The organism is Pseudomonas bohemica, from assembly GCF_002934685.1.
Taxonomy (GTDB): domain Bacteria; phylum Pseudomonadota; class Gammaproteobacteria; order Pseudomonadales; family Pseudomonadaceae; genus Aquipseudomonas; species Aquipseudomonas bohemica.
This window is the reverse complement of sequence record NZ_NKHL01000085.1, coordinates 1-49,977: the sequence shown is the minus strand read 5'-3', so window position 1 is coordinate 49,977 and position 49,977 is coordinate 1. Positions and strand designations below refer to the sequence as shown.

Below are 49,977 nucleotides of genomic sequence, written 5' to 3'. Positions count from 1 at the left end.
TTGCTTCATCATCGAAAAGCTCGGCGATTGGTGTCCGGGGATTCTGCCAAATCAGGAAGTCTTTTTCAGATTTTCCCTAGGCAAACATTGGGTACCCTTACGCCCAGCGAGCCCCTGAAAAAACTTCAGGGCTTTTAAAACGTCTGCATTATCTCCAAATAACATTACGGTGCTGGCAAGCATTTCTCCAATAAAGTCCTTAACGTCATCGTCACTCTCATCCTTTGAGTCATGCAAGCGCCATAAGAGAGAGAAATATGCTTCGGCAGCATTAATGTCTTTGAATTCTTCATAGGAAAATTTTAGGTCCTCATGCTGCACACTTTCAGCGGATAGACTAGATTCAGACGGCCCAGAGTCATTACCCAGCTCACTCACCCAAGGCTGACGCCCCTGCTGCGGCTGCGCCTGAGCCCTTTCGACAACGGCCTGACCACCCGGCAAATAATCCCACTCGCAACTGCCCATCACTTGCGACTCATCCAGCCCTTGCAGAGCACATTCATACAGCGGCAGATAACCCTGAGAGCCGGCCCTTCGCCACTCGCTGCGCCATGTCCGCTGCAAGCCGTCCAGGTATGCACGGCTTTCGTCGCCGTTGCCATGGATTTGGGTCGCTACCTTGCCATCCGCGGAATATTGTGTCTCGGTGCGTGCATCCGCTTTCTGGTCATCGGCCCTGCCTTTTTTGCCTGGCTTGAGTCGATACTGCGCTTCATCGACCACACGCCCGGCGGCGTCGTACGCCCACGTCGTCTCGATACCTTGCTCGACTCGCTCCAGGCAACGCTGGCTGTAACGTGAACACCGCTCGGTACTGACCGCCTGGCTGCCAGCCTGTGTTTTTGAAATCGTGCGCACCACAATAAACGCGTTGTTAGGGTTGTCTTCGCAGATGCGCGTGGTTTCCAGCGAAAAGCTAGCAGTGCCCAGATGAGTCAGTTGTTTATCGGTGAGGGTCCACTCCCTGACTTTGCTCTCACCGCCGGGCGTCGTCTTGGCGGTCACTGGCGAGACGGTATTGATGCGCTGGCGCCATAGCACCTCATCGGCGGTCTTGACCCACGCGATGGTACTGAGAAACTGCCCGTCGAATGTGCCATTCACGCCTATCCCTTCAATGACTACCTGTTCCTCAAGCTCGAGGAATGTCCTGCCGTCACGCTGCACCGAGCGATAGCCAAAGAGCTTCAAACCAAGGGAGTTGCCGAAGTCGTCACATTGATACTCGGCCATCAGCGGGCGCAGGGCATAATCAGGTAGCTTGGGGCAGCTCAATTGCGGCACATCCGATACGCCGCTCAGGCCGTTCAGCGTAGCAGCACTGACGATGTTCTCCCCGCCACCGGCCGGGTAGTAGGCGCTGTGAAGGGTGTGATGACCCTGCGTAACCAGTTTTATCGGCAGGCCATCGTCGCTCTGCTCGGTGATCAACATATCGATCGCCTTGCCCAGTGCCGGACGCTGCGACGCCGGACAGACCCGTAGCAATGACTCGATGGAACTGATCAAACGCCTGCGGCTTCGCCGACCGTAGCTCCAGACGAGCTCGACGATAGCCTGTTGATACTTGACCCGCTGCTGGCCCAGGAGCAGCACTGCTTTGTCGTCCCTAATGCCCAGCTTGATCTGTTCAATTGCCTTGACCAGATCATCCCCGTACCCCGTGTAACGAATAACCTGAGCCTTGGCCGATTGCCGTGCCTTGAACTCCAGCCATTGGCTGTCGGCCGACGCCGAGCCTACCAGCAGCTCCTGACGCTGCGTCTGATCGTCCAGGCCGAACACCTGCAAATGGTGCTCGCGCGCCCCATGCGCCCCGCGCTCGCCCTCAACGATGTACAGCTGATCGGAGGTGTCCAGCAGACGACCGGTATAGCGGTAGGTATTCACCTGATTTTCTTGCCCATCACCGGGGATCAATGCATGCAGCATGGCCTGCGGCCAAAGGGGTCTACCTCTTCCCCGAATGCCTGGGTTGTACTGCACGCATTCGACCGATCCATCGAGTTCCGTCAACCGACACAGCACCCGATCCAGGGTTGGATCGTCGGCATAGTCACAATCGACCTGCTGAATGATCGTCTTGGTTTGTTCCTCTGTTTTTTCCTGCGTGCGCGTCAGTGTGCGCAATAAATAGCTCTGCAATCGCAGTTTGACCTCGAAGCGTTCATCGCTCGTCGGCCAGACCTGCATGTTCACCTGTGCATTGGTTTCGTCCGGGGTAAGGTATTCGGCAGTGAAGAGCGCTTCTTCCCCGCTCTGGATGGCCATGAGCAGAAATTGCCCTTTCTGGCGCTTCCACTCCAGGTCCAACCCTTCGCCATACAGCGAGACGATGCGTGAGGGCAGCAGTTGCACGAAGGGCCGTTCGTAATAGGCAATACGCTCGTCCAGTTCCTTGACGCTGCCATGTTTTTCCCAGGCGCTGAGGACTTCGTCGTAATCGAGCTTGGCGCCGATGTAATAGGCGGCCGGTGAAAGAACGAGAAGCACCCACTGAGTCCAGTGCGCGGGAACCGCAGGGAACTTCGGTTTACTTTTCCCCTTGATAGCCTTGAGCATCTTGATGATGCGCTCGACAAATGCGGCGTTTGGTTCCTCCTCGTCGCTGCCCTCTGCGCCCGGTTTGCTCAGGACCTCCCGGCGACCACTGGGCAGGTCGAGCGTGACCTGGCTGTAATCCTTATTGGATTGCACCAGGCAGTGTTTTTTCTTCAGCGGTTTTTCTTCACCAAGCCCCTGCCACTCCTCGCTGGTAAACGTGATCCGCATGCCGTTGGCCAACGTCAGGCAACGGTCACGCACATTCAGGCTGGAAAAGCGCCAGGCCCAGCCATCGCCAAGCCCCGCCTCGTTGCCGCGCAAGGCCGAGTAATGCAAGGTCAGATCGCAGATCGGGCCGAGCCCGCTCAGGCCTTGCAACGTGGCGATCGGGTAATGAGCGTGGAACAGCCCGGTGCGTGGGTCCACGCCACTTTCACCCTGACCAAGCGTGTCGAAGATTTCGGAGCGCTCGGTATTACCGTAGTCCTCGCACAGTAGACTGGTCGGCGAGTAAGGAGTCAACGCGCTGGATGGGGTGTACGAGACCGGCTGGGGTGCCTGCCAGAATTGCGTTTCGCTAAAAGCACCGATATGGCCGATGGTTCGTTCTACCCCGCCGTAGAGGCTCACGGGATAGTCCAGGGTGACCTCATAGGTGCATCGCCTGGCCAGTGCGCCCCAAGTGATTCTGTGGGCCGTCACTGAAATCGGCCAGGGCCCATCCTAAGCAGCCACCCCCTCACTCGATACCACCGGCACACAGGTGGCTATACGTATGCCGTCGTTCACGGCAGCGCGGTTCAGACGAAACTCAAGCTCACCGGCATGAATATCGGCGGTTATCCGCAATGAGCCGGTGGTTGAGACGAACGTCACCGTGGGCAAAGCGGATGCAGTCGTCGCTGCAGATTCAACGTCGGCAGCGACGGGATCGAGATCGACCTGCAGTTCGCAAAAGCGCGGCATCCAGATATCGGCGTCACCCTGGGCCTGGCTTGCCGGTTGCACGTGCAGCTCCGGCCAAGCCTGATCTTTGAGGAAATTGATTAGCGCGTCGCGCCAGGCGTGTTGATCGAACTCACTTTCATCTTCTGGCGCAGGGGTGAATACCGCGGCATGCAGCACCTGCCCGCTGAAAGGATGGCGCACCGTCACCTGAAGATCGTCAGTCGTTTGCGATCCTTCCGGTAGTTCAAGTGCAAGCCCCGCAGACCGATTGCCCGCATCTGGCAGGGAAGTGAAAATGCGCAGCGCGTCACCCCGTTGCCAGAGCCCAAGGCCGTCGGTAGCCGTGACCTTGAGGTTATCGTCAGTTGGGCTGGAAATACCGGCTCGCAGGTAAGACGACACCTCTGAAGTGTTCAATGCGCTAGCCCACGCTGTCAGCCATTTTCCACTGCCCCGTTGGGCGGTACTCGGGGTCCATTCATGCTGAGCCAGCAAGCGGTGGGAAAACGCATCGTAGACCCAGGCGTGTAGCGTGGTTCCTGCTTCCAGTGCCCGCGCGCTCTCCAGTTTGCGGCTTTCCCACCAGTTCGCCAGCGTCAGCGTGACGCTCAGCTCGGCGCATTGCGGCCCCCAGAAAGCGTTGCCATGGTCGGCGGGCGTTACCTCGCAATCTCCGCTCAGAACTCCCGCACGCAGCAGATGACTGTCACGATTGATTTGCTCGCACAGAAGCCTGGACCAACCTGCCCCGGCCTGCTCCCCGGCAGCCTGGAAGAAATGCTGCTCGAAGAGCGCCTGGGTCTTCAGGTCGCGCACCTGCAGGCAAAGGGTCTGTCCAACGGTCAACTGGAAGCGGTCATTACAGGCCAGCACCTGGACCAGGTTGGCGGTGAACGGCGCGTTAGTGAATGCGCGGTACTTCGCATGGCACCAAAGGCGCAACGACGCCGTTGCGGTCGAGAAGGTATTGTCCTCACGCCACGCCCCGGCAGTCATTGCCGCGCCCTGGCTGGCAATGGATTGGGCAAATGCCTCAGGCCATTGGTCGTCCTGGAGCATGCTCGCCTGCGCAACGCAGTCGAACCGGCTGATCTGGCCATCGCGACGATTGACCAGAAACGCACTCAGTGTCTCACCGTCAGCCAGCGCTCGGTCGCCCTTGATCGGCACCGTGCTATACCAGCCGTCGTCGACGCTGCCTGCACGCTCCAGCGTGAAGTCGTTCATGTCAGGCAAGTAGCCGTCGGGCTGGGTGGTAATCAGGTAAGGAACGGCAAACGGTTCGACCGTCTGTCGTCTGACTTCAGCTGTAGGTTCACCGTTATCTTGTGCGGAGGGAGGTTGTGCGAGCTCAGCGGCTGGTGGACTCTTATCCCTTGCGGGTGGAACTGGCTCGACCTCAACTGCAGGCTCAGGGTCAGCTGGCGCGGATGGAAGTTTGGCAGGGTCGACGCCCCGCAAGGCGTACATATTTTCGATATAAGAAACCAGAACATTATCGACGTCTTCATTCACGCCACGTGCGGCGCTCAGCAGTGGCAGCGCGATCGAAAGGGAAGCATAAGTCGCGCGACTCTCTTTATTGGCGTAAAGATCCAGATAAAAATTCAATTGGTGAAACGTTTTAGACTCCACACTTCGAACCTGTTTCACACAGCCGAAAAGATAGTCTCCGTCGAACATCTCGATCAACAACGGTCCACTGTCAGGTGATAATTCGAGTCGATCCGGTTCCGCAATAGCAACCGCTCCCGCGTTGATGAGCAAACTTAGCTGCCTGGCTTCTTCACTTTTCCTGAGATCAACTTGCGGGATCCTTTTAATATCCTCATACGCCACGCGCTTTTGTTCTTCCGCTCCGGGTAAATAAAGCACGATGTCCGGGCCATCAGCCCGGGCATAAGTGTATTGCTTACCGTTTAATTCAATGAGTTCGTCGGCTTTTAAAAATTTTTTAATTTCACGTCGTGTGTAGGCCATCCTGGCAGTCCTCTGAAACGTTGTGGCTATCCAATAGTTGCGCACGCAGATGCAGCCAAGTCGCAGTCAGGATCACTGAGTTGCGCTCTCAAGCAGGTCGAACGATATTCAGAACACATTGCACGCGTTACCTTGACGCAACGGGCAAAACTGATGGGTGCACGGGCCCGATATAAGGCCCCGTCAGAAAAGTGTAGTCATGGAATCGCACGCTCAAGCCAGAAACATCGCTACGGTGACGAACGGCCTGTCTCCACTGCATCAGCAACCGACTCACCGCCGCCTAACTTCCCGGGCTTGGCTTGTTCAACAGCGGCGCATTGAACGTCTGCCGAGAGCGACGACGCAGGTAGGTACGGTCCGCTGGAGTCATCACGCAAGGCACGAAGGTGTCTGGAGGATGCCTACGGCGTCCGCGCCGTTACAGAGACTCCAAAGTTCTCAACCTTGATAAACCCACAGAATCGGGTTGATTTCAGCCTGGTCCAGGATGTGCGCTTGCCTTGCAGATAGGTGCTTCATACCGTGAGCATCTCGCTATGATGCCCAGGCGCAGCCCATGGAAGCGTGTCACCAGGTCCATTGCAGCTCAAACCGTCATCCCGTCCCGCGCCACTACTGCATGGCCCGGTAACTCCGCGCCATGTTCGATCAACCACGCATCCAGCGTATGCCCCACGTGCGTAAGCACGCCCTGCCCCGGTTGCAACTGCTCAATGATCTGCAACGCCAGGTTCAGGTCATTGTGATTGCGCGGCGTCTGCGGTTGCGGGGGCATGGAACAGTCGAGGATCAGCACGTCCAGCGACTGCTGCTGCAGAAATGTCGTCGTGTCCGCGGGCAAACCCACAGTGTCGGTGAGGTAGGCGATGCGCCGCCCGCCGCCTTCCAACAGATAGCCCAAGGTCGGTTTGGAGTGCAGCAACGGCAGCGCGGTGACCTGCAACTCGCCGAACACGCGGGATTCAAAGGGCGAAAACGGCTGGCTGAAATCCAGAATCCCCGGGTGCTTGTACAGATCCGACAGCCCTTGCGGGTCCGCCGGGCCATGCACCGGAATCACCAGCCCGTGTCCCCAGCGCAAGTGCAACAAGCCCTGGGCGTGGTCGGCATGGTAGTGGGTCTGGAGAATGCCGTTGAAGCTGCGCGGAGGAAAACGTTCCGCGAGGTCAGGCAGGCCGCTGTCGATCAACCAGCGCTGATCGCCCACTTCCACCAGCGCCGAACACGGGCGTCGGCGCAGGCACGGATCAACGTGGGCGGCCTGACACGCCTGACACTGACAACCGTAGACCGGCACCTGCCGCGCATCGCCGGTCCCCAACAAGGTCAGGCGCATGCGTGCTCTCGGTCGATTCGCTGCAACAGCCGAGCGACGGTCTGCTCCAGGGCGCCTGAATTGTCCAGCAGGATGATCGATGGGTTGTCGACCAACAGATCATCGGCGAACTGCGCATTGCGCGACAGCCGCGCCTCGATCTCCTGGGGCGACTCCCGGCCACGCGCCAGCAGACGCTGGCGCAGGACCCCCTGATCGACACTCAATAGCACCACCAGCAGATCGGGATAACGCGCCCGTGCCTGTGGCAGATGCCCGCGCGAGCCATTGATCAGCACGTCATGCCCCGCGGCCAGCCACTGATCGATCTCTTGCCCAATGCCGTAATGCAGACCATTGGCGAACCAGCTCAGGGCAAACGCGCCCTGAGCCTGCATCTCGGCGAATTGCTCGACGCTGACGGCCTGCGCCGCTTCGCCCCTGGCCTCGGCCGAACGAGTGATGACCCGGCGCACGATCCGGCAGCCGCGTGTGGCCATCGGTTCGCGCGCGGCATCCAGCAGGCTGTCCTTGCCCGAACCGGACGGTCCGATGAGATAGATCAACCTGCCTGCCATCAGAAAACCCTCTTCGCTTGTCGCCAGACCTGTTGGATCACCGGCAATGTGCCGATGGCCCGGGCGCGGATCAGGTCGGCACGCAGGCCGACACGGATTTCGCCGCGATCATGCAGCCCGGCCGACCGTGCCGGTGCCAGGCTCACCGTGGTGACAGCCTTGGCCAGCCCTGCCCCCGCCGACGTCGTTTGCTCGTCAAGCTGAGCGCCGAGCGTGAACGCCGCCTGCAGCAGACTGGCCGGATAATAATCGCTGGAGAGAATATCCAGTAGCCCTTCTTTGGCAAGGGCCGCCGCCGCGATGTTGCCCGAGTGAGAACCGCCACGAACGATATTCGGCGCGCCCATCAGCACGCTCATGTCGAACCGCCGGCAAGCCCGTGCCGCTTCCAGGGTGGTGGGAAACTCAGCGATGGTCATGCCGTAGCCCGCCGATTCCTCGACGTGTTCGACCGTGGCGTCGTCGTGACTGGCCACCGACAACCCTCGCGCCAGACAAATGTCGACGATGGCCTTGCGGTAGCGGTCACTGTAGATCTTCGAGTTGGCGACCTGCTCGACGATGAATTCGTCCATCTGTGCGCTGCTCAGGTGATATTTACCCATGTAGTACTCACGGTACTTGGATTCAAGGGCAAACTGGCGCTGACCCGGCGAATGGTCCATGGTCGAGACCAGTTGCACCAGCGGCTGCTCCACCAGATCGCGAAACACGCTCAGGGTGTCCGGGTGACAAACTTCGCAGCGCAGGTGCAGACGGTGTTCGGCGCGAGTCATGTCGGCGGCGTTGGCTTTCGCGATCGCCTCGACCATGCCTGGCAGCTGCTGCATGCGCTTGCCCTTGGGATTGACGTCGCCGATGGACAGCGCGTCGAACACCGTGGTGATGCCCGCGGCGATGATTTGCGCATCGTGGCTCATCACCGCAGATGCCGACGGCCAGTCCACGCCAGGACGCGGGCTGAGGTGTTTTTCCAGGTTGTCGGTGTGCAGTTCTACCAGCCCCGGCAGCAGATAATCGCCATCCAGGTTCTGCGCTTGCGGCAGGTGGCTGAAGCCGGTCTGCACCTCGCTGATGACGCCGTCGCGCAGCACCACAGTGCCGGTGAATACCTGCTCGGCGGTGACGATCTTGGCATTGGTCAGGATCTGTTCGTTCAGCATTCCAGTAACTCCTCGGCAATCGTTTCCAACGGTGTCATGTCCAGAAGGCGATCGGACACCGCCTCGCGCGCCAGACGGTCATGGAAGATGCCGATGACAGCGGCACCGGCGTTTTTTGCTTCGTTGATCAACTCGAGCACCACCTGACGATTGCTGTCGTCCAGCGATGCTGTGGGCTCGTCCAGCAGCATCACCGGCCACCGCACCATGAAGCCGCGAGCGATATTGACCCGCTGTTGTTCGCCCCCGGAAAAGGTGCCCGGCGCCAGTTGCCACAGCCGTTGTGGAATGTTCAGGCGACTGAGCAACAGCTCGGCGCGAGCCTTGGCGTCTGCTCGGTTCCAGCCTCGGGCCAGGGCCGGTTCCATCACCACGTCCAGGGCGGCGACGCGAGGGATCACCCGCAGGAACTGACTGACGTAGCCCAGCGTCTGCTGCCGCACGTGCAGCACGTCGCGGGGTACGGCACCGACCAGCTCAAGCCAATCGCCCTGATGCAGCACACGAATGCTGCCGCCCGCGGGCAGGTAGTTGCCGTAGAGAGTGCGCAGCAAGGTACTCTTGCCCGCCCCGGAATGGCCGTGCAACACCAGACACTCACCGCCGCGCACCGAAAAGCTCAGCCCGCGCAGCACATTGAGCACCACCGCGTTCTGCTGATGCAGGGTGAAGGTTTTCGAGAGGTCCTGGACCTCGATCAGCGTGTTCATCAAGACACCTCAGAGTCGGATCAGGGCTGCAACACCGAAGACACCAGCAGTTGCGAATAAGGATGTTGCGGATCGTCGAGGATCTGATCTGTCAGCCCGGTCTCGACCACACGAGAGCGACGCATGACCATCAGCCGGTCAGCCAGCAAACGGGCCACGGCCAGGTCGTGGGTCACGATCACCACCGCCAGATCCAGTTCGCGCACCAGACCGCGCATCAGGTCCAGCAGACGCGCCTGCACCGACACATCGAGGCCGCCGGTGGGCTCGTCCATGAACACCAGGCGCGGGCCGGACACCAGATTGCGAGCGATTTGCAAACGCTGTTGCATGCCTCCGGAGAAGGTTCGTGGCAGGTCATCGATGCGTGCCGGATCGATCTCCACTTGATTCAGCCAGTCCAGCCCCGCGGCACGCAGCTGCTGGTAATTGCGCACCCCCTGGGCCATCAGCCGTTCGCCGATGTTTGCCCCCGCCGACACCGCCATGCGCAGCCCGTCACGCGGGTTCTGCTCGACGAAGCCCCACTCGGTGCGCAGTAACGTTCGACGTTCGGCTTCACTGGCGCTGTACAGGTCGAGCCAGTGGTCTTGCGTCGTGCGATAGTCGATGACCCCGCTGTCTGGCAGGCAGCGGCCGCTGAGCAGCGACAACAGCGTCGATTTTCCGGAGCCGGACTCGCCGACGATGCCCAGCACTTCACCGGGGTACAGCTCGAAACTGACGTCCTGACAGCCCTTCTCGGGACCGTACAACTTGCTCAGACCCTTGACCTTGAGCAGCGGCTGAACAGGGTCGGCAAGCACATCCTGATGCAGTTTTTCGTGCAGATGCTGAGCAGCAATCATTGCTCGGCCCTCCCTTGGCTAACCCGTTGTGCGCAGTAGTCGGTGTCCGAGCAGACGAAGCTCTGAGTGCCCCGGTCGTCGAGGATCAGCTCGTCGAGGAACGAATCATGGCTGCCGCAGATCGCGCAGTTATGTGCCCATTTCTGCACTTCGAAGGGATGATCCTCGAAGTCCAGGCTGGTGACGCGGGTAAAGGGCGGGACCGCATACAGGCGCTTTTCACGACCGGCAGCGAACAGCATCAGCGCGGGGCTCATGTCCAGTTTCGGGTTGTCGAATTTGGGGATTGGCGAGGGGTCCATCACGTAGCGCTCGTTCACCGTAACCGGGTACGCATAGGCCGTGGCGATGTGGCCGAAGGTGGCGATGTCTTCGTAGAGCTTGACGTGCATCACCCCGTAATCGTTGAGCGCGTGCATGGTCCGGGTTTCGGTTTCCGAGGGTTCGATGAAGCGCAGCGGGTCGGGGATCGGCACTTGATAGACCATGATCTGATCGGCATGCAGTGGCGTTTCCGGGATCCGGTGACGGGTCTGGATGATCGTCGCCTCAGGAGTACGCTCGGTGGTTTCGACGCCAGCGGTGCGGGCGAAAAAGCGCCGGATAGAGACGGCGTTGGTGGTGTCGTCGGCGCCCTGGTCGATGACCTTAAGCACATCTTCGGCACCGAGAATCGCGGCGGTCAGTTGCATGCCGCCGGTGCCCCAGCCGTAAGGCAGCGGCATTTCACGGCCGCCGAACGGCACCTGATAACCGGGAATCGCCACGGCCTTGAGCAAGCCGCGCCGGATCATGCGTTTGGTTTGTTCATCCAGATAAGCGAAGTTGTAAGCTTCATCGCGTTCCGGACGAGGCTGTGCGTGAGATTGCGTGGCGGCATTCATCGGGCCTGCTCCTTGGAGGGCTTGCGCAGTTTGCGGATCAGTTCCAGTTCGGCCTGGAAATCGACGTAATGCGGCAATTTCAGGTGTGAGACGAAACCTGCGGCTTCGACGTTGTCGCAATGGGCAAGGACGAATTCTTCCTGCTGGGCGGGCGAGACGATTTCCTCGGCGTACTCAGCGGCACGCAGCGAGCGGTCCACCAGCGCCATGCCCATGGCTTTGCGCTCGGCATGCCCGAAGGCCAGGCCGTAGCCGCGAGTGAACTGCGGCAGCTCGGTCGCCGAGCCGACGAACTGGTTGACCATCTCGCACTCGGTGACCTCGATGACGCCGATGGCGATTGGGAAACCCAGCTCTTGCGGCTCGATCCAGACCTCGACTTCGCCGACCCGAATTTCCCCGGCGAACGGGTGATTGCGGCCATAACCGCGTTGGGTCGAATACCCCAGCGCCAGCAGAAACCCCTCGTCGCCACGGGCCAGAGCCTGCAGACGCTCGGCGCGGCTGGCCGGGTATTCCAGCGGCTCACGGGTGATGTCGGCGACCGGCGCGCCGCTGTCGGTTTCTTCCTTGATCAGCCCCTCCTTGGCCAGCAAACCGGAGACTCGCGGACAGGCTTCGACCCTGCCGTCTGGCTGGGTTTGCGGCCCGGGATATTCGCCCTCGGCCAGCAGGGTGAAATCCAGCAGCCGGTGGGTGTAGTCGAAAGTCGGCCCCAGCAGCTGACCGCCCGGCACGTCTTTGAAGGTCGCCGATAGCCGACGGTTGATGTGCATCGCCGAGGTGTCAATTGGCAGGCTGGCGCTGAAACGCGGCAGCGTGGTGCGGTAGGCGCGCAGCAGGAAGATCGCTTCCACCAAGTCGCCTGCGGCTTGCTTGATCGCCAGCGCCGCAAGTTCTGCGTCGTACAGCGAGCCTTCAGTCATCACCCGCGCCACTGCCAGCGGCAATTGCTGACGAATCTGCTCGACGCCCAGTTCGGCCACCGAGGTATCGCCGCGGCGTTTCTTCGCCAGGAGCCTGTGAGCGTTGTCGATGGCCTGTTCGCCACCCTTGACCGCGACGTACATCAGGCATCTCCCTTGGACGGTAACGCCTTGAACAGCACGTTGGTGCTACGCGGCAGGCCCATCAATTCGCTGCCCGCGACGAAGAACACGTCGATGCCGCGAGGAAAGTCATTGCGCGATTCGCGTTCGGCCCAGAAGCCTTCCTGCAGCGGCAGGCTGACGTGGTTCTTGCTCTCGATGCCAGGCCCCTGCCACGCCAACTGACGCCCGCCTTGCAGGCTCGGTAGTTGAACCAGCAGCGTGCAGGACTGATCGGGGTAGCGGTCGTTGCCCAGATCGAAACCGCTGAGGTCGTGCAACTGGCTGCCGTCGAGCAAGGCGAAACGCGCGTTCTGCCGATCGCTGACGATCGGGCAGCCACAGTGAAAAGTCAGGTTGGCGCGAATCGCCGGGGTGTCGAACGTCGGCGCCAACCACAGCGGCGTGTCGATATCCAGCAGCGCCAGGCATAGCGCATGGCTCGCCGATGCCAGGCCGTCCAAACGTGGTGGAGTTTGCGCCGACTGCAGGCTCTGGGCGACACCGGGGCCAGCCAGCGCCTTGAGGGCCACACGGAAACTGCGCTGGGCGTCGAGCACCGGGTCAGCGAAAGCAGGCTGCAATAACGTCGCGTTCATACCCTTTGCACTCATGGCGACCGCACTCGCGGCAGCTGCATTCGTAGAAATCGCACTCATCAGTTTTCTCCTCTGACCAGGGTGAAGAAGTCCACCTTGGTCGCTGCGGTTTCGGCTTGTTGTCGGGACCGGCGCACGGCCTGGGCCTGAGCCAGCGGTTCGATCACCTCACGGATCCAGTGAGCCTGTTGCGCGCCTTGCAAATGGGCGTCGGCCAGCGCTGCCAGCTCGGCGTGAGCCTTGTCGCGCCCCGCCAGATAGCTGTAACCGGTACGCCCGTCGGCCAGACGCACCACGCATCGGGTCACGCTCATCTCGCCGACGTTGAAGGGCGCGCCACTGCCGCCCATGCGGCCACGGACCAGGGTCATGCCGATTTCCGGTGGGCGGATCAGTTGGTATTCGGCATCGCGCAGGGCCGCTTCATGGGCCAGCAAATCAGCGCGCAGGGTGCGGGACAGCACGCCGATCCAGTGCTGGCGTGCGGCCAGTTCGGGTGAAGAAGTTGAAGTCAAAGCAGCTGTGGCAGTCATTGGGGGATCTCCATCAGGTGACGATCTGATACTGGAAACGGTCGGAGCGGCTGGTGGAATGGGCTATCTCCACCGGGTGTCCTTCGGCATCGCGGGAAAGCGTGAGCACCGTCAGCGCTGGCAGGTGGCGCGGCATCAGCAACACGCTGGCCTCCTCGCGGCTGGGCAAACGTGCGCCGATCAGGCTGAACGTGCGGGTCAACGACAGGTCGCGGGCGGCCAGGAACTGGCGCACAGAACCGCTTTTGTAATCGGCCACCAGTGCCGTGCGGCTGGCGCAGTAGCGGTGGCGAATCAGGCTCACCGGCTGGCCGTCGAGACGACGCAGGGTTTGCAATTCGATCAGCGGCGCGTGTTCTTCCAGGCCCAGGTGTTCGGCTTCTTCGTGGGTGGCAAGGCATTGGCGGCGTTGCAACAGCACCGCTTCGACCCTGTGGCCCAAGGCCGACAACGACTGGCTGTAGGCACTCTCGGCGGCCACCGGGTACACCAGCGGACGACCCAACACTTGGGTGCCCTTGCCTTGACGGCGCAACAGGCTGCCTTCGCGCACCAACTCATCGATGGCCCGGCGCACGGTGTGGCGGTTGACTTCGAAGCGTGCCGCCAGCTGAGTTTCGGCGGGCAGGAACTGGCCTGCGGCGTAGCTGTTCAATTCGCTGCGCAGGGTAGCGGCCAGTTCGCGGTACATCGGTTCGCGGTGCAGGGGTTTCCGGTGCAGGGGTTCGGCTTGTCTAGACAACTGCATGGCTAAAAAAAGGGTTCGCACCCTCTCCTGTCGTGATTGTTAGATGAACTGCTTGCGCAGGCGCTGGGAGAGGATGTCGATGACGCTGACCACCACGATGATCACCAGCAACACTGCGCAGGTCTGGGTGAACTGGAAGGCGCGAATGTTTTCCCAGAGGATCACGCCGATACCGCCGGCACCGACCATGCCCACCACCGTCGCCGAGCGCACGTTGGATTCGAAGCGGTATAGGGCGTAAGAAATCCACAGCGGCATGACCTGCGGAATCACCCCGAAAATCACTTCCTGTAACGCGCTGGCACCGGTGGCGCGCACGCCCTCCACAGGACCGGGGTCGATGGCTTCCACGGCTTCGGCGAACAGTTTGGCGAGCACGCCGGTGGTGCTGATCCACAACGCCAGTACACCGGCAAAAGGCCCCAGCCCGACGGCGACCACGAACAGCATCGCGAAGACCATTTCATTGATAGAACGGAAGGAGTCCATGACCCGACGCAGCGGCTGGTGAATCCACCAGGGGGTGATGTTGTCGGCGCAGAGCACGCCCAACGGCACCGAGCAGATGATCGCCAGCAGCGTCCCCCAAAGGGCAATGTGCACGGTGACGATCATTTCCTTGAGATAGGCGCGCCACTCGTGAAAATCAGGCGGGAAGAAGTCGGCCGCGAAGGTCGCCATGTTGCCGGAGTCGCGGTACAGCGCCAGCGGGTTCATTTCAGCGCCGTGCCAGGCCCAGGTCATGATGGCCAGCAAAATCCCCCAGCCTAGGTATTGCGGCCAGCTGCGTTTGCCAGCGGTTTGGAGGTAAGCAGCGTGAGCGGTCATGAGAGCTTCCGAGTTCGATTACGTGAAAAGCAGGCACGATGCGAGGCACCGCGCCGAGCCGGTCAGCCCGCCTTGGCGGTGCCTTGTTTTTCAAGTTCCGAGATGCGGTCCTGCAGCTTGGTCAGTCCAGCGTCGATCTCTTTCAGGCGGCTGGCCTTTTCGTCGGCGCTGAGACTGGTGCTGGCGGTGGTTTCGGTCTTCTGCTTGAACAGTTCAAGCTGGCGGATGGTCAGCAACTGGTCATCCGAAGACTTGAGAAACTTGCCCATCTGCATGTTCTTGAGCACCGCCTTTTCTTCGTCGGTATCGCCGTAACTGGCGAAGAATTCGCGGATCTTGTTTTTATCGGCGTCGGACAGCGACTTGCGCCAGACCATCGGGTCAGCCGGGATCAGCGGCGACTTCCAGATCACCTTGAGCATGGCGGCCTTGTCCGGTTGAGTGACTTCCAGGCGATCCCAGCTTTCGGTGTTGAAGGTGGCAACGTCCAACTGGCCCTTGGCGACGCTGAGGGCATTGACTTCGTGGCTGGAGTTCAGCGTGCGCTTGAAGGCGGTCGCGGCATCGACGTGGTTCTTGGCAAACACGTAGTAGCCCGGCACCAGATAGCCGGAGGTGGAGTTCGGGTCACCGTTGCCGAAGGTCAGTTCCTTGGCATGCTTGAGCATGTCCTCGACCGAATTGATCTGGCTGTCCTTGCGCGCAATGATCACGCTCCAGTAACCCGGCGCGCCGTTGGCGGCGGCGGTCTGGGCGAAGATTTCACCGCCGGAGCGATCCACCGCTTCCATGGCTGCCTTGTTGCCGAGCCACGCCACGTCGACCTTGTTGAAACGCATGCCCTGAATCAGGCCGGCGTAGTCGGACGCGAAGGTAGCGTTGACTTTCAACCCGGTCTTTTTCGACATGTCGTCGATGAAGGGCTGCCAGACGCTTTTCAGGTTTTGCGAGGATTCGGTGGACATGATGCCGAAATTGATTGTGTTGTCGTCCGCTTGCGCGGTGCCCATCAGGCAGCCGGCGACGACAGCGGCAGACGCGAACACGCGACCGATACGGTTCAACATGGAGAGCTCCTGGAGCATGGGTAGAGGTGTTATTCGGGTTGGCAGAACGTTGAGCGAAATCAGACCCGCGCCAGAACCAGCCGCGGCGCACGTTCGGCGCTGCGCCCCTGATCGGCGAACATCAGGCTGGCGTCGGCATCGGCGCCGTAGAGATCGTTGAGGAACTGGCCGTTGAGGTCGGCGCCATTGCCGTCGAAGTGAATGCGTCCGCCCTTGAGTGCCACGGCACGGGGGCAATAGCGCACGGCATAGTCCACTTGATGCAGGGTGACGACCACGGTCTTGCCGTCCTGGCGGTTGATGTCAGCGAGGATTTCCATGACCTTGCGCGCGGATTCGGGGTCCAGCGAAGCGATGGGTTCGTCGGCCAGAATGACTTCGGCCTGCTGGGTCAAGGCCCGGGCGATGGCCACGCGCTGTTGCTGACCACCGGAGAGTGTCGAGGCTCGTTGCTGAGCGAAGTCGGCCAGCCCAACGCGGTCGAGATTGGTCATGGCGCGGGCCTTTTCTTCGGTACTGAACAGCCCCAGGTTTCCACGCCAGCGCGGCATGCGGCCCAGGCAGCCGAGCAGCACGTTGTCCAGCACGCTCAGGCGATTGACCAGATTGAATTGCTGGAAGATGTAACCGATGTCGGCGCGCAATCGGCGCACCTTGCCGCTCAGGCGTCCTGCGGCCTGAACTTCGCGGCCCAGCACGCGAACACTGCCGCCATTATCGCGGTCGCAACAGGCAAGCCCGGCCAGATGGCGCAAGAGCGTGGATTTTCCCGAACCGGAAGCGCCGATCAGCGCGACCATTTCTCCGGGTTGTATAGACAATGCAAGGTCAACCAGAGCGGTCTTGCGAGCAAACGTCTTGTTCAAGCGGTCGACATGGATAGCTGCGTTCATGGGCTTCTCTTGTCTCATCTTGCGTGTCTGGGCTTTGGCGTCCAGCCAGGGGCGATATTGCGCTGCCCGCCTCGTCCTGGGCTGCGTTCGGTGCGAGTGACATTAGAGGGAGCGTGTGGCAGTTCGATGAAGCGAAGATGAACGTCGGATAACAGTTCGCTGACGATCTGATGTGGGAGTTTTCGCGTTTTTTGTCGACATGTTCCCGGATAACTGTGCGGTTCAGGGATCGCGGGATAGACAAGTTGGACGCCGGGGGAATAGCGTCGCGCAGGAATATCCTTTTTGCCTGCATGATGTTGTTCTCTGCACAGGCGCTTTCGTGAGCAAGCTCACTCCCACAGAGGCGCATGCGTTTTGCAGACGGTGTGAACACCGACACCACTTAATCAAGGTCATCCATGAACTGGATCAGATCACTCACGTTTACGTTGCTCAGTGCCTTGCCATTCATAAGCAACGCCGACAATCAGGAGATCCACCCCTTGGCTGAAACCGGCTCCGCTCACTACCGCTTCGAGCGCATGAACATCGAGTCTCCGGACGGCCAGCGTCATTACCGGCTGGACATCGGTATTCCCCGAACCCCGCCTCCCGCGTCAGGCTACCCGGCGATGTACCTGCTGGATGGCAATAACGTCAGGGTCGAGCTGCAGGAAGGCTGGCTCGGCGAGCTGAATGCAGGCAGCCCGCCGCTGCTGGTGATGATCGGTTACGACATTGACGGGACCTACGATGGCGAGCAGCGCACACGGGATTACACCGGAGCGACGTCCAGGGCGTTTTTGCAGTTGATCGAGTCGAAGATCAAACCCGAGGTTCAGACCCGTTACAGCGTCGACCCCGCGCGGCAAACGCTATGGGGGCACTCCTTCGGAGGGTTGTTCGTGCTTTACGCGTTGCTGCAGCAACCGCAGGCGTTTCAGACCTGGATCGCCGCCAGCGCGTCGCTCTGGTATCAGCCGATCACCTTCGACAATGGCATGGCCCTCAAGGCATTCCCGACAGACACCCTGCGCACGGTGCGGCTGGTCCAAGGGGAAAGAGAAGGCAAGCCACCCATCGCGCAGTTCGATGGCGGCTCGCCGGAGAGAAGAAGGGAAATGTCAGCCGTGCCCCGCGATGCCAGTCGCTTGCTGGCCGAACACCTGGCGACCCTGCCCGGCACCGAGGCCAGTTATCAGGCATTCAATGGCCGCAATCATGGGCAAATGTTCGGGACAGCGTTGCACCTGGGTTTGCGCCGGGCTGCCGGGTTGCCAGAGCAACCTTGAGAACAACCCACGCCTGGCCATCATGGGTAGCGCCTGGATTGCCGCCGGCGCAGGCAACTGTGTTCCTGCGGTTCTGTGCCGATCGGGAATCCCGAGGTCGCCACGATGCCTGCAGGAGACGTCGGAGGTTACGACGGCAGCGAGTGCGGTTTATCAGACGACAGACTCATCACAGACAAACCGCATTCGTGAACACACTCGCTCCCACCGTTCGCGTGGGATGTTGGCCAGGGCTCCGGTGTCAGATGCGGAACGTCCCCACCAAATGCTGCAGCCGCGCGGCCTGATGCTCCAGGTGGGTACAGGCGTCCAGCGTCGATTTCAGGTTGTCGACGCCTTCCTGGTTCAGGGTGTTGATTTCGGTGATATCGACGTTGATCGACTCGACCACCGCCGTCTGCTCCTCGGTCGCGGTCGCCACTGACTGGTTCATGCCGTCGATCTCGTCGATGCGGCGGGTCACGCTGTTGAGGCGTTCGCCTGCCTGATTGGCGATGGTCACGCTGCTTTCGCTCTGGCGCTGGCTTTCAGTCATGTTAGCCACGGCATCGCGCGCACCGACCTGCAGCTCTTCGATCATGCCCTGCACCTGCTGAGCGGAATCCTGGGTGCGGTGGGCCAGATTGCGTACTTCGTCAGCCACCACCGCGAAGCCACGCCCGGCCTCCCCGGCACGCGCCGCTTCAATGGCGGCGTTGAGTGCCAGCAGGTTGGTCTGCTGGGAAATGCCGGTGATCACTTCGAGGATCTGACCGATGTTGGCGGTTTTGTTATTCAGCGTTTCGATGTTCACGCACGACTCGCTGATCTTCTCCGATAACTGATTCATTGCCTTGATGGTCTGGGTGACCACGCCCTGCCCTTCGCTGGCCAGTTGCGTGGCTTCGCTGGAGTGCTGCGAGGCCAGCGCGGCGTTCTGAGCGATCTCCTGGGCGGCGGCGCCAAGCTGGTTGATCGCCGCGGCGACGCTGCTGGTGCGGCTGGCCTGTTGATCGGAGTTGCCCATGGACGAGTTCGAAGCGCCGACCACGCGGGCCGCCACCTCACCGAGCTGACCGGCAGTAGACGCAACTTCGCGGATCGAGCCATGAATACGCTCGACGAAACGGTTGAACGATTGCGCCAGGGCACCGAATTCATCCTGCGAGACGATCGACAGGCGCTTGGTCAGGTCACCCTCGCCGTCGGCGATGTCCTGCATCGCCCGGCCCATCTGATGCAGCGGCTGCATCAGCATGCGAATCAGCAGGCCCAGCAGCAACATGATGATAGCCACCGCGATCACCATCGCCGTGATGGCCGAAGAGCGGAATTCACTGAGCATCGAGTAGGCGGTGTCGCGGTCGAGCACCAGCGCCACGTACCAGTTGGCCGACGACAGACCTTCAACCTTGGTGAACGAGATGAACTGCGCCTTGCCGCCGGACTCGATTTCAAACACGCCAGGCGCGATTTTCGGCGCACCGTTGGGGTAGGCCTCGCTGACATTCTTGAGCAGCAATTTGCTGTCCGGGTGAATCAGGATCTTGCCGTCGGCGCTGACGATATAAGCGTAACCATGACCGCCGAAGTTCAGCGAGTTGATGGTCTTGCTGATGGCGTCCAGAGAGATGTCTGCCCCCGCGACACCGATCATCTGACCTTGCTGGCGGACCGGCGTGGCCAGGGTCACGATCAGCTTGCCCGACGAGGCTGCGATGTAGGGTTCGGTGACGATAATGCTTTGCGCCGCGTCGGCGGCCTTGTACCAGCCACGGGCGCGCGGATCGTAGTCAGCAGTGCGGTTACCGGCAGGCACCGAAAACATCACGCCGTCCTTGCCGCCGAAGTAACTGAGCTGGAAATTGTCCGGGTACACCGGCAGGCCGATGGTCCGTTGCAGGTTGGCCGGTGCAGGGCCGTCCGCGGCAATCTGCTGGGCCATCGAATAAAGCAGCTGAGTGCGGCTGTCGAGCCAGATCTGGATGTTTTGCGTGGTCAGACTTCCCAATTGTTGCAGTTCGGCATCGACATTGTTTTTCAAGGTTTGCCGCTGGCGATAATCGTTCACCAGGATGAAACAGGAGAAAGCAACAACAACTATCAGTGCAGCGGCCAACAGGATCTTTCTGCTGAAACCCAGACTTTTGATCATACGATTGTGTCCATAACCAGAAATGACAGCGACGGGAATGCGTGGCCGATCAGGCGCGCGCCGCGCTTTGTACGGGGTTAAGCGGAGAAAGGGAAGTCGCGGCCTGAAATATAATTCGGCCAATAACGCGCGGAGTTGAGACCGGTCGTCGAGGAAACTTGCCGGTCCGTTTTTCAACGGAGGAAAAGCATCTAAAGATACTCAGATATCCATCTAACGATGTTTAAGCGGGATCCAGGAACGATGACTGTTTTTAAGACCGCCAGTGGTCTGCCTATCACTCGTGACCCACTGTGGGAGCGAGCTTGCTCACGGAGGGGGACGGTACGTTCACAGCATCTCGAATGCTTGTAAGTCAGTCTTCGTGAGCAAGCTCGCTCCCACGGGTCATCTTCCACCCACCAACCCGCATTCAACATTGGCGGGCGAGCTGACATTACTTCGCAAACAACTGCCCGATATCCTTGAACGCCTTGAACTCCAGCGCGTTGCCACACGGGTCGAACAGGAACATCGTCGCCTGCTCGCCCACCTGGCCCTTGAAGCGCACATACGGCTCGATCACGAACTTCACGCCCTGGCCCTGCAAACGCTCGGCCAGTGCCTCCCATTCTTCCCAACCCAGTACCACGCCAAAGTGCGGCACCGGCACGTCATGGCCGTCCACCGCGTTGGTGCCTGCGTGGGCCTGGGAGTCGGTTTTGGGGTGTTCGTGAATCACCAGTTGGTGGCCGAAGAAGTTGAAGTCCACCCAGTGTTCGCTGGAACGGCCCTCCGGGAGATTGAACACGTTGGCGTAAAAATGCCGCGCGGCCATGAGGTCATAAACGGGAATGGCGAGGTGAAATGGCGAAAGCTTTGTGGGGGTAGCGGTCACGGTCGAGTTCCTCTTTGCGGGATGCGGTCATCTTTATCCATTGATTCATTGTTTGAAAGATCATAATTTTCGCGTCGAGCCACAATTATTTCGATCAGTGAGTTGCCATGATTCGCGAACTGAAAACCTTCATCACCGTCGAGCGACTCGGCACTTTCGTCGCCGCGGGCAATCAGGTCGGTCTGACCCAATCGGCGGTCAGCGCGCAGATCCGCAACCTGGAGAAAGCCCTCGGCACACCGCTGTTCGACCGCAGCGGTCGCAGCGCAACGCTCAATGCAGCCGGGAATCGGGCATTGCCGATGGCGCGGGAGATCGTCGAACTGTTCGAGCGCATGGCGACGCCGGCTGGCGACAGCGGTTACTTCGGCGAACTGTTGATCGGTGCCATCGCCACGGTACAGACCGGCTTGCTGCCCGCCGCGCTGGTGCAGTTGAATACTCAGGCGCCCACCGTCGAAGCCAAGGTGGTACCGGGGGTTTCGCAGACCCTGCTAAACAGCGTCGATGCCGGGGAGATCGATCTGGCGATCCTGATTCGACCGCCTTTCGCGCTGCCCAAGGAACTGCATCTGGAGGTCATCGAGCGCGAACCCTTCGTGCTGATCGCGCCGATTGATACCCAAGGCGAAGATCCCCTGCAACTGCTGCGCGACAATCGCTTCGTACGCTACGACCGCCATTCCTTCGGCGGGCGCCAGGTCACGCGCTTCTTGCGCGAGCAGAAGATCGAAACCCGGCCGGGCCTGGAGCTGGATGAAGTGGATGCCATCGTGCGCATGGTCGAAGCGGGACTGGGCGTGTCGCTGGTACCGCGGGCGGGCCTGTGGCTGGAACGGGCGACTAAGATCCGAATCATCGAGCTCGGCGCCCTCACCTTCCACCGTGAACTGGCCTTGGTGATGCGCCATGCCAATCGGCAGTTGCCGTTGCAGCGCTTGTTTCGTGAATGCCTGCATTTGCGCTGACGCGTTGCCTGAATTTGGGACAACACCCAGTGTCAGGCACAACTCGACATCTCTGTGGGAGTGCGCTTGCTCACGAGGACGATCTGTCAGCCCCAGTTGATGTGACAGATCCGCCGCAATCGTGAGCAAGCTCACTCCCACAGAGACCACGTTTAACAGCGGGCTTTGACATAGGTCATTGCGCCTCTGCCTTGCTCAAACCGACTGCAAATGACACCTGACCCATTCCGCACTCCGAGCAGCTCCAACTCCAACTCCAACGTCAACTCTGGCCGGCAACAGCGCCTGGGGTTTTTCGCAGCCAGCCGTTGCCTTCGGACAGCGATCCCGAAAGAAACACCCTGTCGGCAGGTTGCGATTGCCCGGCAACTCGGTCGGGGCCGAGACCTGCGCATCGTCCACCGCCACGCCCAGTCGTGGCACGGCCTCCAGCAGCAGCTGGGTATACGGATGCCGCGGCCTTTCGAGCACTTCGCTGGCGCTGCCCAGTTCGACGATCTGCCCCAGGTACATCACCGCCACCCGGTCAGCCATGTGCCGCACCACAGAGACGTTGTGCGAGATCAGGATGTAGGTCAGGTTGCGGCTGCGTTGCAACTCGGCCAGCAGATTGAGGATTTGCGCCTGTACAGAGATGTCCAGTGCCGAGGTCGGCTCGTCGAGCACGATGATGTCCGGGTCGCAAGAAAGTGCCCGGGCAATCGCAATGCGCTGACGCTGGCCGCCGGAAAACTGATGGGGGAAGCGCTCCATGTACTCGGTGCGAATCCCCACTTGTGATGCAACCCTGGCAGCGATCTCACGCATGTCGCGACGCGGCGCCGAACGTTGCACGAACAACGGTTCGGTGATCACTTTCCACACCGGCAGGCGCGGGTCTAGCGAGGACTGCGGGTCCTGAAACACGATCTGCACGTTGCTGCTGCGTTCCCGGGCGTTGTTATAGATCCAGTCGAGCGTGCCCGACGTCGGCTTGATCAAGCCCATCAACAACTGCGCAAGGGTGCTCTTGCCACAGCCGGATTCGCCGACCACGCCCAGGGTTTCTCCAGCGCGGACTTGCAGGTCGATGCCGTTCAGGGCGTGAGCCAGCGCTTTAGGCCGACCCAGCCAGTCCTTGCCCATCGGGTAATGTACCCGCACATCCTGCAGGCCTAGAATGGTCGGGCTTTTGCCATTGAGTGATGCGAGGGCTGCGCTGGTCATGACCGCGACTCCTGTACCGGTGAAGGGGCGTCTGGCGAGACCTCGCTCAACCAGCACGCGCTTTTGCGATCGGCCGAGGCGTCGATGATCTGCATGGGCGGGCGTTGCAAACATTTGGGCATGGCAAAGGCGCAGCGATCGCGAAAGGTGCAGCCTTCGGGCAGTGCCGACAGATTGGGCACCTGGCCGGGAATGGTTATCAGGTCCTGACCCGGCTCGACCTGCTCCGGCAGACCGCTGAGCAGACCCTGGGTGTAGGGATGGCGTGGATCGGCCATGACCTGCGCCGTCACGCCCTGCTCGACCACGGCCCCGGTGTACATCACGTAGACCCGATCACAGAACTGCGACACCAGCGCCATGTCGTGGGTGATCAGCAGAATCGCGGTGCCACGCTCGCGGGCCTTTTCCCGCAACAGCAGCAACACCTGGCGCTGTACGGTCACGTCCAGCGCCGTGGTCGGCTCATCGGCAATCAACAATTGTGGATCGCAGGAGAACGCCAGAGCGATCATCACCCGCTGACGCATGCCACCTGACAGCTCGAAGGGGTAGCTGTTCATCACCTGTTCGGGGTCGGCAATGTGCATGTCGCGCAGCAATGCGATGGCCTTCGTGCGGGCATCGGCCTTGCTCAGTTGCTGGTGATGGATGATCACGTCGAGCATCTGCCGGCCGATGCGCCGCGTCGGATTCAACGCCGTCATCGGCTCCTGAAAGATCATCGCGGCGTCGCGGCCACGGACCTTGAGCAGGTCTTTTTCCCTGGCCGTGAGCATGTCGCGGCCGAGGATACTCAAGCTGCCGCTTTTCACCTGATAGGCACGCTCGGGCAGCAGGCGCAGGCTGAGCATCGCGGTCACTGATTTGCCGGAGCCGGACTCGCCGATCACCGCGACGATCTCGCCCGGGTTGACGTGCAGCGACACACCGTTCAGCGCCTTGACCGTACTTTTGTAGGCCGGGAATTCGATGCTCAGGTTATCGATGCTCAACACCGCAGCGTCGCCGGGCAATACGTTATGCGCATGGGTCTGCATGATCATTTCCCCTGCTGCCGGGGGTCGAGCAGATCACGCACGCCGTCGCCCAAGAGGTTGAAACCAGTGGCGGTGATCAGAATCGCCACCCCCGGAAAGGTCGAATACCACCACTGATCAAGGATGTAGTTGCGTCCGGTAGCCACCATTGCGCCCCACTCCGCTGTCGGTTGCTGCGCGCCCAGACCGATGAAACCCAAAGCCGACGCCATGAGAATTGCGCTGCCGATGTCCAGGCTCAGTTGCACCAGCAGCGGCGGCATGGCGTTGCGCGCCACGTGCCACGACACCATGTGCCAGCGCCCGGCGCCGAAGGTTTCGGCGGCCTTGACGTAGCCCATTTGCCGGATGCTCAGCGCCTGCCCACGGGCCAGCCGCACGTAGAACGGAATGCGCACCAGGGTGATCGCCAACATCGCGTTGAACAGGCTCGGCCCCAGTGCAGCGGCCAACGCCATGATCAGCACCAGCGACGGCACCGACAGCATGATGTCCATCAGGCGCATGATCAGCCCGTCGAAGCGCCCACCGATGATCCCGGACATGCAGCCCAGCAAGCCTCCGGCGAAACACGAAGCAAAGGCCACGAACAGGCAGACACCGACCGACTGCCGGCTGCCGTACAGCACACGGCTGAACAGATCGCGGCCTACTTCGTCGGTGCCGAACCAGTGCCCGGCGGACGGTGCGGCGAGGCGCTGAGCGAGGTTCAAGGCATTCGGGTCGTGGGACGCCAGCCACGGTGCGAAGACCATTACCAGCAGCACCATCAAGGTGATCAACAAGCCGGCCATGGTCAGCGGGCTGCGGCGAACCTGGTGGGTCAGGTACGCCAGTTTGTCCTGCCAGCGCGAGGCTTTGGGCAGCGGTGCCGCCACGGGCGCAGTGATTGGGGGAGACATCTCAGTTGACCTCGCCGATGCGGGGGTCGATCAGGCGGTACAGCAGATCGATCGCCATGTTGAGCAGTACATAAATGAAGGACACCAGAATCGCGAAACCCATGACCGCCGGAAAATCCAGCGACTGGATCGACTTGACCACATAGGCGCCCATGCCCGGCCAGGCGAACACGGTTTCGGTCAGCACGGCGCCATACAGCAGATCACCGAGGGTCAGGCCCAGCACGGTCACTGAGGGGATCAGCGCATTGGGCAGCGCGTGGCGCAGGACCACCGCCCATTTCGAGAGACCATAGGCGCGCGCGGTGCGGATGTAGTCTTCGCCCAGTTGATCGAGCATCGCCGAGCGGATCTGCCGGGCCACGACGCCGAGGTTGACGAAGCCCAGGGTGATCGCCGGCAGAATCAGGTGTTGCGCGGCGTTGAAAAACAGCGCGGTATCACCGGCAATCAAAGTGTCGATCAGGTAAAAGCCGGTGACCATCGGCGGCGGCTCCAGCCCCTCGTCGAGGCGACCGCTGCCCGGCAGCCAGTTCAGGTGGCCATAGAACAGCACGATCAGCCCTAGTCCGAGCCAGAACGCCGGGGTGGAAATACCGGTCACCGCCAGGGTTCGCGCCACCTGATCGATGAAGCGGTTGTGGTAGACCGCCGACAGCACACCCAGCGGCACACCCACCAGAATCGACAGGGTCAGCGCTGCCAGCGCCAGTTCCAGGGTCGCCGGGAAGAACGCCTGCAGGTCCTCCAGCACCGGGCGATGGGTGCGGATCGACGTGCCGAGATCGCCGTGCAACAGGTCGAGCATGTAGCGACCGTATTGCTGATACAGCGGCAGATCCAGGCCCAACTGGTGGCGGATATTCTCGACAATCGCGTCGGTAGCGCGGTCGCCGGCAATCAGCCGCGCAGGGTCGCCCGGGATCAGGTGAGATATGGAAAAGGTAATCAATGAAACGCCAAACACCACCAGCAGCAGGCCGCCCAGGCGTTTACGCAGCATATTCAGGAAGGCCATCAGGCACCTCGGTCACGCATCAATCGACAACGCGAAACAGCTCGCGGACACAGCGTTGCAACGGCCCTGCGTCCGCTGCAGGGCCGATTGAACAACTACGACTTACTTGGTGATCGTGCCGACGTTGAACACTTGTTCCAACATCGGGTTGAACACGTAACCCTTGACCTTGTCGCTCATCGGTACGGTATAGGCCTTCTGGTACAGGTAGGCGTAGACGCTGTCGCCGAGCACGATCTTCTGTGCCTGCTGATACAGCTCGGTACGCCTGGCCATGTCGTTGGTGGTTGCCGACTCGCGGATCAGCTTGTCCACCGCCGGGTTGTCGTAGAACGAGCGGTTACCCGCCAAGCCTTTCAGCTTCGAGTCGAAGAAGAAGTTCATGAACATGTAGGGGTCGGCGAAGTCCGGGCTCCAGGAGCCGATGGCGACGTCGAAATCGCCGCTGCCCAGGCGCTCACGCATGCTGGCGTTGGCCAGTTTTTCCATCTTCAGGTTCACGCCCAACGATTGCAGACCGGCTTGCAGGGTCAGGCCGATCGGTTCCCAGTTCGGGTCCTTGTCGGAGTACATGAAGGTCAGGTCGCTGATCTTCGGCGAGACCTTGGCCAGATCGTCCCTGGCCTTGCCAAGGTCTTGCTTGAACGGCGGCAGCTTCTCGTCGTACGCCCACATGCCCTGGGGGATCGGCCCATTCAGCGGCTTGGCCTTGCCTTTGAGAATGCCATTGATGATGCCGTCGTAATCCAGTGATTCGACCACCGCGCGGCGTGCATCCGGGTTGTTCATCGGCGCCTTCTGGGTATTGAAGTACAGCAAGGTCACCCGCAGGGAGGGGTAATCGCCGACGACAACGCCGGACTTCTTGCCCAGCGCTTCGAGCTGGTCTTCGGGCATATCTTCGATGATGTCCAGATCACCGTGCTCCAGTTGCAGACGACGCACCGAGGCCTCACCGATGATCTTGACCACGACTTTCTTCAGCGTCGGTTTGGGGCCGGCGTAGTAGTTGTTCTGCTCCATGGTCAGGGCCTGGCCTTTCTGCCAGTTGATCAGCTTGAACGCGCCGGAACCTGCTGTGTGGTTCGACAGGTAGGCTTCGGCGCCTTCGGGTTTCTTCGCGACATCCGGGTTGATGATCGCCGCGCCGTTGTGCGCCAGGGTCGAGAGAAATGGCGCGTAAGGGGCCTTGAGGGTGAACTTGACGGTCAGCGGATCGACCACCGACACCGTCATGTCATCCGGGAATGCGCCGGACGGGCCTTGCTTGAGTTTCATCACGCGGTCGAATGAAAACTTCACCGCTTCAGCGTTGACCTCGGCGCCGTCATCGAACTTGTTGCCCGGTTTGAGCTTGAACTCCCACGTCAGGTTGTCCGCAGAGGTGGACCAACTGCTGGCCAGCTCGCCGGCGACTTCGGTGCTGCCTTTGCCGTTCTCTTCCTTGTAGGTCACCAGGCGCTGGTAAGCCGGATACGTCACGGTCCAGTCGTTGTTGTCGATGGTCACGGCCGGATCGAGGGTCTGCGGATCGGACGGTTTGCCGATCATCAGGGTGTCCTGGGCCACGGCCGCGCTGGCTGACTGCCAGGCACCCAGACCCATGGCGGTGCAGAGAACTGCCATCGCCAGCTTGCGGGGAGTCACGATTGATTTCATGCCGGTTCCTTGATCATTCGATGTATGGAAGTTCGTCAGGTTTTTTATTGAAGCTATACCGGGCAGTTAAAACTCGGAGCCTGGGGGCTCCGAAATGGCATGGCCTGCTCTGTTCAGATTTCTCTTCGGATCTCTGTTTCAGAGCCAGGTCGTTACCAGATTCAGCCGGGATTCATATTCGTCCCGGTCAGGCGTCACGGTTACAAGCGCGTTCGGTCAGCTTGCCGGCCGGATCGAACCATCGTCGATCAACGCGTATTGGTCGGCGTTGGGCAATTCGTAATGCCACCACTCGCTGTCGATGTAGGTGAATCCCCCAGCGAGCATGATCCCCAGCAGCAACAGCCGGTTGCGCTGTACCTCGGCTGGCAGGTCGGCGAAAAACGGGTGTGACTGCTCGCGCATGTCATCGAAGCCGGTGCCCATGTCCAGGGCCTTGCCGGCTGCGTCGATCAGGGTCAGGTCCACGGCTACGCCCCGGCTATGGTGCGAACCCAGACTCGGGTCGCGGACATACTCCGGATTGGGCAGCGCCTCCCACAGCAGGTATTGCGCATAGGGCGGGCGATAGGCATCGAAGATGCGCAGGCGCAGGCCGGCCTGACGTGCCAGGACGCTGGCCTTGCGCAGGCAAGCCTCGGCATCGCGATGCAACAGGCAACGCGGATCCTGGTAAATCGGCTTGCCGGCGAGGTTGTCGACCCCGGCGTAGATCAGATCGATTTCGACCTGCAACGCCTGAGCATCGACTTCGACGAGGGGGCTATTCACGTAAAACACTCCAGATCAGAAACACGTTCATCACGCGCAGGTTCTCTTACCGTCCGGGTCATTCGAACTGACCGAACAGTTGTTGTAGCTCACGGTTTTTCGCCAGGCGTTGATCGAGTCGATCACCATATTTCTCGGCCACTGCTGACACCATCAGATTGAACAGGCAGGTCAGCGGCGCCAGAGAATCCCAGAACTGGCCCACGTCAGCGTCCAGTTGCAAAAGATCGGTCGGAAAATCCCGCGCCCACGGGCAGTGAAAATCGGTGATGAAGGCCATGGCCAGCCCTTGCTGGTGGGCAACCTCGCAAAAGGTTCTCGCGACGGCTGAATAGGTACGGAAGTCGGCGATGACGGCGTAGGGATTTTCGAATTGGGAGTTCAGCGATTCAGCGTAGGTCCCGGACAGTCCATCGACGTAATAGACCTTGGGCCGGATGTATTCGAGGTGGGTGAAGAACGCATTGAGAATGCCGCGGGTGGTCTGGATACCGACGATGAACACCGCATCGGCGCTGTACAGGCGCTCGACAATGCGCGCGAAGGTTTCGCTGCGCGCCAGAGCGTAGACCCGCTGAATGGCTTCGAGCTCGCGGTTCATCGAACGTTCAAGTGCGTCGCCGTGGGTGCTCTGCTCGCGAAACGCGCCGAGACGATCGGTAATCACCCAAGGATTTGCGCCGTCGCCGCGCAGGCTCTGTTTAACGTCATCGATATTGCGATAGCCCAGCGAACGCAGAAAGCGCCCTACCGAAATACCGGTGGTATCGGTTTGTTGCGCAATGCTGTCGGCGGTCTCGAACGGCAGCTTCTGCGGGTTGGCCAGCAGATACCCGGCGATACGCTTGCCCGTCGGCGTCAGGTCGCTGAAGCGCTGTTCCAACGTATCGAGAAAAGGACGCTGTTCCATGGAAAATCCACTGTAAAGGCCTGTAGGCGCGAGCCAAAGAAATGTTATCAGGGAGTCATTTCGTAACATGATGTTATCAACATAACATCGGGATTCAAGCTGGCACAATGCTTTTTTTCAGCAGTTTTCGAGAGGGCAATAGCGTGATTCAGGATGGTGCGGGCAGGGGTGAAATGCACTTTTCGTGGGCGAAAAGAGTCGCAAAAAATCAATGCCGGTTGTACCTGCCGCCATATTGACACTCGGTCAATCTCACAACCCTGGGGGCACCTGTGGTAGTGAACTTGATCAAGACCTTGGAGCACCTGTGGGATGAGCTTGCTCAAGACCTTGCGGCACCTGTAGGAGTGAGCTTGCTCACGAAAGCGTTGTCTCAGCCAACGGAGATACAGCGGATGTGCCAACGTCCTCCTGAGCAAGCTCACTCCCACAGGTCATCAGTCGCGAGGTAGAGCGAGGCGCGGCCTTCTGAACGGGACGATGGCGCGCCCGCATTGGAATTACCGGAGATTGGTCTTCGCCAACTCCAGTATCTGATCCGCCTTGCCGCTCATCACCGCTTTCAAGGTAAACAGGCTGAAGCCCTTGGCCTGGGCCAGTTTGATCTTCGGAGGCAGACCCAGTTCCTGTTTCGCGGTGACCACATCCAGCACCACGGGCCCTGGATGTTCGAAAGCTTTTTTCAGCGCGTTAGGCAGGTCGGCGGACTCCTCCACGCGTATCCCGAGAATCCCTGCGCCGATGGCGATATTGGCGAAATTGGTGGCGTGGAAATCAGTGTCATGGGGCACATAGCCGCTGGCCTGCATTTCCATGGCAACGAAGCCCAGCGAGCTGTTGTTGAACACCACGATATTGATCGGCAGGTTGAGCTGGCGAATGCTCAGCAGGTCCCCCATCAGCATCGACAGGCCGCCATCACCACACAACGCCACTACCTGCCGCTGAGGGAACGCCGCTTTCGCGCCAAGGGCCTGAGGCATGGCGTTGGCCATCGAACCGTGGTTGAACGAACCCAGCAGCGAGCGCTGGCCGTTCATGGTCAGGTAACGCGCGGCCCACAGAGTTGGCGTGCCGACGTCGACGGTGAAGATCGTGTCCGGATCAGCGTAGGCGTCGACCATGCGCGTCAGGTATTGCGGATGGATCGGCTCGCCCTGGGCCGACGGCGTGGCCAGCTCGTCGAGTTCTTCGCGGGCCTTGGCGTAGTGGTCCAGTGCCTTGTCGAGGAATTTGCGATCGGTGTGCGCCTTGATCCTCGGCAGCAGCGCGACGACGGTTTCGGCGATCCCGCCTTCCAGGCCCAGCGTCAGCGGCACGCGCCGGCCGAGGGCTGCGGGGTCGATGTCGATCTGAACGATATTGGCTTTTTCAGGGTAGAAATTACGGTACGGGAAGCTGCTGCCGAGGATCACCAGGGTGTCGCAGGACATCATCGCGTGATAGCCGGAGCTGAAACCGATTAGCCCGGTCATGCCCACGTCGAAGGGGTTGGCGTATTCGATGTACTGTTTGCCGCGCAGCGCGTGAACCACCGGCGCAGAGAGCTTTTCCGCCAGCGCCACGACTTGATCATGAGCCTCGGCACAGCCCGCGCCTGCCAGAATGGTCACGGCCTTGGATTTATCGAGAATTTCTACCAGACGCTCCAGGTCCTTCTCCGCCGGGATCACCCGCGCAGGGCCGACATCGACCCAGGCTGGCTTGATGTCCGGGGCCGGCTGCAAGGCAACGTCGCCCGGAATCACGATCACTGCCACGCCCCCCTCACTGATCGCGGCACGCATGGCTCGCTCCAGCACCCGCGGGAATTGCTCAGGGCTGCTGACCGCTTCGACGAAGTGGCTGCACTCCTTGAACAGCTCGGTCGGGTGGGTTTCCTGAAAGTAATTGAGGCCGATTTCAGAGGACGGAATCTGTGCGGCAATGGCCAATACCGGAACGCGGCTGCGATGACAGTCGTACAGGCCGTTGATCAGGTGCAGATTGCCGGGGCCACAGCTACCCGCGCAGACCGCGAGCTTGCCGGTGGCGGCGGCCTCGGCACCGGCGGCAAACGCGGCCACTTCCTCGTGGCGGGTGTGCATCCACTTGATTTTGCCCAGGCGTTCGAGGCTGTCGGTCAGACCATTCAGGCTATCGCCGCTGACCCCCCAGATTTTCGAGACGCCGGCTGCAGCGAGGGTTTGCGCGAGGTAGTCGGCGATGGTTCTGCTGGACATGGGGCAGGTTCCTTGTCGAGTCGAAGGGGCCGCACGAAGCCAAAGGCTGCATCGTGCGTCGTTTCAAATCGACCCGTAGCGCTGGTCACAGTTCAGTGCTTGTCAGGATGTGCTATCGCTGGCCCAGCGCAAATGGATTGCCTGGCGCAGAACCCGTGGGAGTGAGCTTGCTCACGAAGGGCCCAGTACATCCGCATCAACTGCAGCGCCCGGGACTCAGCTTTCGCGAGCAAGCTCATTCCCTCGGGCAACTGTGCCTGCCTGGCACCGCCGCACTCAAACCGGCGGCTGCACCACGGCCTTGCTCGGCGCGGCGATCTGCACTTTGGGGTTGGCCGGCGTGGCATTCGGCGTGGCGTATTGCTGTTTGAGATGGCCGTCCTGATCCAGCAGCCAGGCGTCGAGGATCTGCCGGACCACCGGACCCGCCACACGACCGCCCGCCTCGCCGTTCTCGATCATCACTGCCACCGCGATTTTCGGATTGGCAGCCGGTGCGAAACCGACGAACAAGGCGTTGTCGCGGTGCCGTTCAAGCGTCTTGTCGCGGTTGTAGCGCTCGCCCTGCTTGATCGCCACCACCTGCGCCGTACCACTTTTCCCGGCGATTCGGTATTGCGCACCCTGGGCCGCGGCGCGGGCGATACCGCGCGGGTCGTGCATCACCGACTGCATGCCATTGTTGACCTGATCCCACTCTCGGGAATCACGCAGCACGATATTGGGCATCGGATGCTCGTCCACTGGCGGCACGCCGCCAATTTCCTTGGCCAGATGCGGGCGGTTCCACACGCCCCTGTTGGCGATCAGCGTGGTGGCCTGGGCCAGTTGCAGCGGCGTGACCTGCATGTAGCCCTGACCGATCCCGAGGATCACCGTCTCGCCGGGGAACCACGCCTGGCGCCGCGTGATGCGCTTCCACTCCTTCGACGGCATCAGCCCCGCAGACTCCTCGAACATGTCCAGTGAGACCTTCTGACCGATGCCGAACATGGTCAGGTAATCGTGCAGGCGGTCGATGCCCAACTTGTGCGCCAGGTCATAGAAGTAGGTGTCGTTGGAACGCATGATCGCCGCGTTCAGGTCCACCCAGCCGTCGCCGCTGTGGTTCCAGTTACGGTATTTGTGATCGAAGTCCGGCAGCTGGAAGTAGCCCGGATCGAAGACCCGGGTCGACGGCGTGATGACCCCGCTGTCCAGCCCGGCGATGGCCACTTCAGGCTTGATGGTCGAGCCCGGCGCATACAGGCCGCGCAGCACGCGGTTGAACAGCGGCCGGTCGACCGAATCACGCAAGGCCGAATACTCCTTGAAGCTGATGCCGGTGACGAACAGGTTCGGGTCGAAGCTCGGCTTGCTGACCATCGCCAGCACTTCGCCGGTGGCCGGATCGATCGCCACCACCGAGCCGCGGCGGTCGCCCAGCGCTTCTTCGGCGGCTTCCTGCAGTTTGATGTCCAGGCTCAGGGTAATGCTTTTCCCGGCCACCGGATCGTGATGATTGAGAACTCGCAGCACGCGGCCCTGGGCGTTGGTCTCGACTTCTTCGTAACCGACATGGCCGTGCAGTTCGTTTTCGTAGAAACGTTCGATGCCGGTCTTGCCGATGGACTGAGTGCCGCGATACTCCACCTGATCCAGCTGGGTGGCTTCTTTTTCGTTGATCCGCCCGACATAGCCGATCGAATGCGCGAAATGCTCAGCCAAGGGGTAGTGGCGAACGAACTGCGCCTCGACATCCAGACCCGGCAGGCGGAATTGATTGACAGCAAGCAGAGCGATCTGCTCTTCGGTCAGCTCATAAAGAAGGGTGACCGGCACGAAGCGGTGCGGCGAGTTCTTCATCGCCTTGTCGAAGACGATGCGGTCTTCGTCGGGCAGGTTGAGGATCTGCATCAGGGTGTCGATCACCGCGTGCCAGTCCCCTGCCCGCTCGCGGGTCATGGTCAGGTTGAAGCTGGGACGGTTGTCGGCGAGGATCACGCCGTTGCGGTCATAGATCAGCCCGCGTTCCGGCGGAATCGGCAAGACGTGGACGCGGTTGTTTTCGGAGATGGTCGAGTGATAGGCGAACTCGGTGACCTGCAGGAAATACATCCGGCAAACCAACGCAATGCTGAGGGCAACGACCAGGAGCGCACAGGCGATCAACCGTTTGTTGACCAGCCGGGTCTCCTTCTCATGGTCCTTTAACGGTATGGGATCAGGCATTTCTACAGCTACTCGGTGAAGATGTGAACGGCACACACTGCGTCCGCGGGAGGGGGTCAGGACGCAAATGGCGTGCACCATACCAAGAAGCGCCCTGCTTCATGGACCGTTCTTCATGAAAATCCTGTCATCTTCGAATAAAACGTCGAGGGGTGCCCTAACAGCGGCACCACTCGGTATGCAGTTCGAAGAGCATTTTGTTACAGAAAACCTTTTAATGGTCAGATAGCCACCAGCGCAGGTATTGCGCTTTGGAATCGATGCAGATCTGCACTGTCGTGCAGATTCAATACACGCCCTGCCATGAAACGCCTTCACCACAACCGCCCTAGCGATACAGCACGCTTGTGAACCCGGGCTGTCGATTAACAAGTATTACCCCGTCAGAAAAACATTGTTACGGTTTTCGCAACAGTCATTTACCAAAATGACTGGATGCAATAGTCAGTAACACATCTATGATTGCTCTTGGCGTGAAAAAGATGACCAGCGGTCATGGTAGCTCCCCGCCTAGCGTGCGCCTTTCGCATGCTGGCTTGCCAGAGACCTGATGTCACACCCGCGCCGCAGGAATGCCCGCTCGACACCTCGCCTGTCGAGCCAACCCGTGAGACACACTTACGACCCCGCCTGTTCGCGGACCATGCTCGTGCTGGCCCCTTGAACAGTCGCGTTCGCAGGAGCCTTGAATGACAGAGAAATCCAAAGGCCTGACCCGCCGCCAGTTGCTGAAGTCCTCGGCAACCACGCTGGCCGTCGGTGCTGCCGCCACGGCCAAGGCCGCTACCGTTGTCGGGGTTCCCGCGTGGGTGCCTTTCGACCATAACGGTCCGATGCACTACGACACCCCCGGCTGGCAATTTTTCACTGCCGCCGAGGCCAGCGCGGTGGAAGCCATCGTCGCCCGGCTGATCCCCGCCGACGACCTGAGCGTCAGCGGCAAGGACGCCGGTTGCGCGGTGTTCATCGACCGTCAGTTGGCCGGCGAATACGGCACCTTCAGCCGCCTTTACATGCAGGGTCCTTTCGAGAAAGGCACGCCGATGCAAGGCGATCAGTCGGAGCTGGTGCCACGCCAGCGCTATCGCCTGGGCCTGGCCGGGCTTGAAGGTTATTGCCAGAAGCAGTACCAGAAGAGCTTCAGCGCCCTGGCGCCCGAAGAACAGGACAAGGTGCTGACCGGCCTGGATAAAGGCGAGATCGCCCTCGACGGCATCGACGCCAAACTGTTTTTCCAGCAAGTGCTGGGCAATACCATGGAAGGCTTCTTTGCCGACCCGGTCTATGGCGGCAACCGCGACATGGTGTCGTGGAAAATGATCGGCTTCCCCGGTGCCCGGTACGACTACCGCGAGTATATCGGTCTGCATAACCAGAAGCTGAACCTGGTGCCGCTCTCCATTTCCGGCAGCTCCGCCTGGACCAAGAAGGGTTAATTCGACATGGCAAAAAAATTACCTTCCACGGATGTCGTGGTTGTCGGGCTCGGCTGGGCCGGATCCATCATCGCCAACGAATTGGCCGATGAAGGACTGAAGATTATTGGTTTCGAACGCGGCCCCTGGCGCGATACCGCCGCAGACTTCAACGTTGCATCGGCGGCCGACGAACTGCGCTACAACCGTCGTCAGGACCTGATGCTGCGCACGCGGCAAAACACCACGACCATTCGCAACAGCGTCACCGAGACAGCGCTACCAATGCGCAGCTGGGGTTCTTTTCACCCCGGCAACGGCACCGGCGGCGCGGGCAACCACTGGGCGGGCATCACCTTCCGCTTCCAGCCTCATGAATTCCGTCTGCACAGCTACCTGACCGAACGCTACGGCAAGGAACTGTCACCGGAACTGACGCTGCAGGATTGGGGCACCGACTGGGAAGAAATGGAGCCGTTCTACACCAAGTTCGACCGCCTGGCCGGCGTTTCGGGCAAAGCCGGCAACATCAAGGGGGTGATCCAGGAAGGCGGCAACACCTTCGAAGGCGCGCGTTCCGAGGAATACCCCAACCCGCCGACCGAGCAAACCTACGCTCCGGTGCTGTTCGCCGAAGCCGCTAAGAATCTTGGCTACAAGCCGTTCCCGGTGCCGTCGGCGCTGGTCTCGCGGCCCTACGTCAACTCCCTGGGCGTGGCCATGGGCCCGTGCACCTATTGCGGGTTCTGCACCAACTACGGTTGCGCCAACTACTCCAAGGCCAGCGCCATCACCACCGTTCTACCGGTGCTGATCCGCAAACCGAACTTCACCGCCATGACCAACTGCGAAGTCCTGCGCGTGACCATGGACAGCAGTGGCAAACGCGCCACCGGCATCGTCTACATGGATTCCAACGGCGAAGAATGGGAACAGCCCGCCGACCTGGTGGTGATCAGCGCCTTCATCTTCGAAAACGTGCGCCTGATGCTGCTGTCCGGTGTCGGCCAGCCGTATGACCCGGTCACCAACACCGGCACCACCGGCCGCAATTACGCCTACCAAACCGCCAACAGCGTGCGGATGTTCTTCGATGACAAGAACTTCAACCCATTCATTGGCGGTGGTGCCATCGGCATGGGCATCGACGAGTTCAACAACGACAACTTCGACCACTCGGGTCTGGGTTTCGTTGGCGGCGGCAGCACCCGGGTAACGCCCATCGGCGCCGCGCCCATCGACTCGCGCCCTCTCCCACCCGGCGCGCCCGCCTGGGGATCGGAGTGGAAGAAGGCCACGGTCAAGAACTACGCCAGCACCATGTCCATCGGCTGTGAGGCGAGCAGTTACGCGACCCGCACCAACTACTTGTCCCTGGACCCGACCTACAAGGATCCGCACGGCCGTCCGCTGCTGCGCATTACCTTCGACTTCCCGGAGAACGATCGCAAGATGGCCGCGTACGTCACCGGTAAGGTCGGTGAAATCGCCAAGAGCATGAACCCGCGGCAGATGGTGCCCAGCGCCCAGACCGGCCACTGGAACAGCTCGCCGTATCAGTCCTCGCATATCGTTGGTGGCTTCATCATGGGCGCCGATCCGAAGAACAGTTCGGTCAACAAATACCTGCAGGTGTGGGGTGTGCCGAACCTGTTCGTGGTGGGCTCATCGGCGTTCCCGCAGAACCCCGGCTACAACCCGACCGGCACCGTGGCGGCGCTGGCATTCAAGGCGGCGGATGCCATCCGTACCCGCTACCTCAAGCGTCCAGGGGAGATGATCAGCGTATGAAGACTCTTCTGACTGTTTGTGCGGGTGTTATCGGGCTGTCCGTGTCGATGGCGCATGCTGCGACCGGCGCCGATTCCTACAATCTGGTGGAAAAAGGTCGTTACCTGACCACCGTCGGCGACTGTACGGCGTGTCACACCTTGCCGGGTAAACCGCTGTTTTCCGGTGGCGTGGTGCTCGATACGCCGTTTGGCAAGCTGCTTGGCGCCAACATCACCCCTGACCCGGTCAATGGCATCGGTCGCTGGACGTTCGAAGACTTCCAGAACGCCATGTCCAAGGGCCACGGTCTGGACGGCAAACGCCTGTACGGCGCGATGCCGTTCACCGCGTACACCAAGGTGCTGCGCGAGGACAACCTGGCCATTTTCGCCTACCTGAAAACCGTCGAGCCGGTGGACACCAAGGTCGAAACCAACCAGCTGCCCTTCCCGTTCAACGTGCGTACCAGCCTGATCGGCTGGAACCTGCTCAACTTCAAGGAAGGCGAATTCAAGGCCGATCCGCAGAAGTCCGAGCAATGGAACCGCGGCGCGTACCTGGTCGAAGGCCTCGGCCATTGCGGCACCTGTCACACGCCGAAGAACCTGACCGGGGGTGACAAGAGCGATCAGTTCCTGATGGGCGCCAACCTGCAGAACTGGGTCGCGCCGAACATCACCTCCACCGGCCATGACGGCCTTGGGGCGTGGAACGAGGACGACATCGTCAAGTACCTGAAGACCGGCGCCAACCGCTTCGACATCGCCTCGGGGCCAATGGCCGAAGAGGTCGAGCATTCGTCGCAGCACTGGAACGACCAGGACCTGATGGCCGTTGCGGTCTATCTGAAAGACGGCGCCAAGCCGGTAGACGCGGCCAAGCCGGTCGCGGCCACCGATGCGTCGATGGTGGCAGGCAAGGCGATCTATGCCGACCGTTGCTCGGCGTGTCATACGCCAACCGGTGAAGGCGCAGCCAACCTCTTCCCGAAACTGGCCAAGGCCCCGCTGATCAACAGCAACGACCCGTCGTCGCTGATTCGCGTGGTGTTGTCAGGCAGTCGTGCGGGCGCCACCGACGCAGCGCCGACCGCCCCGGCCATGCCAGCATTCGGCTGGAACCTGTCGGATGACAACGTCGCTGACGTCTTGACCTACGTGCGCAATACATGGGGTAACGCCGCGCCTGCGGTGTCCAGCGCCGACGTGAAAGACGTGCGTGAGGCGTTAACGCCGAAGTAATCGCCGCCCGTTGAAAAAATGCCCGGCCCCAGTAATGGGGTCGGGCATTTTTTATGGGCTGGCACTCTGCAGCAGCAGGGCTTGCCAGCGGTGGCGCCCCTGGATCGAGTCCGCAGTCAGATGCAACCGCCCCGCCGCCTTCGCAGTCTTCTGCTATCACTGATGCTCAAACACCCATCACGCAGAGGCCACGCTCATGCCGCACTTGCTCTATATCGAAAGCTCGCCCCGCAAACAACGCTCCGCTTCCATCGAAGTCGCCAAAGCGTTCATCGATGCCTGGCAGGCTCAGCACACCATCGCCACGGTGGACACGCTGGACGTGTGGAATGAACCCCTACCGGAATTCGACGGCGCCGTACTGGAGGCCAAATACGCCGGGATTCAGGGTGTCGAACGCACGCCGGAGCAGAAAGAAGCCTGGGCGCAGATCCGCGAACTGGCGCAACGCTTCATCAAGGCCGACATCATTCTGTTCGGCGTGCCGATGTGGAATTTCGGCATCCCCTACAAGCTCAAGCACCTGATCGATGTGGTCAGCCAGAAAGACCTGTTGTTCAGCTTCGATGAGCGCGGCCTGAACGGCTTGCTCGATGGGCGCAAGGTGGTGGTCGTCGCTGCCCGCGGCGCACCGCTGGACCGCGCCGAGCACCAGGTTGCCTACCTGACGACGTGGAGTGAAATGGTCGGCATCGATGAGCAATTCAACATCATCATCGAGAAGACCCTGCTTGGCCCCGACGTCGATGCCGAGTCGCGCAAGGCGGCGACGCTGGCCGCCGTCGAGCTTGCCGCCACGCTATGACTGGTCGAGGGTTTCGGGCATTCGAGCTTGGCGCGCCTCGAGGATTCGCGCCAGGTTCTGCTCGATCCAAGTGGTCAAGCCGTCGACCTGCAGGGCCACCTCCCGGCCCATGGGCGTGAGGGTGTATTCGACATGGGGCGGCACCACGGGTAACGCCTTGCGGTCGACGAAACCGTCCTGCTCCAGGCTCTGTAGGGTTTGCGACAACATCTTCTCGCTGACCCCGCCAATCTTGCGCCGTAACTCGCTGAAACGGTGCATCCCGCCCAGCAGCACCACCAGCACCAGCACGCCCCACCGGCTACAGACGTGATTGAGAATCTCGCGAGAGGGGCAATCCCGCGCCAGAACTTCACCCAGGCGGATGCGTTCGAGCAGCGAGACGTTCTCTGCGGAGGGGGTAACAATATCGCTCATGACACTTACCTTTTTGTACGTACTTACGAAAGGTTAGCATGCCCTCTATGCTGAGCACACATTCACTACCACTGAGGAACATCATCATGATCGTTATCACCGGTGCATCGGGTCAGCTCGGCCGTCTGGTCATCGAGCAACTGCTGGAAAAGGTCCCCGCTTCGCAAATCGTCGCTGCCGTGCGCAGCCCTGAAAAAGCCAGGGATCTGGCGGCCCTCGGCGTGCAGGTTCGCAAGGCTGATTATGCGCAACCCAATACCCTGGAAAGTGCCTTCGTCGGCGCGGAAAAGATTCTGCTGATCTCCTCCAGTGAAGTCGGCCAGCGCGTGGCACAGCATAAGGCAGTGATTGACGCCGCCAGGCATGAAGGCGTCAAGCTGCTGGGCTACACCAGCGTGCTGCATGCCGACACGTCGTTGTTGGGACTGGCCGAAGAACATCGCCAGACCGAAGAAGCACTCAAGGCGTCCGGCCTGCCTTCAGTGGTACTGCGCAACGGTTGGTATCACGAAAACTACACGGCCGGCATTGCTGGCGACCTTGCCCACGGCGCGCACTTTGGCAGCGCCGGTGACGGACGAATCAGTTCCGCCGCCCGTGCCGATTACGCTGCGGCCGCCGTCGCAGTGCTGACGGCCAGCGCGCCTCAGGCGGGCAAGGTATACGAGCTGGCCGGCGACACTTCCTATACCCTCAGTGAATTTGCGGCGGAAGTTTCGCGTCAGGCCGGCAAAACCGTGACCTACACCGATTTACCTGAGGCACAGTACAAGGCCGCGCTGTTGCAAGCCGGGTTACCCGAGTTCGTCGCCGAACTCTTGGCCAACTCCGATGCAGCAGCAGCCAAGGGCGCGCTGTTCGATGACGGGCGGCAGCTGAGCACCTTGATCGCCAGGGCGACGACGCCGTTGGCGACGAACGTCACCAGTGTTTTGCAGTCCTGACCGTGCCCTGTCGCAGCACGGTTTGCCGGCGGTAGCGGTGAGACTATCATCGCCGGCAAGCCGTCCTGCTACAGGCGTATCCGCGTTGCAGCCGCCGCTGTTCGCCGCAAAACAACTGAATGATCGGCTCGAATCACGGTCGGAGCTTATGGACAGCGCATTAAGCACTGGATAAGGAGCTTCGAATGAACAGCAAATCGCTCATCGCAGGTCTGGCGATTCTGAGCTGCGTTTCGCTCAGCAGTTTCGCCGTACGCGCCGACGACGCACCAGCGCAGACCGTTCAACCCTCCAAAGACAACAAAGACGATCTGGAAAAAGGCTCGCGCGTGCCTGAAAAATTCCAGCGCAAAGGTGAAGCGATCCACAACTGGAAGGCCAAAGGCCTGCACGAACCGGCCAAGGAAAGCCAGTGGGTACAGATCAACGACAAATATGTGCAAGTGCAAACCACCAACGGTCAGATCACCGACATTGTCCCGGTGAAGAAAGCCCCGGTGAAAAAATAACGCTGCCCACAGACAGCGAAACGGCCCTGGAAGCGGGCTGACCGAAGGAAAAGCAGAAGGAGTTGATGATGATGAACCTGAAAACATTGATGGCCTGTGCGGCCGTGATGACCTGCCTGGCCGGCACCAGCCTGGGTGTCCAGGCAGCCGAGGCGACCTCCAGCAAAACCGTTCAGGCGGAGACGACCAACAAACACTTCAAGGTGGGTGACACCGCGCCCGACCTCTACAAGCAGGAACGCGTCGGCATCAAGGACTGGCAGAAAAAGGGCCTGACGGCGCCAAAGGAAAACACCCAGTGGGTGCAGATCAGTGACAAATACGCGCTGGTGGAGATCGACAACGGCAAGATTCTCGACATCGCACCCGCCAGGAAATAACCGCAGCGCACCTCTTCAGTGCCCGACATCGCTCGGGCACTCATCCCCCTCCTGCTCCTCCATCAGCCCGGCCGCTCTGGAACGGGGCTGACACAGACCCTGGCAACGATAAAAAATCCACGCTCGATGACGAGAAAGGTTGGACGCTAACGATTTCCGACTTTAATCTTGGCCGCTTGTTTCAAGGTGTATCCTTACACGCCTATCGTCAGCGCTTCCGCTTCAAAAAGCCAAGGCCGAGGTCCGATGTCTTCCGTTTTGAATGTCCTGTTGCCAATCTTCGCCTTGATCCTGGTCGGGTATCTGTGTCGTCGCACCAATCGCCTGGGCCCTACCGCCGCGTCGGAGATCAACCGTATGGTGGTCTGGCTCTGTTTGCCGGCGCTGTTATTCACCGCGACGGCGACCGCCACCTGGGCGCAGATCTGGCACCCCGGCTTCGTGCTGGTGTTCACCCTTTCGACGATGGTGATGTTCGTCGTCACCTTGCTGCTGCGGCGCAAGAAGGCCGGGCATTTCGCCGATGCCAGCATCGATGCCTTAAGTGCTTCTTACGCCAACACCGGGTATATCGGCATTCCGCTGTGCGTGATGGTGCTGGGCCAGAGTGGCCTGGAGCCCGCGCTGATCGCTTCGCTGCTGGTGGTGTGCGTGCTGTTCGGCATTGCACTGGTGTGCATCGAAATCGGCTTGCAGAGCGAAGCCCATGTGCACCGCATCGTGATCAAGGTGCTGGGGGCGCTGGCGAAGAACCCGCTGGTGGTGTCGCCGATTCTCGGGGCGTGCTGGGCGTCAACCGGGATGCCGCTGCCGGGCGCCCTGGACAAGTTCCTGAATCTGTTGGGCGCTGCGACCACGCCGTGTGCGCTGATTTCCCTGGGTTTGTTCCTGGCCCAGAAACAACAAGGCCCACGCCACGGCACCAGCCTGTTGGTGTTGATCAAACTGATCGCCCACCCGCTGCTGACCTGGTTTCTGGCCTTCAAGGTGTTTCACCTGCCGCCGCTGTGGGCCAACTCCGCCTTACTGCTCAGTGCACTGCCCACTGGCACCGGGCCGTTCATGCTCGCCGAATACTACAAGCGTGAGGCCTCTGTGGTGTCCAGCACCATCCTGATTTCGACCCTGGGATCGCTGGTGACGTTGTCGCTGTGCATTTATTACATCAACGGGTGAATCAATATCAGGTGAAGCTAACGCCCTGCAGGAGGCGCTGGCTCGCGATAGCGCACGTCCAGTGACTACCGCGCCCGCTGAACGGGAGTTACCGCGGGCCAGCGCGCTCCTACAAATCATGCGCGATCAGACAAACATCCCACCCGATGCCTCGATGCGCTGTGCGGTAATCCAGCCGCCGCCCTCGCCCAGCAACATCGAAACCGCCGCGCCGATATCATCCGGCAGACCGGCGCGCCCAAGGGCCGTATTGGACGAAATCCAGGCATTCACCTCTGGATTGTCACGCACGGTACCACCACCAAAGTCAGTCTCGATCGCACCGGGAGCCAGTGAATTCACGGTGATGTCACGCGGCCCCAGTTCATTGGCAAGGTAGCGAGTCCAGACCTCTATAGCCCCTTTCATCGAAGCATAAGCGGCATAGCCGACCGGCGAGAAACGCGCCAGACCGGAAGAGATATTGACGATCCGTCCGCCGTTGGCAATCAGCGGCAACAGTTTCTGCGTCAGAAAAAACGGCCCCTTGAAATGCACGTTCATCAGCTGATCGAACTGAGCCTCGGTGGTCTCGGCGCAGCTGGCGTACAAGCCGATGCCGGCATTGTTCACCAGAAAATCGAAGCGCTCGGCCTTGAAATAGGCCCTGAGCAAAGCCGACACCTGGGTCGCGAAGTTCTCGAAAAGGCTGCTGTCATCGACGTCCAGTTGCAGCATTTTTGCCTTGCCGCCCAGCGCTTCGATTTCCTCTACCACGCTCCGCGCTTCCTGATCACGGCTGTGATACGTGCCGATGATATCGACGCCCTGGCGTGCCAGATGCAGCGCGGTGCTCTTGCCCAAGCCACGGCTGGCGCCGGTAATGATCGCGATTTTGTTACCCATGATTGCTACCTCCAGTGGCTGTATTCAGTCAGTGAGCAGCACTGTATTGTTCGCCATGCTTCCCGATAAACCCGCCTGTCTCGATATGACTGATCGACATCGGCGAACAATGGATCTAACACCATGAATAAACTCGATCTGCTCAAGACCTTCGTCCGGGTCGCGGAGCTTTCCAGCTTCACCCTTGCCAGCGATGCGTTGGGGCTGCCGCGCTCCAGTGTGTCCGAGCAGATTCGCGCCCTTGAGCAGTTGCTCGGCACCCGTCTGCTGCAGCGCACCACGCGCAAGGTCCAGACCACCCCGGACGGCCAGGCGCTGTACGAACGCAGCAAGGATCTGCTGGCGCAAATGGATGAACTGGAAAGCCTGTTTCGGCAGGACAATGCCGTGCTCAGCGGGCGCCTGCGGGTCGACATGCCGACGGCTGTCGCGCGCAGGCTGGTGATGCCACGGGTGAGTGATTTCATTGATCGGCATCCGCTGATCGAACTGGAAATCAGCAGCACCGACCGTCGGGTCGATCTGGTGCGCGAAGGTTTCGACTGCGTCATGCGCGTCGGCGAGTTGCCGGACACCACGCTGGTCGCGCGCAAGGTCGGCAACTTCCGCATGATCAATTGTGTAAGCGTCGATTACGCCGAGCGCTTCGGCGTGCCACAGACCCTGGAAGACCTGCAGCAGCACCGGCTCATCAACTATGTCTCGGCCTTTGGCGCAAGCCACCCCACGTTCGAATATCACCGCGACGGCAAGGACCATCAGGTGCCGATGCCCAGCAGCATCACGGTCAATTACATCGAAGCCTACGAGGCCGCTTGCCTCGGCGGCCTGGGTATCGTGCAGATACCGCGCCTGTCCAACGTCTATCACCTGCGTCGCGGCGAACTGGTGGAAATCCTCCCCGACTACCAGCCTGCACCGATGCCGGTTTCATTGCTCTATGCCCATCGTCGGCACCTGCCACAGCGCTGCCGGGTGTTCATGGACTGGCTGGAAAACCTGTTGCTCGAATACGGCGTGACTGCCTGATTCCCTGCCGCTGAAAAATATGTGTGAAGGCCTGTAACCGTTTTTGGATCTGCAGCGAGCTACTTCTCGGTTCTGATGCACAGCGTGTGCTGACACGCAGATCCCGGGGCCCATGATCGGCAGGTTGGCGTAGACACAAAATGGCACGACATCACACTCGCGCTCATTTCTACCTCGAACTAACGTTCGGACCTGTCGCACGGCGTGACCTCACGCAGGTGCTGCAAACATCCTCAATCAGGTAACTGGAGATCCACATGAACAACCTCAAACTCGCCGCCGTCGCTCTGGCCTTCGCTTCCATCGCCACCGGGGTCAACGCAGCTGAAACAGGTTCGGCCCCGGCCATGGAAAAATGCTACGGCGTGTCCATGGCCGGCAAGAACGACTGCAAGGCCGGCGCTGGGACCACCTGTGCAGGCACCTCGAAAACCGACTATCAGGGCGACGCCTGGAAGAATGTCCCGGCGGGCACCTGCACCTCCATCAAGACGCCGCACGGCACCGGCTCGCTGACCCCGATGTAACCGGTCACACGCGAAAAGCTGAACGGTAAAACACATTGCAAGGGCAGGCGTCGATCATGAACACATCACTCACACTGGGTGCCGGACTGGGCCTCAAGGCCGATCACTACGAGGCGGCGTATGACTGCGCCGCTCGGGGTCTCTGGTTCGAAGTCCATCCGGAAAACTACATGATCGACGGCGGCCCTCGCCTGGCGTGGCTGGAGACGATCGGCAGTCGCCATCCGCTTTCGTTGCACGGTGTTTCCCTGTCCCTGGCGGCAGATTGCGCGCCCGACAGCGAACACCTCAAGCGGCTCAAGGCCCTCGCCGAACGGGTTCAGCCAGCCCTCATTTCCGAGCACCTCGCCTGGTCCACCTGGCGGGGGCAATACCACGCCGATCTGCTGCCCTTTCCTCGCACCGAGGACGCCTTGCATCGGATCATCGATAACATTCAGCGCACGCAGGAATGTCTCGGGCGCCGGATCGCCATCGAAAACCCGAGCCATTACTTGCAACTGCCTGGTCACCAGTTCAGTGAAATCGAGTTTCTCGCCGAGCTGAGCAGCCGCAGCGGTTGCGGTCTGTTGCTGGACATCAACAACGTGTTTCTCAGCGCCCACAATATGGGTTACGACGCCAACGCCTATGTCGATGCATTTCCGAGTGACGCGATCATGGAAATTCATTTGGCCGGACACAGCGTCGATCCCGGCGGCACGTCGCTGTTGATTGATTCCCACGATGCGCCGGTCGCAGAGCCGGTGTGGGCGTTGTATCGGCGGCTGATTCGACGCGTGGGTCCACGACCGACGCTGATCGAGCGCGACGAGCATATCCCGCCTTTCGGCGAGCTACTGCTGGAGCGGGACCGGGCGCAGTCGCTGCTGGAGGCATCGCCGTGCGACTGAGTGCGTTTCAGGACGCCTTCGTCGAGGCGCTGTACGACCCCGAGGGGGGTTGCCTTGGCCTGCCGACCGAACAACCCGGCTTCACGGTGTACCGCAACACGGTGATGAAGGGCGCGGTGGATGCGCTTCTCGCCAATTTCCCCACCGTAGAGCGCCTGGTCGGCAGGACTTGGTTGGGTGCCGTTGCAGCGATCCATGGGCGACGGTCCGTTCCTGTCGACGCCCGGTTGCTTTATCACGGCAGTGAATTCCCGGGGTTTCTCGATCATTTCGAGCATGCGCAGGCATTGCCTTATCTGGGCAACGTGGCACGGCTCGACCTGCTATGGACCCAATGCCACACGGCGGTTGATCAGCCCGGTATCGACGTCACACGGATCGCCAGTCTTGCCCGCGAACGATTGGCTTCGCTGAAGCTCACGCCACGGGCGGCGGCACGTTGGGTGTGGTTCGCCGATCAGCCGGTGTTCAGCATCTGGCGCCATAACCGTGAAGGGCTACAAATGCCTGAACAGCTCGACTGGCACGGTGAAGGTGCCTTGCTGGTGCGCAGCGGCGGCGCTGTCAGCTGGCAGGCGCTGGACATCGGCGGCTGTGCATTCCTTGACGCCTGCGCCATTGGGCAACCGCTGGCGCAAGCCGCCCAACACGCCAGCGACATTCAGCCGTCGCTGGACATTCTCGAACTGCTTACCCGATTGGTCCGCGCGGATGTGTTCGCCGCGACCGATCCTTCTTGATCCATTGGAGAACGCCATGGACGCCTTACCTACCCAAACCCCCTGTCAACATTCGCCACGATCGGTCTGGAATAGCCTGGCCGATCGCCTCCATCTTTTGATCACCGATTCCTGGCTGTCGTTGTTGGCACGCCTTGCCATCGCCGGGATATTCCTGATGTCGGGAAGGACCAAGGTCGAGGGTTTCCTGACTGTCACCGACAGCACCTATTACCTGTTCAGCAATGAATACAAACTGCCACTGATCCCGCCGGACATCGCCGCGCATATGGCGGCGTATGCCGAGCACCTGTTCCCGGTGCTGCTGATACTGGGACTGTTCACGCGGTTATCGGCCTTCGCCCTGCTGGGCATGACGCTGGTAATCGAGATCTTCGTCTACCCCGATGCCTGGGCCACTCACCTGAGCTGGGCGGGGTTGTTGCTGATCATCATTGCCAAGGGCGGTGGAGCGCTGTCGCTGGATCGCCCGTTGGGTATCCGTTAAATACCGCCCCAGCCGTAAAGCGCGCTTGCCCGCGAATGCGATAGATCAGAGGCCCCTGAGGGGTCTGCAGATGCGTTCGTGGGCAAGCGCGCTCCTACAGTTGGGCAAACATGCGCATGCCCTGCTGTTCAGCACATCGGCACGCAATCCGCCTGGCTGATCGTCAGCGTCGCCGGACTCTCCCTTGGCTGGTGAACTGGCGGCCATCGGCTGGGAGTGCGGAACTCGTGCTCCTGAAAGCGCAGGCTGGCGCCGGCGGTGACGTCCGTGAGATCGCTGCCGCCGGCAAGCCGGACTGCTACAGGAAAAGCGCGTCTACGCTAAATCCCCGTACGCCGCAGAACGTGTGGGCGACGTCGGAGGTTACGACGGCAGCGAATGCGGTGGGCCAATCACAAATGCGTTATCTGACATCCCTCGCTCGCCAGCAAGCTGGCTCCTACAGCAGATTGGGGGATGTAACGAAGAATTGCGTTCAGCCGAGAAATGCGAGGGGCGTCAGCTCCAGCCAGCGAGCTTTTGCTTTTCTAGCGCAATAGTTCAGGCGATACAAATCGCGACTTGGCTGCAGGCCAAACCAGGAGCAAAAGCCCTTGGTCACTTGGCGCTTTTTTACAAGTGACTCGCTATAAGAGCGAAACCACTCGGATATTCACCCAAGCCCAAGCAGCCACCCACAAAAAACCACCGCACAAAGGCGGTGGTTTTCTTGAGAAGCGTTCACTTCACTCCAGCTCAAACCTTAACAACCCAACCCGCAGGCCCTTCGATCTCGCCGGACTGAATCCCCGTCAGCTCCTTGTACAACCGCTGAGTCACGGGCCCCACCTCAGTCTCACTGTGGAACACGTGCAACTTGTCCTTGTAACTGATCCCGCCAATCGGCGTAATCACGGCCGCCGTACCACAAGCGCCGGCTTCCTTGAACTGATCCAGCTTATCGATGAAGACCTCGCCTTCCGTGACCTTCAAGCCCAAACGGCTCTCGGCCAACTCGATCAACGACAAGCGAGTAATTCCCGGCAGCACCGACGGAGACTTCGGCGTAATGAACTGATCATCATGGGTAATCCCGAAGAAGTTGGCCGAACCCACCTCCTCGATCTTCGAATGAGTCAGCGGATCGAGATAGATCGCATCGGCAAAACCATGCTTCTTGGCCTCGCTGCCCGGCATCATGCTCGCTGCGTAGTTACCACCCACCTTCGCAGCACCCGTGCCTTGCGGCGCCGCGCGGTCGTAGCTGGAAATCACGAAATTGTGCGGCTTCATCCCGCCCTTGAAATAAGGGCCGACCGGAATGCAGAACACCGAAAAGATAAACTCCGGCGCTGCACGCACGCCGATATTGTCGCCCACGCCGATCACGAACGGACGCAGGTACAGCGCACCGCCGGTGCCGTACGGAGGAATGAAACGCTCGTTGGCGCGCACCACTTCCTTGCACGCCTCGATGAACTGTTCGGTCGGAACGTGCGGCATCAGCAGACGCGAGCAGCTGCGTTGCATGCGCGCAGCGTTCTGGTCCGGGCGGAACAGGTTGATCGAGCCGTCTTTGGCGCGATAGGCCTTAAGGCCCTCGAAACACTGTTGACCATAATGCAGCGCGGTCGAGCCTTCGCTGATATGCAGCACGTTGTCTTCGGTCAGGGTGCCTTTGTCCCACTCACCGTCGCGCCAGTGAGCCAGGTAGCGCTTGTCGGTCTTGATGTAGTCGAAACCCAGCTTGTCCCAATTAATGCTTTCGTTACCCATGACACCCTCTATTTCCTGGCCAGCGCGCCCGGCGTTCGCGGAGCTGGCGTTTCATCAAATATGGTCGTGAAGGCTCGGCGGAGGAACTGGCCTTCACCGATGTTGCGCCATATTACTGATTTTTTGCCGGACAAACCGCCTCCGACGCTCGCGACTCGAAAAAGAACTGCCGGCGCGTCGCAAGCCGTCCTTAAAAGCGCTTCAAAAAAAACCTCCAACCTGCGAATCTGGCAGCCGTTCCCGTTGATCGAGGTGCAGGCGATGCTCAGGAAAGTCGCAGACCAGTGGTATTCGCTGGAGAAGATCGATGACGCCATCACGCTGATCACCGAACCCCACGTCACGCCCTGGCTGCGCTGCAACATCTGGCACATTCGCGGGCGTGACCAGGATGTAGTGATCGACACCGGCATGGGCATCTGCAGTTTGCGCGAAGCGGCGAAAAACCTGTTCGGCCAGCGCATCAGCGCGGTGGCAAGCCATGTACACCTGGATCACGTCGGTTGTCATCACGAGTTCGACGAATGCCTGGTGCACAGTGCCGAAGCAGACGGACTGCGCGGTTCGGATGGCTATTTCACGCTGGTCGAAGCGGACTTCGATCCCACTGATTTCAGCCTCGCGACTCTTGGCGGCGAACGGCTGGGGCCAATCATCAGTGCGCTGCCCTCCCCTGATTACGATCTCGACAGCTGGAAAATCCAGGCCGCCAATGTCACTCGCACGCTGGAAGAAGGCGATGTGATCGACCTGGGCAACCGACATTTCGAGGTGCTGCATCTGCCCGGACACTCCCCCGGCAGCATCGGCCTCTGGGAAGCGTCGACGCAGACGCTGTTTTCCGGCGACGCCATTTATGACGGCGAACTGCTCGACAACCTCGCTCACTCCTCGATCGACGATTACGTGCGTACCATGCAGCGCCTGCGCGGACTGCCCGCGCGCGTGGTTCACGGCGGCCACTGTAAGAGCTTTGGCCGCGATCGCCTGATTGAGCTGACGGACGCGTATCTGAAGAAATTCGACTGAATCGATCTCGAGGATCGAAACCTTTGGCAGCACGGCTTGCCGGCGGTG

The 49,977-nt window shown here is 60.6% G+C and carries 46 protein-coding genes and 1 pseudogene; 17 read left to right on the top strand and 30 right to left on the bottom strand.

Annotation, left to right across the window (positions count from 1 at the left end):
- Positions 1-51 precede the first annotated feature (51 nt).
- Positions 52-2,775 (bottom strand): hypothetical protein, encoded by a 2,724-nt coding sequence (locus tag CE491_RS05090; RefSeq protein ID WP_199884995.1) that lies wholly within the window; start codon positions 2,773-2,775, stop codon positions 52-54.
- Between the two features lie 102 nt (positions 2,776-2,877).
- On the opposite strand from CE491_RS05090, the gene CE491_RS30170 reads away from it, so the two are divergent.
- Positions 2,878-3,045 (top strand): hypothetical protein, encoded by a 168-nt coding sequence (locus CE491_RS30170; RefSeq protein WP_199884994.1) that lies wholly within the window; start codon positions 2,878-2,880, stop codon positions 3,043-3,045.
- Between the two features lie 225 nt (positions 3,046-3,270).
- Here CE491_RS30170 and CE491_RS05085 read toward each other — a convergent pair whose 3' ends face one another.
- The 14 genes from CE491_RS05085 to phnC form a co-directional block, all read right to left on the bottom strand.
- Entirely contained in the window at positions 3,271-5,475 is a 2,205-nt protein-coding gene (locus tag CE491_RS05085; RefSeq protein WP_110947269.1) for a hypothetical protein, read from the bottom strand.
- A gap of 589 nt (positions 5,476-6,064) precedes the next feature.
- Positions 6,065-6,814 carry a phosphonate metabolism protein PhnP gene (phnP, locus tag CE491_RS05080; protein WP_110947268.1) on the bottom strand — a complete coding sequence of 250 codons (750 nt, stop codon included), beginning with the start codon at positions 6,812-6,814 and terminating at the stop codon, positions 6,065-6,067.
- A complete protein-coding gene (gene phnN / locus CE491_RS05075; RefSeq protein WP_110947267.1) occupies positions 6,805-7,371 on the bottom strand; it encodes a phosphonate metabolism protein/1,5-bisphosphokinase (PRPP-forming) PhnN in 567 nt (188 codons plus the stop codon). Before phnN ends, phnP begins: the two co-directional genes overlap by 10 nt.
- Positions 7,371-8,534, bottom strand: a complete 1,164-nt coding sequence (locus CE491_RS05070) for an alpha-D-ribose 1-methylphosphonate 5-triphosphate diphosphatase (RefSeq protein ID WP_110947266.1) — start codon at positions 8,532-8,534, stop codon at positions 7,371-7,373. The genes phnN and CE491_RS05070 overlap by 1 nt, the downstream gene beginning before the upstream one ends.
- Complete coding sequence (gene phnL, locus CE491_RS05065) at positions 8,528-9,244, bottom strand: phosphonate C-P lyase system protein PhnL (RefSeq protein WP_110947265.1); 717 nt, start codon at positions 9,242-9,244, stop codon at positions 8,528-8,530. Before phnL ends, CE491_RS05070 begins: the two co-directional genes overlap by 7 nt.
- 20 nt (positions 9,245-9,264) lie before the next feature.
- The gene (gene phnK / locus CE491_RS05060; RefSeq protein WP_110947264.1) at positions 9,265-10,092 is read right to left on the bottom strand and encodes a phosphonate C-P lyase system protein PhnK; all 828 of its coding nucleotides are present in this window, start codon (positions 10,090-10,092) and stop codon (positions 9,265-9,267) included.
- Complete coding sequence (locus CE491_RS05055) at positions 10,089-10,976, bottom strand: alpha-D-ribose 1-methylphosphonate 5-phosphate C-P-lyase PhnJ (protein WP_110947263.1); 888 nt, start codon at positions 10,974-10,976, stop codon at positions 10,089-10,091. The genes phnK and CE491_RS05055 overlap by 4 nt, the downstream gene beginning before the upstream one ends.
- The gene (locus tag CE491_RS05050) at positions 10,973-12,046 is read right to left on the bottom strand and encodes a carbon-phosphorus lyase complex subunit PhnI (protein ID WP_110947262.1); all 1,074 of its coding nucleotides are present in this window, start codon (positions 12,044-12,046) and stop codon (positions 10,973-10,975) included. Before CE491_RS05050 ends, CE491_RS05055 begins: the two co-directional genes overlap by 4 nt.
- Positions 12,046-12,663: a phosphonate C-P lyase system protein PhnH gene (phnH, locus tag CE491_RS05045; RefSeq protein ID WP_110947277.1), complete on the bottom strand. Its 618-nt coding sequence runs from the start codon at positions 12,661-12,663 to the stop codon at positions 12,046-12,048. The genes CE491_RS05050 and phnH overlap by 1 nt, the downstream gene beginning before the upstream one ends.
- Before the next feature lie 59 nt (positions 12,664-12,722).
- Complete coding sequence (gene phnG, locus CE491_RS05040) at positions 12,723-13,196, bottom strand: phosphonate C-P lyase system protein PhnG (RefSeq protein WP_110947261.1); 474 nt, start codon at positions 13,194-13,196, stop codon at positions 12,723-12,725.
- A gap of 13 nt (positions 13,197-13,209) precedes the next feature.
- The gene (phnF, locus tag CE491_RS05035) at positions 13,210-13,944 is read right to left on the bottom strand and encodes a phosphonate metabolism transcriptional regulator PhnF (RefSeq protein ID WP_407681330.1); all 735 of its coding nucleotides are present in this window, start codon (positions 13,942-13,944) and stop codon (positions 13,210-13,212) included.
- 39 nt (positions 13,945-13,983) lie between these two features.
- Entirely contained in the window at positions 13,984-14,772 is a 789-nt protein-coding gene (phnE, locus tag CE491_RS05030) for a phosphonate ABC transporter, permease protein PhnE (RefSeq protein ID WP_110947259.1), read from the bottom strand.
- 62 nt (positions 14,773-14,834) lie between these two features.
- Positions 14,835-15,839 (bottom strand): phosphonate ABC transporter substrate-binding protein, encoded by a 1,005-nt coding sequence (phnD, locus tag CE491_RS05025; protein ID WP_110947258.1) that lies wholly within the window; start codon positions 15,837-15,839, stop codon positions 14,835-14,837.
- Positions 15,840-15,898: 59 nt separating this feature from the next.
- Positions 15,899-16,732: a phosphonate ABC transporter ATP-binding protein gene (gene phnC / locus CE491_RS05020; protein WP_110947257.1), complete on the bottom strand. Its 834-nt coding sequence runs from the start codon at positions 16,730-16,732 to the stop codon at positions 15,899-15,901.
- A gap of 401 nt (positions 16,733-17,133) precedes the next feature.
- Here phnC and CE491_RS05015 point away from each other — a divergent pair, with 401 nt between their 5' ends.
- On the top strand, positions 17,134-18,006 hold the full coding sequence (locus tag CE491_RS05015) for an alpha/beta hydrolase (RefSeq protein WP_110947256.1): 873 nt from the start codon (positions 17,134-17,136) through the stop codon (positions 18,004-18,006).
- 241 nt (positions 18,007-18,247) lie between these two features.
- Here CE491_RS05015 and CE491_RS31170 read toward each other — a convergent pair whose 3' ends face one another.
- The 3 genes and pseudogenes from CE491_RS31170 to CE491_RS05005 all read right to left on the bottom strand — a co-directional run bounded on the left by CE491_RS31170 (position 18,248) and on the right by CE491_RS05005 (position 21,017).
- Positions 18,248-19,012: a methyl-accepting chemotaxis protein gene (locus CE491_RS31170; RefSeq protein WP_407681329.1), complete on the bottom strand. Its 765-nt coding sequence runs from the start codon at positions 19,010-19,012 to the stop codon at positions 18,248-18,250.
- A gap of 93 nt (positions 19,013-19,105) precedes the next feature.
- Positions 19,106-20,140: pseudogene (locus tag CE491_RS31165) on the bottom strand (HAMP domain-containing protein); the annotation flags it as partial.
- Positions 20,141-20,576: 436 nt separating this feature from the next.
- Positions 20,577-21,017 (bottom strand): VOC family protein, encoded by a 441-nt coding sequence (locus CE491_RS05005; RefSeq protein WP_267894469.1) that lies wholly within the window; start codon positions 21,015-21,017, stop codon positions 20,577-20,579.
- A 107-nt stretch (positions 21,018-21,124) separates the two neighbouring features.
- On the opposite strand from CE491_RS05005, the gene CE491_RS05000 reads away from it, so the two are divergent.
- Complete coding sequence (locus tag CE491_RS05000; RefSeq protein ID WP_110947255.1) at positions 21,125-21,985, top strand: LysR family transcriptional regulator; 861 nt, start codon at positions 21,125-21,127, stop codon at positions 21,983-21,985.
- Positions 21,986-22,180: 195 nt separating this feature from the next.
- Here CE491_RS05000 and CE491_RS04995 read toward each other — a convergent pair whose 3' ends face one another.
- From CE491_RS04995 to mrdA, 9 genes are all read right to left on the bottom strand, one after another.
- Entirely contained in the window at positions 22,181-23,191 is a 1,011-nt protein-coding gene (locus CE491_RS04995; RefSeq protein ID WP_110947254.1) for an oligopeptide/dipeptide ABC transporter ATP-binding protein, read from the bottom strand.
- Positions 23,188-24,231: an ABC transporter ATP-binding protein gene (locus CE491_RS04990; RefSeq protein ID WP_110947274.1), complete on the bottom strand. Its 1,044-nt coding sequence runs from the start codon at positions 24,229-24,231 to the stop codon at positions 23,188-23,190. Before CE491_RS04990 ends, CE491_RS04995 begins: the two co-directional genes overlap by 4 nt.
- A 2-nt stretch (positions 24,232-24,233) precedes the next feature.
- Positions 24,234-25,133 carry a D,D-dipeptide ABC transporter permease gene (ddpC, locus tag CE491_RS04985; RefSeq protein ID WP_110947253.1) on the bottom strand — a complete coding sequence of 300 codons (900 nt, stop codon included), beginning with the start codon at positions 25,131-25,133 and terminating at the stop codon, positions 24,234-24,236.
- A gap of 1 nt (position 25,134) precedes the next feature.
- The gene (locus tag CE491_RS04980) at positions 25,135-26,151 is read right to left on the bottom strand and encodes an ABC transporter permease (RefSeq protein WP_110947252.1); all 1,017 of its coding nucleotides are present in this window, start codon (positions 26,149-26,151) and stop codon (positions 25,135-25,137) included.
- A gap of 102 nt (positions 26,152-26,253) precedes the next feature.
- Positions 26,254-27,810 (bottom strand): ABC transporter substrate-binding protein, encoded by a 1,557-nt coding sequence (locus CE491_RS04975; protein WP_110947251.1) that lies wholly within the window; start codon positions 27,808-27,810, stop codon positions 26,254-26,256.
- 216 nt (positions 27,811-28,026) lie between these two features.
- The gene (ddpX, locus tag CE491_RS04970) at positions 28,027-28,581 is read right to left on the bottom strand and encodes a D-alanyl-D-alanine dipeptidase (RefSeq protein ID WP_110947250.1); all 555 of its coding nucleotides are present in this window, start codon (positions 28,579-28,581) and stop codon (positions 28,027-28,029) included.
- A gap of 58 nt (positions 28,582-28,639) precedes the next feature.
- Positions 28,640-29,491, bottom strand: a complete 852-nt coding sequence (locus CE491_RS04965) for a MurR/RpiR family transcriptional regulator (protein WP_110947249.1) — start codon at positions 29,489-29,491, stop codon at positions 28,640-28,642.
- Positions 29,492-29,991: 500 nt separating this feature from the next.
- Positions 29,992-31,713 carry a ubiquinone-dependent pyruvate dehydrogenase gene (poxB, locus tag CE491_RS04960; RefSeq protein ID WP_110947248.1) on the bottom strand — a complete coding sequence of 574 codons (1,722 nt, stop codon included), beginning with the start codon at positions 31,711-31,713 and terminating at the stop codon, positions 29,992-29,994.
- Between the two features lie 276 nt (positions 31,714-31,989).
- The gene (gene mrdA, locus CE491_RS04955) at positions 31,990-33,924 is read right to left on the bottom strand and encodes a penicillin-binding protein 2 (protein WP_110947247.1); all 1,935 of its coding nucleotides are present in this window, start codon (positions 33,922-33,924) and stop codon (positions 31,990-31,992) included.
- 689 nt (positions 33,925-34,613) lie between these two features.
- Here mrdA and CE491_RS04950 point away from each other — a divergent pair.
- From CE491_RS04950 to CE491_RS04935, 4 genes are all read left to right on the top strand, one after another.
- The gene (locus CE491_RS04950) at positions 34,614-35,360 is read left to right on the top strand and encodes a gluconate 2-dehydrogenase subunit 3 family protein (RefSeq protein WP_110947246.1); all 747 of its coding nucleotides are present in this window, start codon (positions 34,614-34,616) and stop codon (positions 35,358-35,360) included.
- A 6-nt stretch (positions 35,361-35,366) separates the two neighbouring features.
- Positions 35,367-37,130, top strand: coding sequence for a GMC family oxidoreductase (locus CE491_RS04945; RefSeq protein WP_110947245.1), 1,764 nt, complete (start codon positions 35,367-35,369; stop codon positions 37,128-37,130).
- Positions 37,127-38,353: a c-type cytochrome gene (locus CE491_RS04940; RefSeq protein WP_110947244.1), complete on the top strand. Its 1,227-nt coding sequence runs from the start codon at positions 37,127-37,129 to the stop codon at positions 38,351-38,353. The genes CE491_RS04945 and CE491_RS04940 overlap by 4 nt, the downstream gene beginning before the upstream one ends.
- 196 nt (positions 38,354-38,549) lie before the next feature.
- A complete protein-coding gene (locus CE491_RS04935) occupies positions 38,550-39,158 on the top strand; it encodes an FMN-dependent NADH-azoreductase (protein ID WP_110947243.1) in 609 nt (202 codons plus the stop codon).
- Here the strand turns inward: CE491_RS04935 and CE491_RS04930 are convergent.
- On the bottom strand, positions 39,153-39,575 hold the full coding sequence (locus CE491_RS04930; protein ID WP_110947242.1) for a winged helix-turn-helix transcriptional regulator: 423 nt from the start codon (positions 39,573-39,575) through the stop codon (positions 39,153-39,155). The genes CE491_RS04935 and CE491_RS04930 overlap by 6 nt on opposite strands.
- A gap of 86 nt (positions 39,576-39,661) precedes the next feature.
- On the opposite strand from CE491_RS04930, the gene CE491_RS04925 reads away from it, so the two are divergent.
- The 4 genes from CE491_RS04925 (at position 39,662) to CE491_RS04910 (ending at position 42,584) form a co-directional block, all read left to right on the top strand.
- Positions 39,662-40,519 (top strand): SDR family oxidoreductase, encoded by an 858-nt coding sequence (locus CE491_RS04925; protein WP_110947241.1) that lies wholly within the window; start codon positions 39,662-39,664, stop codon positions 40,517-40,519.
- 185 nt (positions 40,520-40,704) lie between these two features.
- Positions 40,705-41,028: an RcnB family protein gene (locus CE491_RS04920; protein WP_110947240.1), complete on the top strand. Its 324-nt coding sequence runs from the start codon at positions 40,705-40,707 to the stop codon at positions 41,026-41,028.
- A 68-nt stretch (positions 41,029-41,096) separates the two neighbouring features.
- Entirely contained in the window at positions 41,097-41,408 is a 312-nt protein-coding gene (locus CE491_RS04915) for an RcnB family protein (RefSeq protein ID WP_234407516.1), read from the top strand.
- A gap of 246 nt (positions 41,409-41,654) precedes the next feature.
- Positions 41,655-42,584, top strand: a complete 930-nt coding sequence (locus CE491_RS04910) for an AEC family transporter (protein ID WP_110947239.1) — start codon at positions 41,655-41,657, stop codon at positions 42,582-42,584.
- 126 nt (positions 42,585-42,710) lie between these two features.
- Here CE491_RS04910 and CE491_RS04905 read toward each other — a convergent pair whose 3' ends face one another.
- Positions 42,711-43,469: an SDR family NAD(P)-dependent oxidoreductase gene (locus tag CE491_RS04905; RefSeq protein ID WP_110947238.1), complete on the bottom strand. Its 759-nt coding sequence runs from the start codon at positions 43,467-43,469 to the stop codon at positions 42,711-42,713.
- A gap of 123 nt (positions 43,470-43,592) precedes the next feature.
- Between CE491_RS04905 and CE491_RS04900 the strand changes: the two genes are divergently transcribed.
- The 5 genes from CE491_RS04900 (at position 43,593) to CE491_RS04880 (ending at position 47,145) form a co-directional block, all read left to right on the top strand.
- Positions 43,593-44,498 (top strand): LysR family transcriptional regulator, encoded by a 906-nt coding sequence (locus CE491_RS04900; protein ID WP_110947237.1) that lies wholly within the window; start codon positions 43,593-43,595, stop codon positions 44,496-44,498.
- Positions 44,499-44,755: 257 nt separating this feature from the next.
- A complete protein-coding gene (locus CE491_RS04895) occupies positions 44,756-45,025 on the top strand; it encodes a BufA1 family periplasmic bufferin-type metallophore (RefSeq protein ID WP_110947236.1) in 270 nt (89 codons plus the stop codon).
- A 56-nt stretch (positions 45,026-45,081) separates the two neighbouring features.
- A complete protein-coding gene (bufB, locus tag CE491_RS04890; protein WP_110947235.1) occupies positions 45,082-45,918 on the top strand; it encodes an MNIO family bufferin maturase in 837 nt (278 codons plus the stop codon).
- Complete coding sequence (locus CE491_RS04885) at positions 45,909-46,658, top strand: HvfC/BufC N-terminal domain-containing protein (protein ID WP_234407515.1); 750 nt, start codon at positions 45,909-45,911, stop codon at positions 46,656-46,658. The genes bufB and CE491_RS04885 overlap by 10 nt, the downstream gene beginning before the upstream one ends.
- A 16-nt stretch (positions 46,659-46,674) precedes the next feature.
- Complete coding sequence (locus CE491_RS04880; protein WP_110947234.1) at positions 46,675-47,145, top strand: DoxX family protein; 471 nt, start codon at positions 46,675-46,677, stop codon at positions 47,143-47,145.
- 735 nt (positions 47,146-47,880) lie between these two features.
- On the opposite strand, the gene CE491_RS04875 is transcribed toward CE491_RS04880, so the two are convergent.
- Complete coding sequence (locus CE491_RS04875) at positions 47,881-48,900, bottom strand: branched-chain amino acid aminotransferase (protein WP_110947233.1); 1,020 nt, start codon at positions 48,898-48,900, stop codon at positions 47,881-47,883.
- 261 nt (positions 48,901-49,161) lie between these two features.
- Here CE491_RS04875 and CE491_RS04870 point away from each other — a divergent pair, with 261 nt between their 5' ends.
- Complete coding sequence (locus tag CE491_RS04870; RefSeq protein ID WP_110947271.1) at positions 49,162-49,929, top strand: MBL fold metallo-hydrolase; 768 nt, start codon at positions 49,162-49,164, stop codon at positions 49,927-49,929.
- The last annotated feature ends 48 nt before the right edge of the window (positions 49,930-49,977 follow it).

Coding starts and splice junctions, on each gene's coding strand:
- CE491_RS05090 (WP_199884995.1), bottom strand. CDS start 2,775: ATGCGGATCACGTTTACCAGCGAGGAGTGGCAGGGGCTTGGTGAAGAA.
- CE491_RS30170 (WP_199884994.1), top strand. CDS start 2,878: ATGCAAGGTCAGATCGCAGATCGGGCCGAGCCCGCTCAGGCCTTGCAA.
- CE491_RS05085 (WP_110947269.1), bottom strand. CDS start 5,475: ATGGCCTACACACGACGTGAAATTAAAAAATTTTTAAAAGCCGACGAA.
- phnP (WP_110947268.1), bottom strand. CDS start 6,814: ATGCGCCTGACCTTGTTGGGGACCGGCGATGCGCGGCAGGTGCCGGTC.
- phnN (WP_110947267.1), bottom strand. CDS start 7,371: ATGGCAGGCAGGTTGATCTATCTCATCGGACCGTCCGGTTCGGGCAAG.
- CE491_RS05070 (WP_110947266.1), bottom strand. CDS start 8,534: ATGCTGAACGAACAGATCCTGACCAATGCCAAGATCGTCACCGCCGAG.
- phnL (WP_110947265.1), bottom strand. CDS start 9,244: ATGAACACGCTGATCGAGGTCCAGGACCTCTCGAAAACCTTCACCCTG.
- phnK (WP_110947264.1), bottom strand. CDS start 10,092: ATGATTGCTGCTCAGCATCTGCACGAAAAACTGCATCAGGATGTGCTT.
- CE491_RS05055 (WP_110947263.1), bottom strand. CDS start 10,976: ATGAATGCCGCCACGCAATCTCACGCACAGCCTCGTCCGGAACGCGAT.
- CE491_RS05050 (WP_110947262.1), bottom strand. CDS start 12,046: ATGTACGTCGCGGTCAAGGGTGGCGAACAGGCCATCGACAACGCTCAC.
- phnH (WP_110947277.1), bottom strand. CDS start 12,663: ATGAACGCGACGTTATTGCAGCCTGCTTTCGCTGACCCGGTGCTCGAC.
- phnG (WP_110947261.1), bottom strand. CDS start 13,196: ATGACTGCCACAGCTGCTTTGACTTCAACTTCTTCACCCGAACTGGCC.
- phnF (WP_407681330.1), bottom strand. CDS start 13,944: ATGCAGTTGTCTAGACAAGCCGAACCCCTGCACCGGAAACCCCTGCAC.
- phnE (WP_110947259.1), bottom strand. CDS start 14,772: ATGACCGCTCACGCTGCTTACCTCCAAACCGCTGGCAAACGCAGCTGG.
- phnD (WP_110947258.1), bottom strand. CDS start 15,839: ATGTTGAACCGTATCGGTCGCGTGTTCGCGTCTGCCGCTGTCGTCGCC.
- phnC (WP_110947257.1), bottom strand. CDS start 16,732: ATGAACGCAGCTATCCATGTCGACCGCTTGAACAAGACGTTTGCTCGC.
- CE491_RS05015 (WP_110947256.1), top strand. CDS start 17,134: ATGAACTGGATCAGATCACTCACGTTTACGTTGCTCAGTGCCTTGCCA.
- CE491_RS31170 (WP_407681329.1), bottom strand. CDS start 19,012: ATGGGCAACTCCGATCAACAGGCCAGCCGCACCAGCAGCGTCGCCGCG.
- CE491_RS05000 (WP_110947255.1), top strand. CDS start 21,125: ATGATTCGCGAACTGAAAACCTTCATCACCGTCGAGCGACTCGGCACT.
- CE491_RS04995 (WP_110947254.1), bottom strand. CDS start 23,191: ATGACCAGCGCAGCCCTCGCATCACTCAATGGCAAAAGCCCGACCATT.
- CE491_RS04990 (WP_110947274.1), bottom strand. CDS start 24,231: ATGCAGACCCATGCGCATAACGTATTGCCCGGCGACGCTGCGGTGTTG.
- ddpC (WP_110947253.1), bottom strand. CDS start 25,133: ATGTCTCCCCCAATCACTGCGCCCGTGGCGGCACCGCTGCCCAAAGCC.
- CE491_RS04980 (WP_110947252.1), bottom strand. CDS start 26,151: ATGGCCTTCCTGAATATGCTGCGTAAACGCCTGGGCGGCCTGCTGCTG.
- CE491_RS04975 (WP_110947251.1), bottom strand. CDS start 27,810: ATGAAATCAATCGTGACTCCCCGCAAGCTGGCGATGGCAGTTCTCTGC.
- CE491_RS04965 (WP_110947249.1), bottom strand. CDS start 29,491: ATGGAACAGCGTCCTTTTCTCGATACGTTGGAACAGCGCTTCAGCGAC.
- poxB (WP_110947248.1), bottom strand. CDS start 31,713: ATGTCCAGCAGAACCATCGCCGACTACCTCGCGCAAACCCTCGCTGCA.
- mrdA (WP_110947247.1), bottom strand. CDS start 33,924: ATGCCTGATCCCATACCGTTAAAGGACCATGAGAAGGAGACCCGGCTG.
- CE491_RS04950 (WP_110947246.1), top strand. CDS start 34,614: ATGACAGAGAAATCCAAAGGCCTGACCCGCCGCCAGTTGCTGAAGTCC.
- CE491_RS04945 (WP_110947245.1), top strand. CDS start 35,367: ATGGCAAAAAAATTACCTTCCACGGATGTCGTGGTTGTCGGGCTCGGC.
- CE491_RS04940 (WP_110947244.1), top strand. CDS start 37,127: ATGAAGACTCTTCTGACTGTTTGTGCGGGTGTTATCGGGCTGTCCGTG.
- CE491_RS04935 (WP_110947243.1), top strand. CDS start 38,550: ATGCCGCACTTGCTCTATATCGAAAGCTCGCCCCGCAAACAACGCTCC.
- CE491_RS04930 (WP_110947242.1), bottom strand. CDS start 39,575: ATGAGCGATATTGTTACCCCCTCCGCAGAGAACGTCTCGCTGCTCGAA.
- CE491_RS04925 (WP_110947241.1), top strand. CDS start 39,662: ATGATCGTTATCACCGGTGCATCGGGTCAGCTCGGCCGTCTGGTCATC.
- CE491_RS04920 (WP_110947240.1), top strand. CDS start 40,705: ATGAACAGCAAATCGCTCATCGCAGGTCTGGCGATTCTGAGCTGCGTT.
- CE491_RS04915 (WP_234407516.1), top strand. CDS start 41,097: ATGATGAACCTGAAAACATTGATGGCCTGTGCGGCCGTGATGACCTGC.
- CE491_RS04910 (WP_110947239.1), top strand. CDS start 41,655: ATGTCTTCCGTTTTGAATGTCCTGTTGCCAATCTTCGCCTTGATCCTG.
- CE491_RS04905 (WP_110947238.1), bottom strand. CDS start 43,469: ATGGGTAACAAAATCGCGATCATTACCGGCGCCAGCCGTGGCTTGGGC.
- CE491_RS04900 (WP_110947237.1), top strand. CDS start 43,593: ATGAATAAACTCGATCTGCTCAAGACCTTCGTCCGGGTCGCGGAGCTT.
- CE491_RS04895 (WP_110947236.1), top strand. CDS start 44,756: ATGAACAACCTCAAACTCGCCGCCGTCGCTCTGGCCTTCGCTTCCATC.
- bufB (WP_110947235.1), top strand. CDS start 45,082: ATGAACACATCACTCACACTGGGTGCCGGACTGGGCCTCAAGGCCGAT.
- CE491_RS04880 (WP_110947234.1), top strand. CDS start 46,675: ATGGACGCCTTACCTACCCAAACCCCCTGTCAACATTCGCCACGATCG.
- CE491_RS04875 (WP_110947233.1), bottom strand. CDS start 48,900: ATGGGTAACGAAAGCATTAATTGGGACAAGCTGGGTTTCGACTACATC.
- CE491_RS04870 (WP_110947271.1), top strand. CDS start 49,162: ATGCTCAGGAAAGTCGCAGACCAGTGGTATTCGCTGGAGAAGATCGAT.